Below are 57,671 nucleotides of genomic sequence, written 5' to 3'. Positions count from 1 at the left end.
CTCCACGCCACCGACCAGCACGACATCCGCGGCACCGGTCTGCACCATCATCGAGCCGGTGACCAACGCCTGCAGCCCACCGCCGCAGCGGCGGTCGGTCTGCAGGCCCGGCACCGAGATCGGCAGCCCGGCATGCAACGCGGCCCACCGCCCGACACACGGGGTCTCCGAGTTCGCGTAGGACTGGGCGAACACCACGTCCTCGATCCGACCAGGGTCGACCGCGGTCCGCTCGACGACCGCCCGCACCACCGTCGCCGCCAGATCCTCCACAGGCACCGCCCGCAATGCCCCGCCGAAGGCCCCGACGGGGGTGCGGACAGGGGACACGATGGCGGCTCGTCGCATTACACAATCATATATTAAGTTTCTCAATTCTGACCTATGGATCGGTCCCGGCCCCTCGGCCCAGCCGCTCGAAGGTCCGGCCGTCGGCGGCCAGCCGCCAGACGGTGACGCGGTCGCGCGGCGTCGGTATCCCGGCTCGCCGCAGCGACTCGACCTGCGGCCGCGCCCATGCTGTCGTGGGGATCCGCACCGACTGCACGTACGCGGGCCGCTGGCTGCGCGGCACGTCGCGCAGGGCCCGCTCGATCGCCTCGGCGTCGAGCCGGGCCCCGGGCAGCGGGCGGACCGCTCCCACCACCACCTCACCCGCGTCGTCGTCGAGCACCCCGTACGCCGTCGCGAGTGCCACGCCCGGGACGCCCTCGAGGGCCCGGCTCACCACCGACGGCAGCACGGGACCGCCGACGGACCGGATCACGTTGCGCACGCGGTCGACGAACCACAGGTCACCGTCGGCGTCGCGGGTGAACAGGTCGCCGGTCGACAGCCACACGTCCCCCACGTCGAAGAGGTTGCGCAGCGGAACGGCGTCGTGGCGGGACGAGCTGCGGCCGCGGACCACCAACAGGCCCACGGCCTCCGGTCGGCTCTGGAGGGCGTATCCGTCGGGGCCGGTGACGATCTCCTCCGAGGCGAGCGCGTAGTCGACGACGCGCACCTCGGGTGTTCCCCGCAGCGGACGGCCGACGCAGCCGACCTTCCCGCCGTCGGGGTTGGCCAGGATCGCCTCGCCCTCGGCCGAGGCGTAGACCTCGACCACGCGGGCCGGCGCGAAGCGCTCGGCGACCCGACGCCACAGCCCCGGTGGCATGCCCGAGCCCATGAAGACCCGGATCGGGTGATCGGGCTCGCCGGGGTGCGGCGGGCCGTCGGTGATCGCCCGCAGCGAGGTCCAGGTGTAGGAGACGTGGGTGGCGCCGTAGCGTCGTACCTCGTCCCAGAAGGTGTCCGGGTCGGGACCGCTCGCGAGGGCCAGTCGGGCGCCGGAGGCGATGGCGCCGGCCATGGCGTGCAGGATCGCCGACGAGTGGTGCAGGGGCGTCACCGAGTAGACGGTGTCGGTCGCCGTCAGCCCGGCTGCCTCGGCGGCGCCGCGGGCCGAGAGCGCCCAGCGCCGGTTGGTGATCAGCATGTCGCGGGTCGCCGCGCCGGTGCCGGTGAACAGGACGAACGCGAGATCGGCGGCTTCTCGCGGGTTGGGCCGGTACCACGCCGGCACCCGTACCCGCTCCGGGTCGAGATCCTCCATGTCGATCACGTACCCGGGCAGGTCGCCGCGCTCCGAGCCGGCCCCCAGGACGTAGCAGGACACCCCCTCGGCCTCGGCCTCGGGCACGTTCTCCGGGTCGGTCACCAGGCGGGTGACCTGGCCGAGCCGGATCTCCCGGGCGAGGTCGCCCTCCGGGCGCAACAGCACCGCGGTCGCGCCGAGACGGCTGATCGCGGCCAGGGCGCTCAGCGCCGAGGGGCGCGACGCCATCCGCACGCCGATCCGCTCCCCGGGACGCACCCCGAGACCGAGCATCACCGCCACGATGCTGTCGACCCGATGCTTGAACTCGCCGTGCCGGATCACCCGGTCGCCGAACGCGTAGACGATCGCCCCCGGATCGTGCTGCGCGGCCTCGTCGAGCAGGAGTCCCAGCGAGATCCGCGTTCCCGGCTCGACGTCGCCGAGCTCGCGGAGCCGGGCGAGCTGGTCGACGCCCGCCCGGACGAGCTCCTCGGCGCCGCGCAGCGCACCGGTGGCCACGGAGATCGCCCGGGCCGCGGATCCCACCGAGAGATCGGCAGCGGCGCCGATCATCCGGCGCACCGTGCTCAGTTCGCCGGGGTTCCACTCCTCGATCCGGTTCGCCGGCACGAGCTCCTCGGGGAGGTCGCCCTCGCCCGCCCGCCAGTGGATCCACCGGCCCACGGTCGGCCAGGTGACCTTCCGGGCCCGGGCGCCGCCGATGATGCCGAAGTGCCCGATCGGGATGTTCAGCTCGTAGACCTCCGCCCGCGGCGCCGCCCGTCGGATTCCCCGCACCGCCGGGGGTGTCGCGAGCAGGTCGGTGCTGCCCACCACGGTCAGGATCGGGACGTCGATGTCGGCGAGCGACACCAGCCGGTCCCGGAACACGAACCCGCCCTCGAGCATCCGGTTGTGGACCATGAACTGCTCGAGCAGCTCGGCGAACGCGGGCCCGGCGTACGCCGTCCACCCCTGCCCGTCGAGATACATCCGCAGACGCTCCCGCGGCAGCAGACGCTCCCGGTCGTGCAGGTTGAGGTACCACTGCGCCTTGCCCTTGGCCACGCCGATCGGGGTGAGCATCTGGGTGGCGGTCCGCATGGCCCACCCGGGGATGGAGATCCGGCGGGCGAGCCCGGAGGACAGGTAGGCGTGGGCCAGCGTCGTCGCGGTCTCCGGCGACATCGGCACCCCCATCGGCGCGCGGGTGTCGACCGGCGACCCGAATGTCACCAGGGAGTCGATGTTCGCACCGCGCCGGTAAGCGGCGACCTGGTAGCAGAACATCCCGCCCTGCGACTGCCCGCCCAGCACGACGTCGCGCCCGGTCACGGCGCTGACCTCGTCGACGGCGTCGCTCACCGCGAGCGCGTGGTCGGTAAGGGTGCGTTCCAACCCGCCCGGCTCGTGCTCGGGCGCGCCGAAGTCGATGGTCCAGACGTCGATGCCCATCCCGTGCAGCGCCGCGACGGCGCTCGTGTCCGGCGCGATGTCCCAGACGTCCCCGGTGATCATCAGAGCGTGCACCAGCAGCATCACCGGGGCGCCCGGCGGGACCTCGTCGGGAAAGTAGCGCCGCAGCTTGTACACCGGGTGGCTGCTCACCACCTCGTAGGGCGAGTACTGCTCGTCGGTGACGAAGCCACCGTGCACGAGAAGATCCGTGGCGTTGACGGCGGTGGCGCCGGCCCGGCGCAGCAGCCCCATGACGGACGAGGGTCCGGGCAGGTCCTCGAGCGACGGCATGGTCGACCTTCCAGGTAGGTGTTCGCGGGTGGGATCAGCCGACGCGGGCGGCGCCGCTGTCGATCAGCTCGTCGGCGGCGAGGCCGGCCTCCTCGAGCACGGCGACGGTGTGCTCGCCCGGGCGCGGTGAGGGACCGGGAGTGGTGTCCGGCGTGGCGGCGAACCGCGGCGCGGTCCCGGGTTGGATCCGTCGACCGTCCGCGAGGACGCTTCGACGGGCGGCCACGTGCGGGTGCCGCGCGGCCTCGCGCAGCCCGAGCACGGGCGTCACGCACGCGTCGGAGGAGGTGAAGTACGCGGCCCACTCGTCGCGCGTGCGGGCGCCGAACGCCTCGGCCAGGAGCGCACGCAGGCGGGGCCACTGGGCGCGGTCGTGCTGGTCGGCGGCCTCGAACCCGTCGATCCGCAGCTCGCGCAGCAGCGTCGCGAAGAACTTGTTCTCCAGGGCCCCGACCGACACCCACTGCCCGTCGGCGGTCTCGTAGACGGCGTAGAAGGGGGCCGCACCGTCGAGGTCGTTGGTGCCCCGGGCGTCGTTCCAGGCGCCCGCACCCAGCATCGCGTAGGTGGCCGCCAGCAGGTGGGTCGTGCCGTCGACCATGGCCGCGTCGACCACCTGCCCCTGCCCGGTACGCGCCGCGGCGAACAGCGCGCCGAGCACGCCGATCACCAGGTAGGCGCCGCCGGCGCCGTAATCGCCGATCAGCGGCAGCGGAACCTGCGGCGGGCCGCCGGCCGTCCCCAGTGAGCCGAGCACTCCGGTGACGGCCAGGTAGTTGACCTCGTGGCCGGCGGTGTCGGCGAGCGGGCCGCTCTGACCCCAGCCGGTCATCCGCCCGAAGACCAGGCTGGGACGCCGCGCGAGCACCACGTCCGGCCCGAGCCCGAGGCGTTCCATCACCCCGGGCCGGTAGCCCTCGATCAGGACGTCGGCCTCCTCGACCAGGGTCAGCACCGCCTCGTGGCCCGCCGGGTGCTTGAGGTCGAGCACGACCGAACGCTTGCCCCGGTTGAGCACGTCCCCCTCCGGCGCGGCGGTACGCATCTCGGCAGGAACCGGCCGGTCGACCCGGATCACGTCGGCACCCATGTCGGCGAGCGACATGGCGGCGAATGGAGCCGGACCGATGCCGGCCATCTCGACCACCCGGACACCCGCCAGTGGGCCGGCGCGCGTCACACCCGACGCTCCTGCCCCGCCCAGAGGCGATCCCGGAGCGCGACCTTGTCGATCTTGCCGGTGCCGCCCTTCGGGAGCTCGTCGACGACGATCACCCGTTTCGGCACCTTGTAGCCGCCGAGCCTGCTCCGACAGTGCTCGATGACCCTCTTCGGGGAGAGCTCGCGGCCCGGCACGACCGCGACGAACGCCGTCACCGCTTCCCCCCACCGTTCGTCGGGAGACCCGAGCACGGCCACCTCGCGAATCCCCGACAGGTCCGAGACGACGTTCTCGATCTCGCGGGGATAGACGTTGAACCCGCCCGTGATGATCATGTCCTTGCGCCGGTCGAGGATGAACAGGAAATCGTGCTCGTCGACGTAACCGACGTCGCCGGTGTAGCACCATCCGTCCCGGAACGCCTCGGCCGTGGCCTCGTCGTTGCGCCAGTAGCCCGGCCCGACGTGCGCCCCGCGAGTCGCGATCTCCCCGGTCTCACCGGCCGGAACCGGCCGGCGGTCCTCGTCGACGATCGCGACCTCGACGTACGTGGTCGGGCGGCCCGCCGAGGCCAGCCGGGGCAGACCCCGGTCGTTCGTTGCGGTGACGTGATCGTGCGGCGCGAGAGCGGCGATCGGCATCTGGGCCTCGCTGGCCCCGTAGAGCTGGTACATCGCGCTGCCGAAGTAGCCGTGCGCCCGGGCGGCCCGATCGGGCTGGATGGCCGACCCGGCGTACGGCACGATCGTGATGTCGCCGACCCGCCCCTCGGGCGCTTCCCGTCGCTCGAGCTCCTCGAGCAGCATCGTGATCATCGTCGGTACCAGGGGGAGGACCGTGATCTCGCCCGAGGACGCGCGGTCGGCGACCCGGGCCGGGTCGAACGCGGCCTCGAACACGTTGAGCCCGCCCACGGCGGTGACCGCTTCCTGGATCCCGCCGCTGAAGTGGCTGATCGGCGCGGTGTGCAGCGCCACGTCCCGCGAGCCCATCCTCGGCAGCTCGTGCAGGATGCCCCGCACGCGAGCACCGGCGTTGTCGTGGGTCACCTTGACGCCCTTGGGCAGGCCCGTCGACCCCGAGGTGTAGAGGATCGCGGCGAGATCGTGGCCCTCGGGCAGCGGCGCCTCCTCGTCGCGACCGGCCGCCAGCAGCTCCTCGAACGGGATCACACCGTCGGGCACCGGCCCGGCTCCCGTCGCGACGACGTGACCGACCGACGACGGGATCCATGCGCGCCCGCAGGTGCCCAGCCAATCGGCGTCGGCGAACACGACCGTCGGGTCGGCGTCGGTGGCGATCTGAGCCAGCTCGGCGGTGTGCAGCCGCGAGAGCAGGGCGACGCGGGCGAAGCCCCCGATCGCGACGGCGCGATCGATCTGCGCCCACTGGTTGCTGTTCGGTGACACGATCACGACCCGGGCGCCGCGGGCGAGACCGAGCCCGCGCAGCGCGGAGGCGAGACGCCAGACCCGGACTCCGAGGTCGGCGTAGGTGAGTTCGCCACGGTCGTCGCGCACCGCGGGGCGACCGGCGAACTCGGTGAAGGTGCTCGCATACATCCGGCCCAGCGGCACCAGATCGGTCATGGTCGTCACCCGATCAGCCGACCCGGGACGCCGGCCAGTCGCGCGTCGGCGACCGCCAGGCCGGCCACATGTCCTCGGGCTCGGCACGCGTCACCGACAGGCGGGTGAAACAGGTCTGGCACTTGACGACCATGCGGGGGCCGAGGTGGTTCGACACCGGGTAGCGCGCGACGTCGCGGCTGCCGCACGAGGGGCATTGCGACTCGACGGGTGTGCGCTCGACCGAGACGCGCGCGGTCTGGGGACGGGGGAACATCAGGCGGTCGGTGGCCATGGCGGGCACTCCTGCAGGCTCGGCGGGTCAGAGGGTCCATTCGAGGGGAGCCGCGATCGGGACCTCCCAGGTCCCGGCGTCGCGCGCGGCCGTGAGTTCGGCGCGTCGCGCCCCGGTGGCCGCCGTGTCGATCTCACCGTTGGCAAGGACGACGCCGTAGGACAGGCGGGCACCCTCGACGCTCACCAGCCGGTTGCGGACGTCCTGGCGCACCCGCTCGGGCTCACGGGCCAGCGGGTCACCCCAGCCGCCGCCGCCACCGATGATCAGGCGGATCGCGTCGCCCGCCTTGATCACGAGGTTGGAGAACTTGCCCGTGGTGTAGCGGGCGCCGCGCCCGAACTCGCCGTGCACCGGGTCGGGTCGGCCCTGCTCGTCGAACACACCGAACAGTGGCTCGGCGCCGCGCAGGTTCATCGGGTCGCCGTGCTCGGCCAGGTCGAACCCGGCGATGTACCAGCCGACCGCGGGCGCGCCGGGGCCTCCGCCGTTCGCCCCGGCCGCCCCGCGACGCAGCCGGTCCGCGACGACGGTGACGAGGGTGTCGGACTCGGCCATGATCGTGTACACCGAACCGAGCCCACCCCGGAAGCGTCCGGCCCCGGCGGTGTCGATCAGCATCTCGTGCTGGGCCACCACGAGCGGGCTCTCGATCTCGACGTGCTCCTGCACCGAGGTCCGGCAGTTCCCGATCGGCGTGACGCAGAAGGAGACGCCGTCCTCCTTCCAGGTGCCGCCCCAGCCGCCGCCGGCGAGTCCGTACGCGCCCCAGGGCGTGCCCTTGTGGCCGGTCCGCGTGTCGATGCCGCTGAAACCGATGTACACCGCCGTGCCGGTGTCGCAGGCGAACGACTCCTCGGTGGCCTGTCCGAGCGCCTGCGTCACGACGTTGATCACACGGGGCCCGATGTCGGCGTGGCTCGAGGCACTCGAGGGCGGCAGCGTCTGGACCACGCTGCCCGCCGGCAGGAGCACGTCGATCGGCTTGAGGGTCCCGCTGTTCACCGGGGTCGAGGGGTCGACCATCAGCTTCACGGCCTCGATGCAGCGGCCCGCCTCGCACCAGGCCGTGCTGCTGTTGCCCAACGGTTGGCGCGCCGAGCCCGAGAAGTCGATCTCCATGGAGTCGCCGCGGACCTTGACCGTCACCGCGACCGGGATCGGCTCGTCGGTGACACCGTCCTCGTCGAGGAAGTCCTCGGCGGAGTAGTCGCCGTCGGGGATGCTCGCGATCCCACGACGCATGCTGGCCTCGGTGGCGTCGATGGCGTACCGGCCGGCCGCACGCACGTCGTCCAGACCCCCGCGCGCGATGAGGTCCTGCAACTGGCGCTCGCCGACCACCAGGCAGCCGTGCAGCGCGCGCAGGTCGCCCAGGACCAGGTGCGGGACCCGGTTGTTCTCGAGCAGGAAGTTGAAGGTGGGCCGCACCGCGACGTCGTTCGCGTAGAGCAGCGTCGGCGGGAGCTTGAGTTGCTCCTCGAAATGGGACTGGGCGCCGTTGGAGAAGCCGCCGGGGATCGGGCCGCCGAGGTCGACCAGATGGGACGTGGACTGCAGCAGGAACTCGACGCGGCCGTTCACGAACACCGGCCGGAACAGGTTGACGTCGGCCTGGTGCAGGGAGCCGCGCCAGGGGTCGTTGGTGAAGACGACGTCACCGGGCTGCATCGTGTCGATGTCCCAGTCGTCCATCAGGAAGTTCGCGATGTGGGGCGCGACGAAGGCATGCTGCATGCAGCCCTCCCAGAGGGCGGCGACCTCCCAGCCCTCGTCGGTGCGCATGTGGATGACGACGGTGCAGTCGAGGATGTCGCGGCAGATCGGGGAGAACGCGCTGCGCATGAGCGAGTCGAGCATCTCGCGGGCGACCTCGATCAGGCCGTAGCGCAGGATGTCGAGTTCGACGTCGGGCCCGGTCGCCGACGTGTCGGTCGCTGGGGTTGTCGTGGTCACGGCGGGTCCTCAGCTCTCTGCGGTGATCTGGGGCTCGATGATCAGGTTCAGGTCGTCGTCGACGTGGGCGGTGCGCCCGGGCAGGACGACGGTCGTCGCGAACTTCTCGGTGACCAGGGCGGGGCCGGGCACCTGCTCCCCGGGCGCGAGGCGTTCCCGGACGTGGATACCGACCTCGACGGGCCCGGCGGCGCCGGGCAGAACGAGCTCCGCGGTGCGAAGGAACGCGGCTCCCTCGTCGGGGACGAGCTCGAACCTCGCCTGCTCGCGGGGGATCACTGCGGTCACCTCGACGGTGGACACCACGACGGGGATCTCCCGCGCAGCGAAGCCGTAGTGCTCCTCGTAGTAGGCGTGGAAAGCGGGCACGAGCTCCTGCACGCCCTCGGCGGTGAGGCTCGCGGGCGGGATGGGCATCCGGTTGTCCCACGTCTGGCCGCGGTACATGGCGAAGATCGCGCGTTCGAAGTGCAGGCGGGTGACGTCGGCGCCCTGGCCCTTGAGCTCGTCGTGGACGCGGTCCTCCAGGGTGGCGAAGGCGGCCTCGATGGACTCGGCGCAGGCCGGGTCGAGCGGTGTCATGATCGACTGCGCCCGGGTGACCCGCAGGTCGGTGCGCAGCAGGCCCAGCGCCGAGAACTGGCCCGGGCTGCGAGGCACGACCACCTTCCGTACGCCGAGGATCCGGGCGACGCGGTCGGCGAGCATCGGGCCGGCCGACCCGGACGGCTGCAGGGCGAACTCGCGCACGTCGAGGCCCCGGTAGACCGAGATCGTCCGGACCTTCGCCGCGATGTCCTGGCAGGCCACCTCGTAGGCGGCGGCCGCCAGCCCGATCGCCGACATCCCCCACTGCGAGGCGGTCCTCTCCAACGCGGCCCGCGACGCGTCGACGTCGAGCTCGATGGCCCCGTTGGCGAACAGGTCGGGCTGCAGGACTCCCAGGAGTGCACACGCGTCGGTCAGCGTGGGCTCGGTGCCGCCGCGGCCGTAGCAGACCGGACCGGGGTCCGATCCGGCTGATGCCGGCCCCACGGCGACGTTACCGAGGGCGTTGGGCCGGATGAGGCTCCCGGCACCGGAGCCGATGCTCTCCACGTCGACCAGGGGCATGGTCAGCGTCAGGCCGGTCTCCAGGGTCCACAGGTCGGTCAGTGGTGTCTGACCGCCGCGGATCGCGGCGACGTCGGTACTGGTCCCGCCGACGTCGATGGTCAGCAGATCGGGGGTCGCGCCCTCGTTCGCGAGGCGGATGCTGCCACTCACCCCGCCGACCGGGCCGGAGACGAGCTGGAACACCGGTGCGCGGCCGGCGTCGGCGACCGTGGCGACGCCCCCGTTCATCATCATGATCCACAACGTGCCCCCGAAGCCCCGTTCGACCAGGCCGGACTCGAGGCGGTCGAGGTAGCCGACGACCCGGGGCCCGACGTAGGCGTCGAGTGCCACCGTGGTGGTCCGTTCGTGCTCCTTGGTGACCGGGTAGAGCGCGGAGGTCTGGACGTAGGCGTCGGGGAGTTCCTCGGCGAGGATCTCGGCGGCGCGCCGTTCGTGCTCGTCGTTGGTGTAGGAGTTCACCAGGCACACCGCGACCGATCTCACACCCTGTCGGGCCAGCTCCCGTGCGGCCTCTCGGACCGAGTCCGCGTCCAGGGGGGTCAGGGCGGATCCGTCGTAGCGCATCCGCTCGAGCACGCCGAAGCGCAGCTCCCGGGGGATGATCGGGCGTTCCTGGTGCGGGCGCAGCCAGGTCGGGTCGTAGAACCGGTCACCGAACTCCCGGTGCATGCGTCCGATGTCGAGCAGGTCCTGGTGTCCGCGCGTGGCGATCAGCCCGGTCCGCTCGCCGGCCCGGCTGAGCAGCGCGTTGATGCCCACCGTGTGGCCGTGGACGATCTCGGCCACCTCCCGCACCTCGAGACCGACCGCGGCGATGCTCGCCAGCACGCCCTCCTCCTGCTGCGGGGTCGAGAGCACCTTGCCGTCGCGGACCTCACCGGTCCGCCGGTGCAGTGCGATGATGTCGGTGAACGTGCCTCCTACGTCGATGCCGACCACCCAGGCGGCGGTGGAGGACTCGACACCGGGATCGGCGATGTCGGGGTGGGTGGTCATGAGGGCCTCCTGGCACGCTCTTCGTGAGATAAGATATTTAATACTTGGAAAGAATGGGGCCGCGTCCGCGCTCCCGGTGGGCTCAGCGCGCGGGCTGCTGGTCGCCCAGGACGACGTACTGCTCACGCAGCACGTACTTGAGGACCTTCCCCGACGCGTTGCGCGGCAGCTCGTCCTGGCGGGCGAAGTACTTCGGCACCTTGTAGCCAGCCATGCGCTCGCGGCAGTAGGCCCGCAGCGCCTCCTCGTCCAGGTCCACGTCCGGCTTCAGCACGAGCACGGCGCAACCGACTTCGAGGTACTTCGGATCGGGCACGCCCACGACGGCGGCGTCGCTGATCCCGGGATGGTCGGCGAGCACCTTCTCGATCTCGGCCGGGTAGACGTTCTCGCCGCCGCTGCGGATCATGTCCTTCGCCCGCCCGGCCAGGGTCAGGAAGCCGTCGGCGTTGACGAAGCCGAGGTCACCGGTGTGACACCAGCCGTCCACGAAGGTCTCCCGGTTGGCGTCCGGCCGCTGCCAGTACCCCCCGCACGTCCCGGGGTTGCGGACCAGGATCTCGCCGACCTCGTCGACCTCGGCCGGCCGGCCCGTGTCGTCGACGACCCTGGCCTCGGCGAGTGGCAACGGGCGCCCGATGCTGCCCAGTTGTGCGTCGAAGTCACCGTCGTCGAGCGTCGTGCAGATCGCGCCGCCCTCGGTCAGCCCGAACACCTGAGTCAGACGCACGTGCGGCATCCGACGTCGGACCTCCGCGACGGTCCACGGCATCATCGTGTCGCCGCCGATGATCAGGTGATCCAGCGAGGCGGGCAGCCGCGTCTCGAGATCGTCGAAGCGCAGCATCTCGCCCAGCATGAACGAGAAGAGCAGGCAGTCGGTGACCTGCTCGGAGGCGATCACGCCGAGGAGGTGCTCGATGGAGAAGCTCCCCGAACGGAGGCATACCGCGGTGCCGTGGGCGAGCAGCACCGGCGCGGTCACGGCCTCGAATCCGCCGGCATGGTAGAGCGGACCCGGCACGAGTGCCACGGTGCGCTCGGAGAACCGCCACTTCAGCGCCTGCATGGTCGCGGTCCCGACGGTGTTGGCGTGGGTGAGCAGCGCTCCCTTGGGCAGACCGGTGGTCCCCGAGGTGTAGAGCAGCGCGATCGGGTCCTCCGGCGCGATCCCCGGGGCGTCGGTCATCGGGGGCCGGCCCTGCAACGCCTCCAGGGGCAGGGCCCAGTCCGGCAGCTCGCCATCGACGTCGCGCAGCACGACGACCGTCTCGGCGCCGCTCTCCTCGCGCACCGGCTCGAGCCGGTCGAGCAGGCCGGCGTGGATGAGCACGGTCTGGCAGCCCGAGTCGGCGAGGATGAAGCGCAGCTCGGGGGCAGCGAGCCGGAAGTTTAGCCGTACGGCGATCACGCCGAGGCGCATCGCGGCGAAGTAGAGCGGCAGGTACTCCGCGTCGTTGTGGAGCATCAGCCCCAGGCGGTCACCTTTCGCCAGCCCCAGCTCGTCCAGGGCCCGGGCGTAGGAGAGCGACCGCTCGCGCAGCTCACGGTAGGTGAGCCGATCGCGTCCGTCGAAGCTGACCGCGACGTTGTCCCACCCGGCAGGCGGAATCGGCTCCACCGCGCTGTCCAGGACCCAGTTGAAGCTCACGTCGTCTCCCTTGACAGTGATCCACCTCACCATCGATCATATATAATGTGAAGCATTTGGCGCTTCGCGTCAAGAGTCGGCGAGAGGAGAGAACGTGCGCCGAGCCGTCGCGGCCGCGACCGGGTGGGGCATCCAGGCCGAGCGGGTGGCGCGGGCAGCGGTGCGGCGCGGTCCGCGACGCCGCGGGGTGCACGCTCAGGTCGGCGGCCGCGGACCGTCCCTGGTCCTGCTGAACGGCATCGGGGCGAGCGGGCTGCTCTGGCCCCGGGCGTGGGTCGACCAGCTGGAGCGGACGCATCACGTGATCCGCCCCGATGCGCGCGGGACGGGAGGGTCGAGCGGGGCCGTAGAACCGTTCACGGTGGCCGACCTCGCGGACGACGTGGCCGCCGTCCTCGACCGCGCCGACGTGGCGACCGCGACCGTGCTCGGCCTGTCGATGGGCGGGATGGTGGCCGCGGAGCTCGCGCTGCGACACCGGGAACGGGTCGAGCGTCTCGTGCTGGTCTCGACCATCCCACCGGCACCGGCGCATGTCCCGACCGCGTTCTACGGCCCTCTCTACGGGCCGATGGCGCGACTCGCCGCGGGCTACCTCGGCGGCGGGCGCCGCGCCCGCGCCGAGCTCCTGGCCCGGTTCTACCTGAGGACCTGCTCGCCGGCCTTCGTCCCCGACGCGGCACTGGTCGACGAGCTCGCCGACCAGCTGGCCGTCACGGGGACGCCGGTGGCGGGCGTCGCGGCGCAGGCCCGGGCCGTGGTGGCCTGGCGCGGGCCCGAACGGTTGACCCGGATCGACCGGCCGACCACCGTGATCGCGGGCCGGGACGACCCGGTCGTCAAGCCGCGCAACGGACGACGGCTGGCCGCGCTCGTTCCCGGAGCCGACTGTCTCGAGCTCGCGGGTGTCGGCCATCTCGTGCCGTGGGAAGCGCCGGAGGCACTGCTGGGCGTACTGCGGAGCTGACGCCGGACCAGACTGCTCCCATCTCATATATTTTGTGCTAGTTTTCTTCGTGATCGAGCTGGAGGAGCACGGATGGCGACCCCACAGGACGGCATCGAGCGCGACGTCGTCGTCGACGGTCTGCGCCTGCACACGCGGCGTCGCCCGGGCACGACGGACACGCCCCTCCTGCTGATCCATGGCATCGGCGGCTCGATGGAGTCGTGGACCCCGCTGCTCGAGCGGCTGCCCGACCGTGAGGTCGTCATGATCGACTGCCCGGGTGTCGGGCGGTCGGAGCGGCCCCGGTTCCCGATCCGGATGCCGCGGATCGCCGATCTCCTCGTCGGGGCGCTCGACGAGCTCGGCGTCACCCGGGCCGACGTGCTCGGCTTCTCGCTCGGCGGCGTGGTGGCCCAGGAGATCGCTCATCGCCACCCCGCGCGCGTGCGTCGGCTCGTCCTCGTCGCCACGATCTGCGGCCTCTGGGTGCGACCCGCCGGCCTCACGGTGCAGCGCGCCCTGCTCTCCACCGAGCGCTATCGCAGCCGGGAGGCCGCCGCGCGGGAGATCCCGATCCTCGCCGGGGGCCGGACCGCCCGCGATCCCGACGTCCTCGCGGCGATCCTGGCCGATCGGGAGGGCCACCCACCGAGTCGCCTCGGCTACCACTTCCAACAGCTTGCGGTGCTCGGCTGGACCAGCGCCCCCTGGCTGCCCCGACTCCGCCAGCAGACGCTGGTCCTGCACGGCGGGGAGGACCCGGTCGTACGCGTGCCCAACGCCCGACTGATGGCCTTCCTGCTCCGGAACGCGACGATGGAGGTCGTCCCCGGCGCCGGGCACATGCTGCTGTTCGACGAGCCGGACAAGGCGGCGCCGATCCTCGAGACCTTCCTGGCGAGCACCCCGGCCGATGTCGGTCACCCGCTCGGTGACGTGGACCGCGCCCGGCCGGCGCCGTAGGAGCAGGTGCCCGCTCCCGACCGGGCGGGGCGCGGGTCCCGCAACGGACCGACCGGTCGCGGTCAGGACCCGGCGCCACCCGGACGGCGGGCCGGGACGACCGTGGTGGGATCCGGCCACACGTCGCCCGGTCGTCAGTCGAGCGCGATGGTCGACGCGTCGACGACCGCACCGCCCCCGTCCGCGACGAGGACGTGCCCGGTGACCATCGACGCGTCTCCCGAGGCGAGGAAGGCGCAGCAGGACGCGATCTCCTCCGGCTCGGCGACCCGTCGCAGCGGGACGTGCGCCGACATGAGGACATGGGCCTGCTCGACGGTGATCCCCTCGCGCTGCGACAGGTAGGTCATGGCCCCCTCCCCCAGCGGCGTCCGGATCCACCCCGGGCACACGGCGTTTACCCGGACTCCCTTCGGCCCGTACTCGCGAGCCAGCCACCGCGTGACGCCGATGAGGGCCGCCTTGGCGGCGGTGTACCCCACGGTTCCGGGCGGACCGGCGATCAGTCCCGCGGTCGACGCGACCAGCACCAGTGAGCCCTGCGATTCCACGAGGTGCGGCAGCACCTCCCCGGCCAGGTGATAGGTGCCGTGCAGGTTCACCTCCAGGGCACGCTCGTACGCGTCCGCGTGCTTGGGGGCTGCCGTCCCGGCGATCGCGGCGCCCTGGGCGGCCACCACCGTATCCAGCCCGCCGAGCCGCGCGACGGTCTCGGACACCACCGCGCGCAGCGCCTCGCGGTCGGTCCCGTCGGCCGGCAGGGGGAGCGCGCCGGTCTCGTCGGCCAGCGTACCCAGCCTGTCGCTGTCGATGTCGGTGACGACGACCTTCGCGCCGTCCTCGACGAGGCGCCGCGTCGTCGCCGAGCCGAGCCCGCCGGCCGCGCCCGTCACGAGCGCGAGCTGGGGTCTTCTCCGTCGCTGTGCCATGGCCTCACACTCCTGGTCCGAGAACGATCTGCTTGAGCTCGGTGAACTCGTGGATGCCTTCGGGTCCGGTCTCGCGGCCCCAGCCGGAGCCCTTCCGCCCGCCGAAGGGGGCCGTCACCGTCGGGCCGAAGGTGTTGATCGCGACCGACCCGGCCTCGATGCGGGACGCGGCGTCGAGGGCGACGTCGCGGTCGGCGGTATAGACGGTCGCGGCCAGCCCGTAGCTGGTGTCGTTGGCGAGCGCGATGCCGTCGTCGACGTCGGTGAAGGTCTGGACGGCGGTGACCGGCCCGAACACCTCGTTGCGGGCCAGGTCGGCGTCGCGGGCGAGGCCGGTCACGAGCGTCGGCTCGTAGAAGAACCCTGGGCCTTCCCGACGACGACCGCCGGTCCCGACCGTCGCGCCCGCGGCGCGGGCGCGCTCGACGAAGGCCTCGGCGCGGTCCACCCCGGCGGCGTTGATCATCGGACCGATGCGGGTGTCGGGATCGAGCGGGTCGCCGATCGTCAGCGCGCCGAGAGCACCGGCCAGCTTCTCGACGAGCTCGTCGGCGCGCTTCTCCGACACCAGCACCCGGGAGAGCAGCGCGCAGACCTGGCCCGCGCCGCCGGTCGCGCCGGGGACCAGGGATTTCAGGACGGCGTCGAGCGGTGCGTCGTCGAGGATCAGCGCCGGTGACTTCCCGCCCAGCTCGAGGTGGGTGCGGGCGAACCGGGCCTTCGTTGCGTCGAGAATCTCCAGGGCCGCCCGCCGCCCGCCGGTCAGGCTGACCATGTCCACCCGCGGGTCGCCGGCGAGCGCGCGCCCGACGTCCGCGTCGGCGCACAGGACGCTCAGCGTGCCCTCGGGCAGGGTGGCCTCCGCGCACTCGGCGACGACCCGCATGACCAGCTGCGACTCCGGCGCCGCCTTGACGACGACGGGGCACCCGGCGAGCAGGGCGGGCACGACCTTCGTTGCCGTCGTGACCAGGGGGCCGTTGAAGGCCATGACAGCGGCAACCACGCCGGCGGGCTCCCGGCGGACGATCGTCTCGCCCAGGGGCGACGGGCGGACGTCGTCGCGCAGGGCGTCTGCGGCGCATTCCAGTGCCGCGTTCCAGGACCCGACGGCGCCGAAGCGGTGCAGCGTCCGGCTGTAGCGGACCGGCATCCCGGCCTCGAGCGCCCAGAGCCGCCCGATCTCGTCGAGCCGGGCCTCCATCGCGGTGCAGAACCGGCGGCACGCCGCGATCCGGTCGGCGACCGGCAGACGGGCCCAGGTCCGACGCCCGACCTGGTCGGCAGCCTCCAAGGCGTTCTCGGCGTCCTTCTCGGACGGCAGCACCACCTCGGCGACGGGCTGTTCGCCGGCCGGGGAGACGATCGCGTAGGGCTCGCCGGTCGCCTCTTGCCACCGGCCTCCGACGAGGACCTCACCGGCGTGCGGGACCGTCTCCACGATCAGCCGCCCGCCGCGAAGAACGGGCTCGCCGGCTCCATAAACATCGACGAGAACGGCGGGTTCATGAAGTCGGGGATCTGCATCTCCCCGGAGATCAGCATCTGTTTGACCTCCTCGCGGAACCCGGACGGGTCCCCCGCGATCTCGTAGAGGGCGAGGTGGCCGAGGTCGGGGACGCGGACGCCGGGCAGGGGCTTGACCGGCGAGGACTCGAACCGCTGGGCCCGCAGCATCCCGGTGGCGCCGAGGATCTGCGGGATGTGCTCGCCGTCGTACCAGCGGGCGAAGGTGCCGTCGGCGACGGCCTCGACGGCGGGCTTGCACCAGGCGAAGAACAGGTGCCGGTCGTCCAGGTTCTCCGCCTGGTCGAACTCCTTGCCGTACTGCGGCTCGCTCACCGGGGCGAGGAAGAGCGCGTCGAACGGCTGGTTCATGAAGTCCGGCAGCACCATCGAGCCGGACATCAGCATCTGCTTGACCTCCTCGCGGAAGCCGGCGGACGAGCCCTCGATCTCGTAGAGCGCGAGGTGGCCCATGTCGATCGGCACGACGCCGGGGAGGTTCTTCGCGCCGCCGACGAGGAAGCGCTGGGCACCGACCATGCCGGTGGTGTCCATGACCTGGGGGATGTGCTCGACGTCGTACCAGCGCGCGTAGGTGTCGTAGTCGCCGGTGTAGGTGCTCCAGGCGAAGAAGAGGTTGCGCTCGCCGAAGGTCGGTACCGCCATCGTGAGGAGTTCCTTTCAGGCCGGGCCGCGCAGCGCGGCCGTGGCGGCCTCGTCGATGCGCAGGTTCTCGGGGTCGAAGTGCGGGTCGCCGACGATGACGACGCCGTAGTCGCGGGCGGCGCCCTCGACGCTCACGTACTCGTCGCGGACGTCGGCGAGGACCTTCCGCGGGTCGCGCTCGAACGGGGCGCCCCAGCCCCCGCCGCCGTTGGTGAGGCACCGCAGCACCGAGCCCGCCGTCGTCCGCCAGGCCTTCTGTCCGCCGAAGTGGTGGTAGGTGCCGTGCTCGGGGTCGAGGGCCTTGCTCCGCGGGTCGAGGACGCCGGCGACGGGGGTGCTCCCGGCGTAGACGTCGTCGGTGGTCGCGACGAGCGCGTCGGGACCGCGGCCGTCGACACCCGGGAAGATCCACATGGCGCCGTTGGGGCCCGGCCGCCCGCCGTTCGCCCCGACCCCGCTGGGCTCCTTGGTCCGGAACGGCGAGAGGTACTGCTCGGCGTCGGTCAGCCAGAGGCTGTCCTTGAGGTTGGCGGCGCCACCGCGGTGCCGGCCCGCGCCGCCGGTGTCGATGGCGTGCTCCTTGCGCAGCACCACCACCGGGGAGTCGTGCTCGATCGTCTCGGTGGCCGGGTCGAGGTTGTTGAGGTTGAACAGGACGGTGTAACTGTCGCCGTCCCCGTCCCTGGTGGCGCCCCAGGGTCCGTGCTCGCCGCCGCACTGGGTGGCGCTGGTCCAGAACGAACCGTCGGCGCGCAGGCCGCTCGCGTTGTGGGTGTTGGTCGACCCGTAGTCGCCTCCGACGGCGCGCTCGCCGAGCACCGGGTTGAGCGCGTCGAACACGGCCGCGAGGAGGGTCCCGGAGGCCTCCCAGAACATCATCGGCGCCCCCTCGGGGGGCATCGCCGTCACCAGCGTGCCCGCCGGGGCGACGAGGTCGACGTGCCGCCAGGTGCCCGAGGTGAAGGGGATCTCGGGGTCGAGCAGCATCGTGAGCGCGACGCCGAGCGCGGTCTTGGCGTCGGTGATCCCGCAGTTGATGCAGGTCCGGGCCTGGGCGGAGGTGCCCGAGAGGTCGGCCTCGATCTCCTCGCCCCGCTTGCGGAGGGTCACGTGCACCGTGTAGCTGATCGAGTCGTCGAGGCCGTCGGCGTCGAGGGTGGCGGCGCCGTGGTAGTCCCCGTCCGGCACGGCGGCGAGGGCGTCGCGCATCCGGTCCGCCGAGGTGTCGCAGGTGTAGCGCAGGGTGCCGAGCACGGCGTCGAGCCCGTAGCGGTCGATGTTCTCGTGGACCAGCCGCTCCCCCAGTTGCAGCTGCTGGTGCATGCTCTTGAAGTCCGGGAGGAGCATCGCCCCGAAGCGCGAGTTGTCGAAGATCATGCTGAACGTGGAGCGCACGGGCGCGTCCCCCGACCACATGAGCACCGGCGGGATGACCAGGCCGTTCTCGTAGGTGTTCGCCTTGGTCGCGGAGAACCCGCCGGGGACCGTGCCGCCCATGTCGAGCTGGTGGGCGCAGATGTTGACGAACGCGACGATGCGGCCGTCGACGAAGACCGGCCGGGTGAACAGCACGTCGTTGACGTGCCGGCCGCCGCGGTTGGGGTCGTTGCAGATCAGCACGTCGCCGGGCGCGAGGTTCTCGGGGCCGTACTCCTCGACGGCGTTGCGCACCGCGTCGGGCATGCTCCCCAGGAACACCGTGAGGCTGTTCGACACGACGGCCATCCGGTAGTCGTGCTCGGGTGGCCCGCTGATGGTGCACGCGAAGTCGTACCAGTCGCGGATGATCGGGGAGAACGCCTCGCGCAGGAAGGCCGTCGACATGTGCTCGACGACGTACTTGAGCCGGTTGGCGATCACCGAGGCGGTGAACCGGTCGGCACGGTAGGTGGTCTCGAACTCGTCGTCGGACAGGTCCCTGATGCTGGTCGCGGGCTCGGTCGTCGTCATCGGTCGTTCCTCCGGATCACGAGCTCGCCGTAGCGCCCGACGCGCAGGTGCTGGCCGGCGCCGACGTGGGTGGTGGACAGGCCTTCGTCGACCACGAAGGGGCCCGTGAGCTCGTCGCCGGCCCGGAGGTCGGTCCGCGCGTAGACGGGTGCCTCGATCCCCGTTCCGTCGTCCCCCTCGAGGTAGCGCAGGGTCGTGGTCCGGGTCGGGGTGAGGTCCTCGCCGTCGGCACGATCGAGGATCTCGGGGTACTCGACCTTCGGGGTGTCGATCACCGCGCGGACCCGGAAGGTCACCCCCTCGACGGGCACCACGTCGAAGCGGTTCCGGGAGCGCTGCTCGTAGGTGTCGTGGAACGACGCGATCATGGTCCCGATCGCGTCGCCGTCAATCGTTCCGTCGGGCACCGGGACGAACGGGGTGTCCCAGCTCTGCCCCATGAGGTGGCCGTCGTAGCTGCGTTCCAGCCGGACGTCGACGCCGGGCTCGAGGCGCTCGCGGACCTGCTGCTCCATCTCCGCGAACAGCGTGTCGATCTGCGGGGCGACCTCGGGGCTCAGGATCGTGTAGGCGCTGCGGTTGAGGGTGAACACCTGGTCGGTGGACATCAGCCCGAGCGCGGAGAACAGGCCGGGCTCCGGGGGCACGATCACCTGCTTGCAGTGGATCGCCGCCATCGCCGCCGGCAACAGCATCGGTCCGGCCGCGCCGTAGGCGACGAGGCTGTAGTCGCGCGGGTCGACGCCGTTCTTGATGGCGACGTTGAAGACGCCCTCGGCGATGTTGTGCACCGCCATCTCGTAGGCGTGGCGGACCCGCTGGGCGAGGCTGAGTTCACAGTCGAGGGCCTCGAACGCCCGCCGGGCGAGGTCGGGCTGCAGCGCGAGCCGGCCGCCGGCGAATCCCGCCGGATCGATCAGGCCGATCATCAGGCAGGTGTCGGTGGTCGTCGGTTGCGTGCCGCCCCGCCCGTAGCAGGCCGGACCCGGAGCCGACCCGGCGCTCTCCGGACCGACGCGCACCTCACCGTTGCGCCCGATCGCGACGACGCTGCCGCCGCCGGCACCGATCGCCGAGACGTCGTTGGCCAGGGCGTTCACGACGAGGTCGTGCTCGAGCTCGAACGTGGTGTTGACGAACGGCTCGCCGCCGGTGACCACACTGATGTCGCACGAGGTGCCACCGACGTCCGCGCAGAGCAGGTGGGTCTCGCCGATCAGGGAGCCGAAGTGGGCGCTCGCGACGGTGCCCGCGGCCGGACCGGAGAACACGATGCGGAACGGCTGCTCCATCGCGCGGCCGGCCGGGACCAGCGTGGCCGCGCAGTCCGCGAAGTTGAGCTGGCCGGTGAAGCCGAGATCGGCCAGACCCTTCTCGAGCGTGGCCGCGTAGTCCGAGTAGATGATCTTCATGAGGGCGTCGACGACGGTCGTCGAGGCCCGCGCGTACTCCTTGGCCAGCGGGGAGACCTCACTCGAGATCGAGCAGGGGACGTCGCCGAGGACCTCGCGGACCAGCTCGCGCAGCCGCTCCTCGTGGCGGTGGTCGACGTAGGCGTTGATCAGGCAGATCGCGACCCCGACGACGCCGCACCGGCGCAGCACCTCGAGCTCGGCGCGCGCCTGGTCCTCGTCGAGGCCGAACAGCACGCCGCCGTCCGCGGTGATCCGCTCCCGGATCCCTCGGCGCAGGTAGCGGGGCACGAGGGGGCGGGACGCGTCGCCGAAGCTGCGCCGCCACCGCGGGTCCAGGATGGCCTCTGCCGGACGCCAGACGCGACCCATGTCGAGGATGTCCCGGTGTCCCTCGGTGGCCAGGAACCCGATCTTGGGCAGCCGACGGGTGATCACGGCGTTGAGACCGTGCGTGCTGGCGTGGTTGAAGACCGCGCTGTCCCCGACGCCGAGCAGCGCGGCGCCCTCGAGGACCGGCGCGGCGACGTCGCCGTAGTCGGTGGAGACCTTGGCGGTCTCGATCTTCCCGTCGCGCAGGGCGACCACGTCGGTGAACGTGCCGCCCACGTCGACTGCGATCATCGTCGAACCCTTCTTCTCGTCGACCCTGCTCAGAGCAGGTCGGACAGCAGCTGGATCGGGCCGAGCCGGGGCCCGTGCTCGCGGCTCACCGAGCACAGGCAGCGCTGGCACTTCACGACCTCGAACCAGCCGCCCTCGGAGTTGACGGGGTAGCGACGGAGTTCCGGCGCGCCGCACCGAGGGCAGGTGCCCTCGACCGGCTCGCGCTCCTGCGTGGGCGCCTGGGTCATGGCCGTGCGACTCCCTCGTGTCCTCCGGCGAGCGCCGGCCTGTGGGGTGTGAGGCGACGCTAGGACCGACGAGAGCCAGGTCACCATCCCGTGAGCGCTGGGAACCGTCCGCGAACCGCAGCACGTCAGCGCGCTGCGATCAGTTCGTACAGAAAATATTATGTGATAACGTGAGACGCCGGTGGACACCGGCGTACGACTCCGGGCACTTGCGAGGAAGCATGCTCGATCACACGACCCGCGCCGCCGAGGCCGGACCACAGCGGTTCCGCACCGACGACCTCGACGTGGCGCGCGAACGGATCAGCAAGACCTTCGCCGACCACGACGTCCGGGTGGCGGACGGGCGCACGATCGCCTTCCAGCTCGACCTCGCCCCGGCCGCCCGGGTGACCCTCGGGCAGCTCGGTTATGGCGCCGACGTGACCATCGACGGTCCCCCGATGCAGCTCTGCTACCACGTCAACCTCCCGATCGCGGGGTGCTGCGACGTCCGGCAGGGCGGGGTGTCCGGCACCACGACGGCCGGTCTCACCGGCAACGCGTTCGGCCCCGACGCCCCGCTGACGATCCGCTTCGCCCCGGACGCGACCCAGTACGTCGTGAAGCTGCCGCGAGAACTCCTCGAAGCGCACGCGGCGAAGCTCGTCGGCCGGCCGTGCGAGGACCCGATCGACTTCGCGCTGACCTTCGACACCACGACCGGCGCCGGCCAGGCTCTGGTGGCGACGGCGGGGTTCATGTACGCCGAGCTCGCGCGCCCCGGGGGTCTCGCGACCATGCCCGCCGCACGGCAGGAGATGGAGTCGGCGCTGATGACGCAGCTCCTGACCGCGATCCCCAGCCGGCTGTCCCCGCAGCTGGCGGAGCGGCCGTCGAACACCGGCCGGTCGCGCGTCCGGGAGGTCATGGACTACCTGGACGCACATCCCGACGACGTCGCGTGCACCGCCGATCTCGCCGCCTCGGTCGGGATCAGCGAACGTGCATTGCAAGCGGGGTTCCGCGATCTCGCGGGGATGTCCCCCACGGCCTACCTGCGTGGGGTCCGGTTGGACCGCGTCAACCTCGAACTCTCGACCCGTGGTGGGTCGGTGACCGACGTGGCGGCCGGCTGGGGTTTCTTCCACCCGGGCCGGTTCGCGCAGCAGTACCGCGACCGGTTCGGGGAACTGCCCTCGGACACCGCCCGCCGCGCCGAGAGCTGACCACGTCGGTCAGCGGGCCGCGATCGCGTCGGCCAGCGCGACGATGCCCTCGGCCGTCTTCGCGTGGGCGAGGTCGATGTGCTGGCCCTCGAAGTCGACGGCGCCGCTGCCCTCGGCCTCGGCCTTGCGGAAGGCCTCGATCATCCGACGGGCGTGGTCGACCGCCTCGGGTGAGGGGGTGAACACTTCGTTCGACACCGCCACGTGCGACGGGTGGATGCACACCATTCCCCGATAACCGAGCCCCCGGGCGTCGAGGGCGAAGCGGCGGAACCCGTCGAGGTCCTTGATGTCCTGCCATACCCCGGTCACCGGATGGTGCAGGCCGGCGGCGCGAGCGGCCAGGATGATGCGGCTGCGCAGATAGAGCGTCTCGAGCCCCTCCGGAGTGAACTCGAACCCGAGCTCACGGCCGACGTCGGCGCTCGGGCCGGTCGCCCCGAGCAGGCTGGACACCCGCGGGCTCGCCGCGGCGATCTCCTCGCAGTGCGCCATCGCCGCTGCGGTCTCGAAGCTCACGATCAGGCCCACCGACCCGGCCGCGAGGCCTTCGCGCTCCTCCACGTGTGACACCACGGCGTCGATCCGGACGATCTCCTCGGCGGAGAAGACCTTCGGCAGGAAGAGGCCGGCCAGCCCGTCGACCACGACCTTCTCGACGTCGGCGCCGAAGAGACCGCTGTCCATGCTGTTCGGGCGCACCCAGACGTCGGCGCGCACCTGCTCCCGGCGCAGGCGCCCGAGCGTCTCGCGGACGGTGTCCCGCGCGCCCGTCTTGTCGGCCGCCGGAACCGAGTCCTCGAGGTCGAGGATCAACGCGTCGACGCCCGAGGCGATCGCCTTGTCCGCCCAGCTCGACTTGTGGCCGGGCACGAACAGCATGGAACGGTACGGGTTCATGTCATGCACAATATATTATCTGAGCCCAACGAGGAAGCCCGTCGCGCACCCCGGTCGTCCGCCGTGGACGACGCTCTCGGCGCCCGGAGCACGACTCCGTCGGCGGTCGCGGCGCGTCGGGCGAGCTCGAGGAACGGGTTCCGGGCGGCCCGATCGTCGCGTGCTGTCGCGGCGGCGAGTTCGTCGAGCGGCCAGGTCGCGAGCGCCCCGTGGCGGGCGAAGTAGAGGCCGACGTGAGTGACGCCGTGCCGGTCCGGCGCATCGAGCCAGGCCCGGGCCAGCAGGTGGTGGCACCAGCCGTGGAGGCGTCCGAGGTCGCGCAGCGGGTCCGCGGGGGTCACGACGTCCACGAGCAGCGCCGGACCCGATCCACCCGTGCCCGGCCCGATCACCGTCCCGCCCTCGGCCCACCGCGGGACGAACACCGCGTCCGCGGTTCCGAGGGCGAGACCCGCTCCGGGTCGACCGGCGCAGCGGTGCAGCCGGGTCAGGATTCCGGCTTCGCAGGCCAGCGCGACGAGCTCCGCGGCCTCGTCCTGCGCCGCTGCCGGCAGGAACGGGCCGGCCTTGTCCCCCGCCGGCGGGCCGTGCCTCGGGGCCGCCGGGACTCCGGCCGCCCAGCCGGCGGTGACGGCGCACATCGCCGCGAGCTGCCGCTCGGTCGCCGGGTCGGCGAGTCGACCCGGCGGCGCCCACGCGTCGAGCAGTTCGAGCTCGGTGGCGACGACCCGGGCGACCCGACCATCGCGTCCCCGCGGCACCGGTCGGCCCGGCGAGAGCGGGTCACCCACGTCGAGCCAGCCCGGCCCGGCCGGGCGCCACCGCAAGGCCGTGCGACGACGACCCTCGGAGAGCCCGGTATGGCTGGGGAAGCGGGCCGCCAGCTCGTGCAGCTCACGCCGGGGCGCGAGCCCGAGACGGTGAGCGCCGACCAGCGCCCGGTAGGGCGGTGCGTGCTGGACGACCAGACCGAGCCGGGCCCGCACGATCGCCTGGACCAGAGCACGGTGACCGGCCGTACTGCGGCGCGCAGAACGCAGCGGCACCCGCCCCCGCAGCGCATCGCCCACGCGGTCGGCCAGGGCGGCGTGATCCAGGGATCCGGCGCGGAACCACTCGCCGAGCGCCCCGCAGCGCAGGTGCGACGCGAGGGTCATGGCCTCGGGGGGACCCGTTCCACCAGCGCGACCTTGACGTGGTCCGGCCGCTGCAGGGTGCCCTCCGGAACCAGCTCGACCACGGTCTTGACGTTGAGCGCGGAGCGGATGCGGGTCTCGAGCTCGGACCGCAGACCCTCGCGCCGGTCGTCGGGCAGGTCGGCGGCGTGCTCGACGACCACGGGTAGCGGCCGCTGGGTGGAGTGGCCCTCGAAATCCGCGCGGATGCGCATCTCGCCGGTCGTCGCGGGCGCCATGGCCTGGACCAGGTCCTTGATCGCGGAGGGGAAGAGGTTGATGCCACGGACGATGAGCATGTCGTCGGTGCGCCCGACACAGCGGACCTTGTAGCCGGTCCGCCCGCACGGGCAGTCGGTGCCGGTCACCACGACCTGGTCGCGGGTGCGGAACCGCAGCAGCGGGGACGCCCGGCGGCGCAGCGCGGTGTAGACCAGCTCGCCCTGGGCGCCCTCGACGGGGTCGATGACGGTGCCGTCGGGGTCGATGAGCTCGGCGACCATGAGGTCCGGGGACAGGAAGTGCATGCCGTCGGCCGCCTCGCACTCGCCCCAGTAGGTACACCCGATGTCGGTGCCCCCGAGCATCTCGCGTACCGAGGCGTCCCAGAGTCCCTCGAGCTTCTCCCGTACCGCCGGCAGTCCGCCGCCCGGCTCGCCCCCCACGCTGATCGACCGGACCCCGAGGTCCCTGGCCTTCGTCCCGAGGACGGTCGGCGCCTGCTCGGCGAGGTGGGTCAGGAAGTACGGCGTCCCGATCAACGCGTCCGGGCGTTGGTCGGCCTGCACCCGTAACAGCCGCTCCACCCCGGCCTCGGCCCCGATCGGGATGTCGACGATCCCCATGTACTGCAGGATCTGCACGATCGGCAGGCCCCCGACGAAGCCCTTGCTCATCCCGAACCCGTGCAGCAGCCGGTCACCCGGACGGAAGCCGTTGGCGTAGAGGGCGCGAGCGCCGAGCTCGCACCAGGTCTGCACATCCGAGGCGGTGAGCCCGACATAGGACGGGCTGCCGGTGGTCCCCGACGACGCCTGGATCTGCACGACCTCCGCCGGGTCGGCGGCCAGGTGGTGACCCAACGGCGGCGCCGCGGCCAGGCTCTCCCGCAGCTCCTGCTTCTCGGTGAACGGCAGACCGACCAGGTCCCCGACCGTGCGGACCCTCGCCGGGTCCACCCCGTGCTCGTCGAACTTCGCCCGGTAGAAGGCACTGTGACGCGCGAGGTGATCGACCTGCTCACGCAGCCGCTCCTCCTGCACCCTGCGCGCCTCCACCGGCCGGAGCACTTCGGCCCAGCTCCAGTGAGCACTCGACGCGGGCCTGGCCGGTCGCACATCCATCTCGTACCTCTTCACTCGGAAGCGCTAAATATAAAATGCACAGTACGAAGGCGCCAGACCCCGTCGGCGAGTCGTTGCACGTCCGAGCCCGGCTCGATCTTCGAACGCTGATACCCTTGACCGGTCGAGCGGAGGAGTCGAAACGACCTCACCCGCAATATCATGCGTGATCCTGGGGGAACCGGAGATGGCCGACGAGGTAACCGCGATCTCGCGGGGCAACCACCGCACGCCGTTGCCCGAGGAAGTGGCCACGTACGTCCGCGAGCGGATCATCTCGGGAGAGGTCCGCCCCGGCGACTTCCTACGGCTCGAGCCGATCGCCGAGGCCATGGGGATCAGCAACACCCCGGTCCGCGAGGGCTTACTCACCCTGCAGAGCGAGGGCTTCGTCGAGCTCGTCCCCCGTCGAGGCTTCATGGCCGCGGCATTCACCGAGCAGGACCTGCGTGACCTGTTCTGGACCCAGGCGCAGCTGGCGAGCGAATTGGCCGCCCGGGCCGCCAAACGGATCACTCCCGAGCAACTCGAGCGACTCGATGCCGTCCTCGCGGAGCACGAGGCGGCGGTCGACAACGACGATGCCGAACGGATGGCCGCCCTCGGGCACGCCTTCCACCGCGAGATCAACCTCGCGGCCGACTCCCGGCGACTGACCTTCCTGCTCGCCGCGGCCGTCAAGCACCTTCCCAACCGCTTCTACGCCTCCATCGAGGGCCAGGTGGAGGGTGCGCGCCAAGACCACCCCAAGATCGTCGAAGCTCTCCACCGCCGGGACGTGCGCAAGGTGCGCTCCCTGATGAACCAGCACATCCTCGCCGGCGCCGACCGCCTGGTGGACGAGCTGTCCAAGCGCGGCCTGTGGTCCGACGAGGAGAGCGTCTCCTAGCACCCCGTCCCCGGCGCTGGCCGGGGCCTCGGCGGGGGTGACAGGTCACCACGGCAGACCTTGCTACCGCCGACGATGAATATATTATGTGTGGACGATCGCGCTACTGGTGGGAGTGATTCACGGTGTCGAGCCTGTCGTCCGAGGAACGGTTCGTGGTGGAGACGGTGCGGGCGTTCGTGGACAAGGACGTCAAGCCGGTGGTCTCCGAGCTCGAGCATGCCAACAGCTATCCCGAAGCCCTGATCGAGTCGATGAAGGAGCTCGGGATCTACGGACTGGCGATCCCGGAGCCCTGGGGTGAGGCGCCGGTGTCGATGCCCTGCTATGCGCTGGTCACGGCCGAACTGGCGCGGGGCTGGATGTCGCTGGCCGGGGCGATGGGCGGGCACACCGTGGTCGCGAAGCTGCTGGTGGCGTTCGGGACCCAGGAGCAGAAGGACTCGTATCTGCCGCGGATGGCGACCGGGGAGCTGCGGGCGACGATGGCGCTGACCGAGCCCGGCGGTGGGTCGGATCTGCAGGCGATGACCACGACCGCGCGCCGGTCCGGGAACTCGTACGTGGTGAACGGGTCCAAGACCTGGATCTCCAACGCGCGCCGGTCCGGGTTGATCGCGCTGCTGTGCAAGACCGACCCCGCCGCGGAGCCCAAGCACCGAGGGGTGTCGATCCTGCTGGTCGAGCACGGGCCCGGGCTGGAGGTGTCGAAGGACCTGTCGAAGCTGGGCTACAAGGGGGTGGAGACCTGCGAGCTCAACTTCACCGACATGGCCGTGCCCGCCGACGCGCTGCTCGGCGGCGAGGAGGGCCGCGGGTTCGCCCAGATGATGAAGGGCCTGGAGACCGGGCGGATCCAGGTCGCGGCCCGGGCGCTGGGGGTCGCGACGGCGGCGTTCGAGGACGCGCTGGCCTACGCCCAGCAACGGGAGGCGTTCGGGAAGCCGATCTGGCAGCACCAGTCGATCGGGAACTACCTCGCCGACATGGCCACCAAGATCACCGCGGCGCGGCAGTTGATCCTGCACGCCGCGGAGCGCTTCGACGCCGGGGAGCGGGCGGACATGGAGGCGGGGATGGCGAAGCTGTTCACCTCCGAGATCGCCATGGACGTCGCGTTGAACGCGGTCCGCATCCACGGCGGTTACGGCTATTCCACCGAGTACGACGTGGAACGCTACTTCCGCGACGCCCCGCTGATGATCGTCGGCGAGGGCACCAACGAGATCCAACGCAACGTCATCGCCGGCCAGCTGGTCAAACGCGGCGGACTCGGCGAACCGTGAACGCCCTCGCTCACGCGATTGAGGACTGGGCACCGCAGTCCGAGTCCGCCGTGGTGACACTCGACCGGTGGCCCACCGACGCGTTCGCCGCCCTGCTGGACCAGCCACCGCCGTCGGGTGATCGCCTTCCGCCGCTGTGGCAGTGGCTGTACTTCCTCGAGCACCCGCGCTCGGACGAGCTCGGTCCCGACGGCCACCTCGCGTCCGGGCACTTCCTGCCGCCGATCCCCCGCCGTCTGCGGATGTTCGCCGGGGGACGCGTGGAGTTCCGGGCGCCGTTGCGGCTCGGCACCGAGGTGCACCGCGACTGCCGCATCACCGACATCGTTCCGAAGACCGGCCGTAGCGGCGAGATGCTGTTCGTGACCGAGCGACGCGAGTACTCCGACAGCGACGGGCTCGCCGTGGTCGAGGAACAGGACGTCGTCTACCGGCAGGCCCCCGCCACCGACGAAGGCCGCAACACGGCATCGTCGTCGGGCAGTCAGCACGCACCGCCGGCGATCGAGAGGGCGACCCTCCCCGACGACCGCATCGGCCTCCTCCCCGACTCGCGGATGCTCTTCCGGTACTCGGCATTGACCTACAACGCCCACCGAATCCACCACGACGAGCCCTACGCCCGCGACGTCGAGGGCTACCCCGGTCTCGTCGTGCACGGACCCCTGCTCGCCCTGCTGCTGCTGGAACCGGCACGGCGGGCCGGCCTCTCACCCGACCTCGCCACATTCACCTTCCGGCTCCGCCGGCCCACCTTCGCGGGCACACCGGTCGTGGTCGCCGAGAACGGCGACGACCTCTCCGCCGGGCCGCCCGACGGCGAGCCCGCCGTCACGGGCTCAGTCACCTGGCGCTGATCAGCGGTCCACCACCGTCACCGCGTCGGCGACCTCGGCGCGCTCGGTGCGGAAACCGTTGACCGGGTCGGACTCGTCGGCGTAGCCGAGCGAGATGGCGCAGACCACGAGACGGTCCTCCGGCAGCTCGAAGAACTCCCGCACGTGCCCGGAGTACACCGCAATCGCGGCCTGCGGGATCGTCGCGACCCCGCGCTCCCGCGCCGCGGTGAGGACGTTGGCGACGTAGCCACCGCAGTCGATCGCCCCATAGGTGCCCTGGAGCCTGTCGGTGGTGATCACGGCGACGTGCGGGGCCCCGAAGAACAGGTAGTTCCGCATCATCTGGGCCTCACGGGCCGGCATGTCTTGTCGGTCGATCCCGAGGCTCGCGTAGAGCGCGTACCCGGCGCCGCGGCGCCGGTCCCGGTAGACGCCCCGGTACTCGGCGGGCATCTCCAGGTCGGGGCTGGGCGGGTTCCCCCGGACGTGCGCCGAGAGGCTCTCGGCGAACCGCTTGGTGGCCGCGCCGCGGGTGAGCAGGACCTGCCAGGGCTGCGTGTTGCACCACGACGCGGTCCGCTGCGCGACGCGGAAGATGTCGTCGAGCAGCTCGTCCGACAGCTCCTCGTCCCGGAAGGCCCGGCAGCTCCACCGGGACCTCAGGAGTTCCTCGAAGGTCATCGTCGTCCTCTCAGAACTGCGGCGGGCGCCGCTCTCGGTGTGAGGCCAGTCCCTCGCGGACCTCCGGCCCGGCGAAGCCGTAGAACTCGAGGGCCAGGGAGTTGTCGAAGATCGCTCCGGCGACCTGCCGGTACCAGTTGTTCAACGATTGCTTGGTCCAGCGGATCGCGTTCGGGGCGCCGTGGGCGAGCTCGGTGGCGATCTCCCGGGCCGTCGTCAGGAGCTGGTCGTCCTCGACGCACACGGAGACCAGCCCGATCCGCTCGGCTTCCTCCCCGGAGAGGGGGCGGCAGGTCATCAGGTAGTACTTGGCCTTCGCCATCCCGCACAGCAGCGGCCAGCAGATCGCGGCGTGGTCGCCGGCGGCAACGCCCAGCCGGGTGTGACCGTCGATGATCTTCGCGGTCCGGGTGACCACCGAGACGTCGGCGAGCATCCCGGCGACCAGGCCGGCGCCAACGGCGGGTCCGTGGATCGCGGAGACGATCGGCTTCGAGCAGTCGATGACGTTGTAGACCAGGTCGCGGGCCTCGCGCATGGTGCGGGTGCGGGCCTCGAAGTCGGTGGAGAGCTTCTCGACGAGGTCGAAGGATCCGCCCGCGGAGAAGCCCTTGCCCTCCCCGCGCAGCAGCACGACCCTGACCGCGTCGTCGGTGTCGAAGTCCCGCCAGATCTCGGCGAGCTCGGCGTGGGCGGCCTCGCTGACCGCGTTGAGGTTCGGTGCGTCGAGGACGAGCTCGACGACGCCGGAGGGGTCGGAGCCGTCGACGCGCAGGCTCGGGAACCGGTCGTAGCCCGTCACGCCTGCGCCTGCCGGATCAGTTCGCGGCCGACGATCAGCTTCTGGATCTCGCTGGTGCCCTCGTAGAGCCGGAGCAGGCGCACGTCGCGGTAGAGCCGCTCGACGGGCATCTCGCGCATGTATCCCGCACCGCCGTGGACCTGCACGGCGAGGTCGGCGACCTTGCCGGCGGCCTCGGTACAGAACAGCTTCGCCGCGGACGGGCCGATCCGACGGTCGGTGCCGTCGAGGTAGCGCGCCGCCGCCTCACGGGCGGTCGCCTTGCCGGCCATCACCAGCGAGGCCTGCTCGGCGAGCATCGCCTGCACCAGCTGCCGCTCCCCCGTCGGGACCCCACCCTGCCGGTTCACCGCGGAGTAGGCCACCGACTCGTCCAGCGCGCGCTGGGACAGGCCCATCGCCAGCGCCGAGATGTGCACCCGCCCGCGGGCCAGCACCGCCATCGCCGCCCGGAACCCGGTGTCGATCTCGCCGCTGATCAGCGCCTCCGGCCCGACCCGCACCCCGTCGAAGGTCACCTCCGACGACGTGGCGCCTTCCTGGCCCATCTTGCGGTCCTTCGGCCCGACGATGACCCCGGCCGTCGTCGTCGGGACCAAGAAGACCGCGATCCGGCCGTCGCTCTCGGCGGTGCCGCGCACCTTCGCGAAGGTGACCAGCAGGTCGGAGAGCGGCGCGTTGGTGATGTAGCGCTTCTGCCCGTCGATGACCCACGCGCCGTCGGTCCACGTCGCGGTCGCGCGCATCCCCGAGGGATCCGAGCCGGCCTCGGGCTCGGTCAACGCGAAGGAGGCGATGCAGCGGCCCTCGGCCATCGGCTCGAGCCATTGCTTGCGCTGCTCGTCGGTGCCGTAACCGACCAGGACCTGCCCGGCGATGCCGTTGTTGGTCCCGAACAGCGACCGGAACGACAGGGCGGTGTAGCCCAGCTCGAACGCGAGCTCGACGTCCTGGGTGATCACCAGCCCGAGTCCGCCGTAGGCCTGGGGCAGGGCGTAGCCGAACAGGCCCATGTCCGCGGCCCGGGCCCGGATGTCCGGCGGGATGGCGTCGGACTCGGCGATCTCCTGTTCCCGGGGGACGACCTGCTCGCGGACGAACTCCCGGACCTGGGCGCGGATCTGCGCGAAGTCCTCGTCGTCGACGACCTGCACGGTCGGTGCGCTCACTGCTGCTTCCCTTCGCTGCCGGGGTGTGGCCGCGTCCGGCGGCCGAGGAAGAGTCCGTCGGGGTCGAAGGACCGCAGGGTCCCGACGTCGGCGGTGCTCACCGGGCGCAGGTCCCGGACGTGATCGGCGGTCTTGAGCGCCCACCCGCACCGGGACCGGGCGAGCTCGATCCGCTCGTGCTGCGGTTCCGGTCCGGGAGCGACCGCGGTGAGCACCAGCTCGCCGTCGGCGTTCTCCAGGATGCCGAGGTCGGTCACGACCGCCCGCACCCGCTCGCCGGGGCTGGTGATGTAGTCGGTGGCAGCGACGAACCGGCGTGGGCTCATCGTGCCCACGACCAGGGTCTCGTCCGCGCCGGTGACGACGTCGTTGGCGCCCCCGGAGCCGACCAGGTGGGTGCCGTCGTCGGTTCGGGTGGTGTTGATGTTGCCGTGCCGGTCGATCAGCGCGGCGCCCACACACGCGATCGCCCGGGTGGTCGGGCTCGTGACGAAGGAACCGAGGACCTGTTCGGTGTCGAGCAGCATCGACGAGGTTCCGAAGTTGGCGAAGCTGAACGGGTAGGGGTCGCCCGGGGCGGGGTCGTAGCCCCACAACCCGAGCTCGGCGGTCAGCGCGACCCGGTGACCGGCCTGCCGGGCACGGGCGACGCCGTCCCAGGCGGCGAGGTTGGCCAGGCCGGCCCCGGCCAGCACCCCGTCGGCGCCGATCGCGGCGATCCGCTCCACCAGCAGGTCCGCCAACCACACCGCCGCCCGCTCCGTCGCAGACGGTTCGCCGGCGTCGGCGACGGGCCCGTCGGGGCGCCGTCCGGTCGCGGCCGCCACGAGCCCGTCGAGACGCTCCCGGCCCAGCTTGGCCAGGTAGGCGTCGTGATCGGCCGGCTCGAGGACCCACTCTCGGATCCAGTCATCGAAGTCGTCGCGCCGGCTGGCCTCACGCACCTCGACCCAGAACCCGATGTCCTCGCCGTAGCCCGACACCGGCAGCGCCTGCTCCCGAGGCCCGGCGAACACCCCCCCGGGATGGGCGCCGAAGGGTGCCTCGACGACGGCCAGCACCCGGTGCGCCGGGATGCGCACGAACCCCGACCACGGCCGCAGGTCGTCCACGACCCGCTCCACACTGGCGACGACCCCCCGCCGGGCGGCCATTGCCCCGACCACGCCCTCGAACATCGGCGGTGCGATCGCGAGATTGCCCTCCCGGTCGGCCACCGCGGCGTGCAGCAGCGCGACGTCCGGCGCGAGCGCAGCGACCAGACCGAGGTGACCGAACGGGGTGTCGACCTCGGTATAGGCCGCGTTGGCCGCCATCGACGAGCCAGCGACCGAGCCGGTGACGACGGCGGGCACGCCGGTCGCCGCGGCCCGCAGCCGCTGGATGAACGTCAGGAACGACCAGTGCTCGACCTCCACGCCACCGTGCGCCCCGAACCCGGCCTGATAGACCGGGTTCGGGGTGAACACCGGGAACGAGTCCCCCGAGTACACCGACACGACCTTCGCCAGACACCCCGCCCGCACCAGCACGGTGCCCAGCGAGGACAGGCTCGCCATGATCAGGGTGAAACCCGAGGGCCTTCCCCAGTGCTGCCGGGCCACCTCCCGCACCAGCGCGCTCCACCGGCTGTGGCCCATCACCACGTGGATCGCGTCGCCCGGCCGCACATGACGCTCGACCGCCTCGGCCAGCCCGCAGAACTCCACCCGGCCCGTCACGCGCAGCTCCTCAACCTTCGACGACTCCGAAACAATATATTTTGTTCTGAGTGACTGACAACCGCTGGGTGGCGGGGATCGCAGGAGCGATGGCGACTCAGGCGGAGTCGGGCGCGGCGAACCGCACCAACCCGACGGCTGCGAGGCTGATCGCGGCCGCGACGGCGACGTAGACGGCGACCGACAGCGTCGTCCCGGTGCCGGCAATGAGCGCGACTACGACGAAGGGGGCCAACCCACCGCCGACGACGTTGGCGACCTGGTTGCCCAGCGCGGCCCCGGAGTACCGCACGCTCGGCGGGAACATCTCCGCGAACATCGAGCTCGCCGTCCCGAACATCGCCCCGACCGCCACCTGGGCGACGCACACGGCCAGCAGCACCCACCCGAAGCTCCCCGTCTCGACCAGCGGGAACAGGGCGAACGCCCAGACCCCCGCGAGCGCGGCACCGCCGGCGTAGACCGACCGGCGCCCGACGACGTCGGAGAGCCAGCCACAGAGGACTGTCGCGACCCCGAACGCCACCATCGACAGCATGATCGCCGTGAGCATCGTCGACTTCGGGATCCCGACGTCACGCACTCCGAAGTCGAGGACACCGGTCGCAGTGACGTAGAAGAGGATCGTGGCGACGAGGAACGTCGCGGCCGCGACCAGCATCTGGCGTGGTCGGCGCAGGATCTGGAGCACCGACGAGCGCGGCCGCTCTCCTTCCGCGAGCAGGGCCGCCTCCGCGGCACGGAACGCCGGCGTGTCGGAGATGTAGCGGTGCATGTAGTACGCGATCGGGAACATCACCACGGTGAGCAGGAAGGGGATGCGCCACCCCCACGCCGAGAACTGCGCACCCGAGGTGGTCCCGCTCACCAGCAGGAACACCAACGTCCCGAGGATCATCCCGACCGACACCCCGATCTGGGGCAGTGCCGCGTGCAGGCCCCGTCGACGGGGGTCGGCGTGCTCGAGGGAGATGAGCGTCGCCCCCGCCCATTGCCCCCCGACCGAGATGCCCTGCAGCACGCGCAGGAGGGCGAGGAGGACCGGCGCCACCACGCCGACCGAGGCGTAGGTCGGCAGGGCGCCGATCAGCAGGGTGGCCGCGGCCATCAGCACGAGCGCCCCGATGAGGGCGGGCTTGCGCCCGTAGCGGTCGCCGATGTGACCGAAAACGGCCGCCCCAATCGGGCGGCCGGCGAACCCGACGGCGAACGTCGCGAACGCGGCGAGCACTCCTGCGACAGGGCTCACGGATGGGAAGAACTGGGCCCCGAAGACCAGCGAGGCGGCCGTACCGTAGATCAGGAAGTCGTAGTACTCGATCGCCTGCGAGGCGATCGCGGCGGGCAGGACCCTGCGCGGCCTGGTGGCCGCCGGAACCGCCGTGGTCGCCGCCGGGGCGCCCTCGTGAAGCGTCATCGCCAACCTCTCCGTACGTCGTGCGCGAGGCTCGCGATCAGGCCGCGGAGACGGACGCGACGGCCGGAGCGCTGAGCGACACCGATAGTGTGAAATATATGATGCTGAGAGCGGGGTCGTGATCGCAAGGCTTCGCCCGCACCGCTCGAAACATGACTCGCTCGGGGGCGCTGGCCGGTCGCCACCGGTGGCGTGGCCACCTGCCTCGACTACGACAAGGCTCGGCACCTCAAGGAGGCGATCACGACCGGCGACCTCACCTTCCACTGATCACCGTGGCGAGCGCGGGACATTCAGATGGGCTGGGCGGTCCTGTTTGGTGGCCGCTTACGTCACACCAGCGCCGCTCACGGAGGCCTACCGGTCAAGATCACGACTGCTTCAGACCATCGCTGACCAGCACAAACGCGCACCGTAGCTCACCGCTGCGGACGAGAATCATGATCCGTCCAGTGTGGGTTCGAATCCCACCGGGGGCACTCATCCGTGCAGGTTCAGCGCCTCGAGGTCCAGACCGCCATGCGGCCGTCGTCACGGGCAAGCACGTCAGCGCCCAGCCAGGGGTCACCAGCATCCGGTCGCTTTCATTTCGGATTGGCGCCCCAAGGTTTGGAAGGCCGTCCGGCCCACGGTTCAGGGTCGGAGGGCCCTGTGGATTCTTCGTAGGACGAGAATAGTGAGGGGGATGAGCGACCTCCTGTGCGTCACCTGCCTGCGTGAGCAGCCCATGAACACGGACCCGTCTTGCGTCGCGGTGACGATCCTCGATGGCATGGCGGTGTGTAGAACCCACGCTCTCGAACTCCTCGGGCAGCATGATCGTGACGAGAGGGTGCATCTGCAAGAGGAGAAAAAGGCGAGGTACAGCTTGTAGCCCTGCCCGCGCGGCTAAGGCATCGCCTGAGGGGCACACAAGGACGCCCGAGCTCGTCGCCACCACGAGCAGGCCGATCGAGGCGACCTCGGCGACCTACACCTGCCGACCTCGTCCGTGATTTCGACCAGCTCGCCCTCGCCGGAATCGTGCCGCGCCCCGCACTGAGTCTCGTGCGGGGTCCTGGATGACCAACCTAGTCAGCGAGTCGGAGAGCTCGGGGCTCGAGTCCCTGGCTGCGGATGACACCTGGGGTGGACGCAGTGTCGACGGCAGGCCCTCACACAGGTCGGCGTGGTGGCCTGGTCGTGTTCAGCCCGGTCCAGGATGGGCGTCGAGCTGGACGGCCAAGGTCGTCGGAGGGTTGTGGAACTCGACGAGCGCGCCGTCGATGAGGCGCTGGATCCGCGCCTGGCCGAGCACCCGTGCCAGGTAGGGGTGCCACGAGTCGAGCCGGCCGAACACCAGCAGCAGTTCCCGGGAGCTGTGGGGACGAAGTTCGTGCAGCAGAGCGGCCAGTCGTTCAACGGCGGCCTGGTCGACCGGCCCTGCCATCCCGACCGCGACACAGCCGGGACCGAAATAGCGCACCGCGACGGCGGGGGCGCCTCGGTGGGCGAGGGCTAGCTCGTCGGCGACGTCGTGGCGGGCCCGATGCCGCCGCTCGGCCAGCACGTGGCCGTCGTCGTCCATGACCGGAGCAGGGAACGCCGCGTCGTCCTCGCGCGTGTCGTCGGCTACCGCCGAGCCCTGATCGAACTGTGCGCGATCGGGTCCGGGACCGGACCGTGATCCTTCCGACGCTGTCGACGCGGCACGCGCCTTTTCGCGGGTCGTCGACCGGCGGGCGAGCATCATCGGCCTACCTGGCCCATTTGTCCTCCTCGTCCGCGGTCACCCTCCGCAGAACAGCGCAGACTATTCGCGCCCGACGTTGCCGGACGCAACCGGGAACAGTGACAAAGCTCGTCCGGTTGCGAACCTCACCATCTACATTCGTGCAGTGGATATGAAGTCCGCGTACAGCGGATGACGAATAGACCAAGAACTTGCCGGTGGAGCGAGGTGCGGTCAGCTGCGCAGCGTGCGACTCGGAGGCTGCCCGTAGTGCTGGTGATACGTCACCGAGAACCGGCCCGCGTGAGCGAACCCCCAGACTGCTGCGATGCCGGCGACGGTGTCGCCGCGGGTGGGGTCGCCATGCGGCAGGCGCGATAGCGGGACGTCGGAGACCCGGGCCCGTGGTCGTTCCCTCCCCCGGTGACGGAGGTCGGGTCTGCCCGGCCTCGTGTCGGCCCGAACCGCCTCGACGGCGTGGCAGACCTTCAGCCGCAAGATCACGGCGAGCCGCGTCGCAGCGTGGCTCGACCCTGCGGGCTCAGAGCCGGAGCCCCCGCGGGGTGGCGCCGTCGAGCTCGGTCGCCAGGCGGCCGAGAGCGGCGAGGTCACGTTCGGCGTGACTTTGGCGGACATAGACCTCGAGGTCGGCGACGTGTCGGGCGTGGACAGCGTCCTGAGCCAGTGGTCTCGGGCCGGTGGCGCGGCCGGTACTCCGCACTGCGGTCTCCACGGCCGCCTCGACGACTGCCCGCACCCGCAGCGCCCGGCGCCGCGCCGTGAGGATGGACTCTGCGCGGGCGCCGGGATCGGTGATCGCGGCAGCGGCTTCCCGCAGCGCGGCACCCGCGGCACCGAGAGCAGCATCGATGTGGCCACGGTGCGCGGCGTCGTGCTCGTCGCCGCCGCCGTCCGAGCGCGCTCGCAGCGGCCCGCTCGCCCCGAGTGCGCCACCGAACCACACCGCCGCCACGCCCACGGCGTCATGCCAGAACCGGGGCCGCCAGAGGTACTCGCCCGGCTCGCCGACGGCGCGGGCCGGCACGTCGTCGAACCGCACGGCGGTGGTGCCGCAGCTACGCATGCCGATCCCCTGCCAGGTGTCGTCGGCGCGGCTGAAACCCGGTTCGGAGAGGTCCACCGCGAACAACCGGTCGCCGTCCGGCGCGTCGGCGGTCACCAGTGCGTGGGTGCAGCGATCCGCTCCGGAGCACCATGCCTTGGCACCGCTCAGCCGCCAGCTGCCGGCCTCCCACCGTCCGCGGATCTCGGACCCGCTCGCGCCGTCCGAGGCCCACACACCCCACAGGGACCCCGGCGTCACGGCGGTCCCGCCGAGATCGGCGACCGTGGTGGCCGCGTCGAGATGACCTTCGGCCAGCCTCGCCACGTTGAGGTCTCGCTCGGCGACCTGGGCGAGTATCTGCCAGTTGGTCAACGTGTGGGCCGGCGGCGCGGGGTCGACCACGAAGCGGGACACAGTCACGGCGAGCGCGTCACGACCACTCGACGACGGTGCGAGAGACACAGAACGACCTCAGCGGAGCCACGGGCGCCCTACCGGGACACCACGGACGGGCAGGGACGAGCCGCCGGACTTCGACGCTGTCCCCTCGGACGCGGCTGGGTCTCAACCGCGCGCGGATGACCGTCCCGCCGACCCGGAAAACGCCCAGTTCCGTGTGGCCCGGGTCGTCACCGGCGCCCTGAGTCTCCGGGACTTCTGGCTGCTCGCTCGATGCCGCCGGTGGGTTGGTGCGCCAGTCCCGCGGTTCGGTCGCCGCGACCTACCGTGAGGCAGTTCAGCCCCGGGCCGGCTCCGCGGACGCCGACGACCCGAGCTCGGCGAGCCGCCCCGCGAAGCCGTCGGCCGCGCGTCCGACCCGCCGGGCGCTGGTGAGCACCGGGCTGCGTCGCGTGCGCTGCACGGTGAAGCCGCCCGCGCCGAGCGCGTCGACCAGCGCGACGTCCTCGCCGGTCGGCAGGCCGCGGAAGCCGCCGCAACGCCGGTAGGCCTCGGCGCTGACACCGAGGTTGGCGCCGTGCACGTGGGGGTGCGGATCCCCAGCCCGGTCGTAGACGTCGCGGAACCAGAGCTGGGCACCGGAGCCCTGGTCGCCCCAGTCGTCCACGTATACGGCGCCGACGCGGGCATCGGCGCCGCGCTGCCAGGCTTCGAGCTGCGCGAGCAACCAGTCCGGCGGCACCCGGGAATCGGCATCGGTCGTGGCCACCCATCCCGGTCGGGGGCCTCGCTGGTCGAGCAGCTCGCGGCAGCCGGCGTCGCGGGCGCGACCGACGCAGCGGACGTCGACCGAGAGGGTCTCGACTCCGTGGGCCGATGCCACCTCCGCGGTGGTGTCGGCACAGGCGTCCAGGACGGCGAGCGTTCGGACCACGGCCCGCCCCGAGACCCAGCGCGCGGCTCGAGCGACTGCCTCGAGGCAGTCGCCGAGCAGCTCGGCCTCGTCGTGGGCCGGGATGACCACGCCCAGCACCGGCAGAGGGACGATCAACGGACACCCGCACGGAGCGCCACCGAGCGGGCCGGCGGCGGCACCCGGACGAGGACGTCGAGTCGGAAGTCCGCCTCCCGGTGCTCGACCAGCCTCTCGAGTCCGTCGACATCGGCGAGCTCGTCGTGCACCCGGTCTCCGGTCACCGGGTACTCCGGTGCTTCGCGTAGCCAGTGCACCGCGAGCAGGGTGCCGCCGGGCTCGAGCGCGGCGACGAGGTTGCGCCAGAGCCGACCGCGATCCGGCGTGCCGAGGTAGTAGGCGATCTCCGAGACGACGACGAGGTCGAACAAGCCGTCGGGCAGGTCGTCGGGAACGCCGCCGCGAGTGACGCGGACGTGCTGCCGGCCCGCGAGGCGGGCGCGGGCTCGGGCCAGGGCCGGCTCGGCGATGTCGAGGCAGTGCAGCTCGGCGCAGCGGGCGGCGAGCAGCTCCGAGAGGGCTCCGCCGGCGCAGCCGGGTTCGAGGCCGCGGCGGTAGCGGGGTTCGGGCAGGGCCCCGAGGACGACGGCACGCTTGCGGTCCTCGTACCAGGACGACTCGAGTCCCCACGGGTCGTCCTCGCTCGCCCAGAGCCGGTCGAAGTGCTCCGGGCCCAGGGAGATGGCCGGATCGGGGGTCACGAGCCGGTCCACAGCACCTCGATCTCGCGGACGAGCCGGTCCAGGACCCGCGGCGGCAGCACGGCGGCGTCGCGCGGATCGCTCGACAGCGACTCGATCTGAGATGTGAAGCAGTCGACGGCCGACCGCTTGGCGCGCCAGGCGCCGGCGGGCAGCGTGATCGCGACCGCACCGCCGCGGGCGACCGCCTCGTCCTCCGGCGTGGCCCAGTGCCACAACCACACGGCGTAGTGCCACACCGCGGCACCCCGACAGCGCGCGGCCTTCCGGGCCACCTCGGCCACGGCGTCGTGGTCGGGATGCCCGTCGCCCGGGATCGGGGCCAGGACGGTGTCGCCGGGCTCGAGCAGCGACATCAGGTGATCGCGGAGGACTGCGCGGTAGGCGATCACGGCGCCGTCGGGCAGTCCGGTACGAACGATGCGGGCGTCGGACAGCCCGAGCTCGTCGAGCGCCCGGCGCCGCTCGTCGTCGCGCCGTAGAGCGAGCTCGTCGGGGGTGAGCGTCGGGCTACCAGGGTGGCTGGCCTCGCCGTAGGTCACGGCGACGACCACGATCGGGACACCGTCGGCGGCCCACGCGGAGAGGGTCCCTCCGGCGCCGAGGATCTCGTCGTCCGGGTGCGGAGCCAGCACCACCACCCTGCCGGGCGGCCGGCGCCCACCAGGATCGAGACGGGGCAGCGTGGCGAGGAACTCCGACGCGCGCCAGCGGGCCTCGTCGGTACCCGGGCCGGTCAGGTCGCGCGGGGTCACGGTCGCACTCCGGCCGGGGCTGCGCCCTCGACGCGGGAGGCGAGCACCAGGGAGTCACCGGCAAGCGGCGGGAAGGAAGGAGGCATCGATCGACCCCAGCGACAGCGAGGGCGCCCCGGGCCGGGACGCGGCATCTTCGCGGGCCACCGCACTCCTGTGCGGCCGGCCCCGCCTGCAACGGCTGGGTCTCAACCACGAGAAGATGACCGACCCCGGCGTGCGGCAAACCCCGGGTCACGGCCACCGTGCTCGCTCTCGGCACGACGTGGTGGGCGCGGGCGGCGACTCAGGCCTGGTCGATCGAGGCAGCGGTCACGGCGGGCTCGCCGGTGGGCCCGGGCGCTGACCCCGGCGTCCCTCCCCCATCGTCCCCGGACGCGTTCGAGACCGGGGACCCTTCGGCGGTGCTGACCCCACCCTCGCTCTCGCCGGCCTGGTCGTGGGCGTGCTCGTGGGGGTGAGGTGGCTGCCGCAGGCCCCGGTAGACGGCGGGCTGGATATCCCATTCGTGGCGGTACTCGGTGCCCGGCAGATCCTCGTAGCTGACGTGGACGATGAAGTCGGCGCCCTCGAGCCCGTTCTCCCGCAGGAATTCCATCTGGTCCTCGAGGTCATCCCAATAGCACGTGATGCGAGCGCCCGGCGCCAACGAGGTCAGCCCGATGGTGAACAGGGACAGCTCGGAGATCACGACCCCGTCGCTGGATTCGATCGGGCGGGCGAACGCGAAGCTGATGTGCTTGGCCGGCCCCTGGCCGACGTTCTCCACGGCCAGGCTCAGCGCGCCGGAAGCGTGGTCGTACTCGTCGTGCACCGCGACGACCGGGCGTCCCCCGGCGAGGAACTCCTGCTGGACCTCGCGCACGGACGAGCGCGCTTCGCGGAGCTGGAAATAGATCACCACGATGAAGACGGCGTACAGCAGTGGCGAAAGCACTTGGGCGACGCTGGTGACGATACTGAGCGCCTGCACCGGCTCACCTCTTTCGCGAGCGACGAGCGGTCGCCGTCGGGCCCGGCCGCGCCGTTGTGGACCGCGCTCGCTTCGCCAGGACGTCTGGGTCGTGGTCGGGCAGCGCGGACGCGGGGCCACGTGCGGTCGTCGCCTGAGCGGCTTGGAGCCGACGGCTACCCGGCGTCGCCCCGTGGGGAATCGACCGACTCGACTGAGCCGCCGCGCCGATCTCGGCGGCGGGTCGCCGGCCCACCGCAGCATGCGGGACGGCTCGTCACGCCAGGAGCGCGGCCTGTTCGAGGTCGAGTTGGTGCTGGATGCGGACGAACGCGTCCTCGCCGAGCGTTCCGGCGTTGCGCAACGCCAGGAGCCGGGAACGCTCGGCGGCGAGAACGGCCTGTCCGTAGCGCCGGTACGTGTGGCGCGTCGACTCGCCGTCCTGAGCGGCATCGACGTCGCCGGGCGCCGGTTCCTCCACGGACACCTCGGCGAGGCGCTCCGCGGCGGAGTTCCGGCGATTGTCGACACGACGACGGAGCTGTTCGACGACCGCGCGGCGGCCCGGCTCCTCGCGCTCGAGGCGCCCGAGGCACTCCAGGGCGGCGTCCGCGGCGAGCCGACGCGCCCGGGCCTCCTCCTGGGCCTCCTCGACCGCTTCGCCGCGCATCCCGGGCAGATGTCGGGCCAGCGCGGGCAGGGTCAGTCCGTGTCCGAGCAGGGTGGCGAGGATGACGACGAACGTCACGAAGACGAGCAGGTCGTGGTCCGGAAAGCCGCGCCCGTCGGGCAGGACCGTCGGGACGCTGAGCACCGCGGCCAGGGAGACGGTGCCGCGCATCCCCGACCACGCGGTCAGGGTCGTCTCCTTCCACGACGCGTGCCGCCTGCGGATCAGTCCGGGGAGGACCTGCTCGGCCACCAGCAGCCACCCCGCCCGCACGACGGCGAGGGTCACGACGACGGCGGCGCTCACCCCGGCGACGATCTCGACCGGCGTGCCGGCGATGCCGGCGACCACGTCACGCAGCTGAAGCCCGACCAGCAGGAACAGCACGCCCTCGAGCAGCCACGAGACGGCGGTGCCGACGGCGCCGGTCACCACGCGCGCCCCGGGCTCGATGATCGTCGTGGCGCGGTGGCCCAGGTAGAGCCCGGCGACCACGACCGCGACCAGCCCGGACGCCCCCAGTTCCTCGGCCGGCAGGAACGCCACCAGAGGTGCGACGAGGTAGACGACCACATCGGTGTAGGGATGGGTCACCCGGGCGCGGACCGCGCCGACGACCAGTCCGGCGACGCCGCCCACCGCGACGCCCCCCGCCCCGGCGAGCAGGAACTGACCGGCGGCCGCGGAGAACGAGACGGTCCCGGTCTCCACCGCCCCGACTGCCACGGTGAGCGCGGTCAATGCGGCGGCATCGTTGAACAGACTCTCGCCCTCGAGCAGCGCCACCACCCGCCGTGGAAGGCGGATGTTGCGCGCGATCGCGGTAGCCGCCACCGCATCGGGCGGCGCGACGACCGCCCCGAGCACGCAGGCGGCGGCGATGCCGAGACCGGGGACCAGCGCGGACGCCACCGCGCCCACCGCGAGCGCGGACGCCACCGTCAACCCGACCGAGAGCAACAGGATCGACCGCACGTGCACCCGGAACGTCGGCAACGACGCGGCGAACGCCGCGCCGTAGAGCAGCACGGGTAGGACCACCACGAGCACCAGCTCGGGATCGATGTGGAAGTCCGGCATCCCCGGGACCCACGACAGCCCGACCCCGACCACCAGCAGAGCCACCGGCTCGGGAACCCCGCCCCGGCGGGCCCCGGCCCGAACCACCGCCGTGATGATCACGAGGCCGACCACCCCGGTCACGAGTGCGATCACCTGAGCTTCCTCCCTGCCTGGCACGACCCTTGACCGGGCCGGTGTGACCGCGGCCGCCGAACAGCTGGACCGCTTCTGTCCCGAGCCGGCTCGTACGGGGCCGGGCGACCGTTCTACGAGGCGGACGTCGAGGGCTCAGCGGACTCACCGGGGGCCGGGGACGGCTCGGATACGCACCACGGCACGGCTCCAGACCTTCGACGTGTTCGAGGTCGCGGAGTGGACTGCGTCGCGAACCTGTCGTGAGGCGATCGTCCGTGGCCCGGACACGCGGTCGCAGAGGTCTTGAACCGCGGCACCAGGCTCGGCACTCGACCCCCTGGCGAAACCCCGAGTTGCGGCGGCCCGCCCGCCGCTCGGGGTGTCGCGCCGCACCGGGATCGCTGTCGATCTCGGCGGGTGAACCCTGCCGTGACCGGGTAGGCCGCGTCCGGCAGTTCGAGAGTCTGCCCCGCTCCGGTGGGTGCAGCCGTTGAACATGCTCGGTGATCCCGCCGAGAGCGGCCACGAAAGGAGTGACCGTATGCAGTACGGCGAGATCGTCAATCAGGTGAACAACGACCTCGGTCTCGACGACCGAGCCCGGGCGGACGCCATCGTGGTCAACACGCTGGAGCTCCTCGGACAGCGCGTGGCGGGCAACGAGCCCGCCAAGCTGGCTGCCCAGCTCCCGCAGGAGCTCAAGGAGTCGCTGACCCGGCACGCCGGCGCGGCAGAGACCTTCGACGTCGACGAATTCCTCCGCCGCCTCGCCCAGCGCGAGGGCCAGGGCGTGGACCCTGAGCAGGCCCGGCGGCACGCGCAGAGCGTGTTCGCCACCCTCGGGAGTTTCGTCTCGCAGGGGGAGCTCGACGACGTCCGGTCTCAGCTGCCGGCCGGGTACGCACCGCTGTTCGCCTGAGCCTCGGAGGTGCCCGGTCGGCGGGTCTCGCGACCTGCCGACCGGGCATCCCTGGCGAATCCCAAACGTTGCTCCAGGTAATGAAACGATCTGTTGAAGCGGCTGTCAGACTGAGCGCATGGGGGATCATCTTGACGCGGACTCGCTGGCGAGCCTGCCGACCCCCTCGCGCGGTCGGCGAGGGTTGAGCGCTGACGAGAGCCATCAGGCCCGGCAGGTGCTGGCGGCCCACTACGAGAACGGGGCGACCATTCGCGGCCTCGCCGACGCCAGCGGATACAGCTTCGGGCGGGTACGCGAACTGCTGCTGGAGGCGGGCGTGACCCTGCGCCGCCGCGGCGGCCCCCAGAGGTCCACACCACGTGAGAGCTAGAGCGGTGCGCTGACCCCCGCGCCTCTCCGGCCGGCCGCCCGACCCACCGGCCTCGAGCAACCGGCCGGGATCTCGGCGGCCGCGGGCACGGAGGGAACGGGGCGCGACACACGTCACTGCGAAACCGCCCGTGGCCGGCAACCACATCACCGGTTCGGCCGAGTCCGCGGCCGATCTTCGTGCGTCCTTACTGCGCGGGATCGGCGTCAGGGCCGGACCCGAACTCGGTCCGCCCGGTGCGGGCCCGAAGGCGGAGGGAGAGCGCGACGTGACAGCGGTCGACGTCGAGGACCAGGTGATCGAGTGCGCATGTGGTCAGCAACTGCCGGACCGTGGTTGGGCGACCTGGACTCCTTGCTGGTGCCGACCGGCGCCGGACGGTCGGCACGGACACTACGTACGTCACTGCCCGTCCTGCGGCGGCTCGGTCTACCCGCCTGACCACGACCTGTGACGCGTTTACCGGGCCCACAGCTCCGGCCGATCCGAGCCCGTCACGACGGCCCCTGTGCCAGCGGCCTGGCTGATGGGCAGGTCGGCGGCGGAGCGCGACAGCGCGGAAGATCAGGCAGCGCGTCCGCGTCTCGTCGCCAGAACCCTCATCCGGGGTCTGGGGCGAGTCTTCAGGGAAGCCTCAGCTGGTCCGACGCGCCGGTCCTGACCTCTGCGTGCATCCTTTGACGTACGCGGCCACCAGGACGCGGACCCGCTGCACGGTTCCTGCCAGGAGCGCCGGCCCCTTGTCCCCCGCGCTGCATCCCCGCCACCGACCTGCGGTGCACCGCTCGGTCCGGTCGTGCGTCGGCCCGGTCTCACCCGACCCGTCGCCCGAGCCCGCACCCGCGGAGCCTGACGAGCTCGATCAACCTCACGCTGAGGTCCGGGAGCCGACCTCGCGGCGCCTCCGGATGCCGGGCCAGGTCCGCCGGATATCTGCCTGGGCCACCGGAGAAGCCGGCGATGCAGGCGCCCGTGGGGTCGAGGTCCTCGGCCGGGGCGGCCTGATCGCCTACGGCGTGCTGCATCTGCTGCTGGCCGGGCTCGCCGTCGTCCTGATGACCGGGAGCCCGACCGTGCACGCCGACCAGGAAGGCGCCATCGCCGTGATCGCGGGCATCGGCCCGGTCGGCGCGGGGCTGCTAGGCCTCTCGATCCTGGGCCTGGTTGCGTTCGGTGTGTGGCAGGTCCGCGCCGCTCTCGTCGGATTCCGGTGGACCGCCGGCGGCGAACGGACGCGGAAACGGATCGGCGCCGCTGGGAAGGCGATCGCCATGTTCTCGATCGCCTCGCTCGCCTTCCCACCCGCGATCGGACCGCTGCGCGGCCCGCCTCCGGGCGGACCACCTGCTCCCTCGGCGCCGCACGCCGTGAACGACCTCGTCGGGAGCATCCTCGCGCTGCCCGCTGCCCGCTGGACGCGGACTCGTGGCCGCAGCCGCCGCCGTGTCACTGGGGATGGCGGTCGCCATGTGCTGGACCGGTCTGCATACGACCTACCTCGGTGACCTCGACGCCGACCGACTCACCCCACGTCTACGCCGTGCCGCGATCGTCGCGGGCAGCTATGGCAACCTCGCCCGCGCGGCCCTCACGGGCGCTGTCGGGGTGCTGTTCGTCGCCGCGGCGTTCACCGACGATCCGCGACGCTCCGGCGGATTCACCCACGCGATGCGCCTCATCGAGGACGGTGCGGCCGGGATCGTCGCCCTGATCCTCATCAGTGGCGGCCTCGGCGCCTACGGCATCTACTGCTTCGTCGACGCCTACGCCAGACGAGCCTGAAGTCGACGTCGTAGCCCATGAAGCGCTCCTTCGGCCTCCCCGCGGAGGCGTTGTCTGAGTCGCTTCTCAGCGCAGAGGCACCTGATGGCGCAGGAAGTCACGCTGATCGACGACGACCGCGGGGCGAACGGGTCACACCCTGATACGACCCGAGGGCGCACCTGTCGACCATATCGAGCGGTCAGCCCCGGGCTGCACACGACCGTACCGACGGCCTCGTTGAAGTCGATCACCGATGTGCATCGACCTACGCTGGCGCCTCGACGCGATCAAGGGAGTAGAAGATGGACTCGACCGTGACCGACGAGCAGATCCGTGACCTGGCGGCCTCCGCGAAGTCCTACAGCCTGGTGATGCTGCGGTGGGCTCCGCAGCGACACCAGGACGGTGCCGAGGGCATCGAGTTGGAACATCAGCGTCGAATGGTCTCGCTGCGCGCGGACGGCGTCATCGCTGTCCTGTGCCCGATCCCCTCCGACACCATGGCGGGCGTGGCCGTCATGTCGGTGTCCGTCGAGCAGGCTCGAGAGACCATGGCCATGGACCCGTGCGTCCAAGCCGGCATGATGACCGTCGAGGTCTACCCGTGCCTCGGCTTTCCCGGAGACTCCTTGCCCGAGTGACCTCACCGTCCGGGCAACACCGGAATGACGTGTCGAGCGCACGCGAGAGCTGTCCGATTCGCCCGCTGATGCGCGGACCCTCCGACGGAATCGTGCGTCGACCCCGCGCAGCGGCTCCACCGCAGAGCGTTGCCGCCGCGAATCATCTGCGCAGTCTCCGCTTGCCGGTGATCACGGGTAAGGGTCAGCAGGCCAGTCGTTCAGGAGTCGGAGGGACGAGAAGGCCGGTCCGCCTGCCGCGCAGCCACCGCTGGTTCACTGGACGGACGGGACCCCGCTGGGTCGCCCTGCTCATCGGTCGTGCGTCCGCTATGTCGGGAGGTCGAACTCCTCGGCGAGGTCGGGTGGGAGGTGAGCGAGGTCCAGGGCGACCCCGTCGATCAGGCAGCGGATGCGGACCCGGCCCAGAACCCGACCGAGTCGCGGGTGGTGGGCGCCCAGTCCGTTCAGGTCGACCACGAGATGACGGGTGGCGAGCGGGCGCAGTCCGCGCAGCAGCAGGTCGAGATCGTCGACCGCTTGCCGGTCGAACCGTCCGCCGAGGGCCAGCGCCACGCACCCTCCGCCGAATCCGCGCGCCGCGGCGCCCGGTGGGCCCGAGGTGCCCCCGACCTGATGGTTCACGTCTGCTGTCGCCTCGCCGAGCGCCTGCGACAACGTGGATCGGCGCGCCTGCGGGCCCTGCAGAGCGTTGATCGAGGCCGTCAGCCGGCCGACGCCGCTCGTGGTGCACGTCGCCGGGAGCCCAGGCTCGTGGCGGCGGGCGGGCCGCAGCGCGCCATGTCGTGTCGTCATCGCGTCCCCCACCGCTTCCGACCGTGGGATGTCACCGTGGCACCGGTGGCCAGGGCTGTCGTGTCAGCCGACCGCGCCGAGCCGCGGTGGCGACCGCGACCCTGATCGCGATGACGACCACCGTGGCGCCGGCCACCGAGATGACGGGCCATCGGTAGTCCGCGACGATCTGGCGGCCGAACACCGCGCCGAGCGCCCCGACGGTGACCACCGGGAAGGCGAGGAGTATCAGCGGCTTCGACCAGCGACCAGGTGCGAGCGCCGCAGCGACGATCAACACCAGCGCGACATGGAAGACGATGACCGGGGCGAGGCCTGCGGCCCGGGCGGCGGCGACCGACCACCCGTAGCGCACCTGCCAGACCAGCAGCACGTGACCGAGCACGACGGCCGCGGTGATCATGATCAGCCGGCGCGACGCACGCCCGAGGACCTGGCCCACCGCCGCCGCGCACAGACCGAGGTAGCCGAGGAAGGCCAGCCCGAAGGTCACGGCGGTGGCGGGGTCGGTCACTGCGCTCGCCGCTGCGCTTCGGAGATCGACCACGCCGCGTTGACCAGCCCGATGTGGCTGAAGGCCTGGGGAAAGTTGCCCAACAGCTCACCGGTGCTCTCGTCGACCTCCTCGGCGAGCAGCCCGACGTCGTTGAGGTAGCCCGCCGCGCGGGCGAACACCGCCTCTGCCCGGTCGAGCTGGTCGGCGTCGGCGAGGGCCCGCGCCAGCCAGAACGTGCACAGCAGGAAGGTGCCCTCCTCCCCCGCCAGCCCGTCGACCCCGCCCTCGGTGCGGTAGCGGTAGACCAGTCCGCGCTCGTCGGTGAGTCGGTCGGCGACGGCGTCGATGGTCGCGAGCATGCGCGGGTCGTCCGCGGGCAGGAACCCGACGATGGGCATCATCAGGTTGCTGGCGTCGAGGTCGGTCGAGCCGAACGACTGGGTGAACGACTTCGCGGTGTCGCTCCACCCCTCGGTCAGGATCGCCCGCCGGATCTCCTCGGCGGCGGCGCGCCAGGCGTCGACGCGGTCGGCGGCCCGCAGTGGCTCGGCGAGGGTGATCGCGCGGTCCAGGGCCACCCAGCACATCAGCTTGGAGTACAGGAAGTGCCGTGGTTCGCCGCGGACCTCCCAGATGCCCTGGTCGGTCTCGCTCCAGCGGCGGGCCGCGGTGTCGGCACACGCGACGAGGAACTCGCGCCAGGCGCCGGCGCCCGGGTGATCGGGGTTGAGCTGCTCGAACAGGCGGTGTGCGGCGCCGAGCAGCTCGCCGTAGACGTCGATCTGGCGCTGATTCCAGGCGCCGTTGCCGACCCTGACGGGGCGCGAGTCCCGCCAGCCCGAGAGGTGGTCCAGGGTGCGCTCGGTGAGGTCGTGCTCGCCGCCGATCCCGAACATGATCTGCAGGTCACCGGCTCCGGCGGGGCCGTCCGGGTCGCTGCGGCCCGGCCCACGCACCGAGGCCGCGGCGCTGACCGCGAGGTAGTCGAAGAACTGGTGGGCCTCATCCGGGCAGGCGGCCACCCACAGCGCCTCGAGGGTGAAGCTCGCGTCGCGCACCCAGGTGTAGCGGTAGTCCCAGTTGCGCTCGCCGCCGATGCCCTCGGGCAGCGAGGTGGTCGCCGCGGCCACGACCGCGCCGGTGGGCTGATAGCTCAGTGCCTGCAGTACGCGCCCGCTGTGATGCACCAGCTCTCGCCACGGGCCCTGATAGCTCTGGTGCGCCCGCGACCAACCACGCCAGGCCTCGACGGTCTCGCGCAGGGCGGTGTCGAGCTCCTCGGCTTCGCACGGTTCAGGGAACGCCTCCGAGGTGCTCCGGTGCGCGAGCCCGAAGATCCTGCGCTCGCCGGCGTCGAGGATCACCGTGCCGAGGGCTCGGGTGCCGACGACCTCGAGCGGGGTGGGACATGAGAGGAGCAGGACGTCCCCGCCGCCGCGGACCAGGAGCCCGGTGGGTATCGGCTGGATCAGCGGATCGATCAGTCCGTACTCCGGACGGGGCGCGAACTCGATCCGCGCCTCGACCCTGCCGGCGGTGCACTCGAGAGATCGCAGCAGCATCCGCGGCGCCGCGGCGCCGAGCGTGTGGGGGTCGGTGCTGGGGCCGGTCGCCATGGCATCGGTGAGGACCAGCGTGCCGGTCGCGGTGGTGAACGTCGTCTCCAGCACCATGGTCTCGTCGACGTACCGGCGGCTCGTCGTGATCCCGTCGGCGTCGGCGGGGGCAATCGCGAAGTGGCCGGCGTCGGCATCGAGCAGCCGGGCGAACACGGAAGGGCTGTCGAACCGCGGGAAGCACAACCAGTCCACCGACCCGTTCCGGCTGACCAGCGCCGCGCTGTGCCGATCGGAAAGCAACGCGTAGTCCGCGATGGCCGTGGTGCTCATGGTCGCTCCCAACAGGTGCCGTCTCCGGGGTGGAGACGGACGCACGGGTGCTGACCCGGCGGCCACGCCGGCCGTTACACGGTGGCTCCCGCTCCGCACCCGGACGGGGGTGTCACGGCACCCACAATGGCACTGACGATGGCCGGATGGGGATAGATGGGTGAGCGACTACGGAGCCCGCCGGTGCGGGTGCGCTGAAATGACTGCCGCTCACGGGCTGTCGGGCGCGCCCAGGGGACGCTCGAGCCACACCCGGTCGCGGAGGGGAATGCCGGCGATGTCGGCGTCCTCCGGGTAACCGCTCGCCGGTCCGAACGCGTCGCGTTCCACCGCATACATCCGGAAGCCATGCCGCTGGTAGAACCGCAGGTTGTCGACGTCGGCGGCAGCGGTCGCCACCCTGACACCCCGCACGCCTTCGGCGGTGAGCAGCGCGAACGCAGCGCGTAGCAGTCGGCCGCCGAGTCCTCGTCCCTGGAGCCCCTCGTACACGGCCATGTTCTTCACCTCGGCCTGGTCGGTTCCGGAGCCGCCGAGCAGCTGCAGGTGACCGACGGCCTCCCCGCGCAGACGCAGGATTAGGACCCGACCCGTGTCGAGATAGGACTCGAGCGAGCTCGGCGAATCCTCGGCGAGCTCGAAGAGCGGTCGGAGGTCGTCCCGCTCCCCGCGGTAGAGCTCGACGTCCACCGGGCCGGGCGAGCCGACGAGCCGCTCGGCCATCAGGACGACCCGCCACCCGTCGGGGTCCTCGACGGTGATCGCGCCGTGCTCGAGCCAGTACGGATTCTCCGGTGTCACCGCCCCATGGCCCCCGCGAGCCAGCCGAGCGGCGACGTCGTGCACCCGGGCCGGCTCCCCGAAGGAGAACACCAGCAGGTTGTCCCTGCTCGGCGCCGGGCCCGGGCTCCCGTCCTCGTGCTCGGTGAACTCCAGGTGGTGGTCGACACCGGGCAGGCCCAGCAACACGCCCCGATATCCGGCGTGGCCGGCGAAGCGGTCCAGCTCGAGCAGCCCCAGCCCGTCCCGATAGAAGGCGACCACCGCGTCGAGCTGGTCCGTAGGCCGAGCGATCCGCACCTGCTGGGCAGGCAGAGCGGCGGGCCATTGCAGCGATGTCATGCCGGTCCTCCGATGACGCCGACGGGGCCGGGACAACCTTGCGTGAGATGCCCGTCGCTCGACCAGACCGCATCGTCGGGGTGAGGGCCGGTCACGTCGCGATCAGGACTCCGAGCGGCACATCTCGTCCTGTCACCCGGGGCGCGAGGGCCCCCGGGTCGACCCGGGACCTTCGGCCCTGGGCGGGGCGGGCGATCGGTCCGAGGCTTGCGGACACTCCTCATGCCGGACCCGCCCGAGGGAGGGCACGATGCCCGCTGGACGCGACACGTCGCTCGACGAGCGATCGCACGGCGGCTCGCCCTGATCACCGGTGTCGGACACGACCGTCCGCGGCTCTGCGGACAGCGGTGACCCATCCGCGCGAGGGCGGGTGCGGCTCGCGGAGCTGGTAGCCGCCCTGTCGCTGGGCGTGGACCTCGGATTCGGCCAGCCGATGGAGCACGTGCTGCGTCAGACCAGGATCTCGATGCGGCTGGCGGAGACGATGGGTCTTGCAGAGTCCGAACAGTCGGCCGCCTACCACACGGCGCTCATGGTCAACGTCGGCTGCCACTCCGACGCCCACGAGCAAGCCAAGTGGTTCGGCGACGACATCGCCCTCAAGGCCAAGAAGTACGAGCACGAACTCGGGAGCCTGGCCGCCGCCCTCGCGACGATGCGCACCCTCGGTAAGGGAAATCCCCCGTTGCACAGGTTTCGGGTCGGAGTCGAATTCGCGATCTCGGGGCACCACGACCTGAACGGCATGATCGCCCAGCACTCGGCGCTGGGGCGTCGGCTCGCCGGACAGCTCGGACTGTCCCGCGCCGTGCAGGAGGCCGTCGGCGCCGCCTACGAGCAGTGGGACGGCAAGGGGTGGCCCGGCGAACTCCGCGGCAACGCCATCCCCATGGCCTCGCGGCTCGCGCAGATCGGCGAGTTCACCGAGGTGGCCCACCGGATCGGCGGCACCTCCGCGGCGGTCTCGCTGGCCCGGAAGAGGGCCGGGACCCAGTTCGACCCCGAGGTCGCCGAGGTGTTCTGCGCCCACGCCGACGACATCGTGTCAGGTCTCGACGACGCCGAGACGTGGGCCGCCGTCATCGGAGCGGAGCCCTCGCTGGCGGTGCATCTCTCGTGGTCCCAGTTCGATGAGGCGCTGTTCGCCATCGCCGAGTTCGTCGACCTCAAGTCGCCCTACATGCTCGGTCACGCTCGCGGAGTCGCCGAGCTGGTGGGCGCCGCCGCAGCATCGCTCGGGCTCGGACGCACCGAGAGCGACGTGCTCCGCCGCGCCGGTGTGGTCCACGGCTTGGGCCGCCTCGGAGTCTCCAACGCCATCTGGGACAAGCGTGGGGCCCTCGGCGCCGGCGAGTGGGAACGGGTACGCATGCACCCGTACCTGACCGAGCGCATCCTCAGCCAGTCCAGCACCCTCGCCCCCCTCGGAGCCATCGCCGCAGCGTTGCGCGAGCGCCTCGACGGATCGGGCTATCCCCGTCGCCTGCCGGGTTCGGCCATCCCGCTCTCCGCCCGGGTGCTCGGTGCCGCCGACGCCTACCAGGCGATGCGCGAACCCCGACCGCATCGGAGCGCGCTGACACCCCGCGAGGCCGCGACGGAGCTGCGGCGCGAGGTCACGGCCGGTCGTATGGCCGGCGACGCCGTCGAAGCCGTCCTCGGTGCCGCCGGTCACCGGATGACCCGCCGGCGCACCGGCCCCGCCGGGCTCACCGCTCGGGAGATCGATGTGCTGCGGCTGGTCTCGCGCGGCGTCGCGACCCGCGAGATCGCGTCGCAACTGGTCATCTCGCCCAAGACCACACGCAACCACATCGAGCACATCTACACGAAGATCGGTGTCTCGAACCGAGCCGGGGCGAGTCTGTTCGCCGTGCAGCACGGGCTGCTGCCCGACGAGGAGCCCCCGTCCGTGGCCGGAGAAGATGGGGCAATCGCCCCACGATCGCGGCAGCACCCTCCCCTACCTTCGAAGAAAGGCACGAGGAGGACCCGATGAGCTTACGAAGGCGATTGTTCGCCGCGATCTACGACCGTCAGATGCGCCGCACCGAGAAAGCCGGTCTCGCCGAGATGCGCCGGCAAGTGGCGGACAGATGCGAGGGCAAGGTACTCGAGGTCGGCGCAGGCACCGGAGCCAACATCGCCCATTACCCCGCCGCCGCGACCGAGGTCACGCTCACCGAGCCCGATGTGCACATGATGCGACGACTCGAACGTCGTGCACGCGATTCCGCACCCTCGACGAAGGTGCTCCGGGCCCCCGCCGAGGACCTCCCCTTCGAGGACGGCGCCTTCGACACGGTGGTCTCCACGCTGGTGCTCTGCGGCGTCGACGACGCGCCCCGCGCCGTCCGGGAGCTCCGGCGCGTCCTCCGCCCCGGGGGACGTCTCCTCTTCCTCGAGCACGTCCGCGCGACGGATGCAGTCGCGGCGCGGAAGCAGGACAGAATGAATCGGATCAACCGCGCCCTGGTGTGCTGCGACTGCAACCGGCCCACCCTCGCGGTCCTCGAGGATGGCGGCTTCACGGTCACCTCGCTCGCGCACACCGAGCTGCCGAAGGCCCCCAGCTTCGTCCGCCCCGTCATCCTCGGAGAGGCCGTGTCGCCGTCCACCGAGGTCGACAGCGCTGACCGGTCCGAGCCGGCCGAGTCGGCCCGGTGAGCTGCGCGGACCGCGCACATCGTGCGACCACAAGGGGGCGGCCGTGTGCCACGGCCGGTCACCCCCATCGGGTGGGCCGCACGGCGCGATGCGACTCGACGAGGGCGAGGTAGTCCGACTCGCGCCAGAGCCGCTCGGGCCGCACCCGCGCATCGCTCGGCGCGCCGTCATGGCGGATGGTGACGTACGGGCCCGGGCCGTCGGCGACGTAGGTCCCGGAGTAGACCAGCACCCGGCCCTCCATCATCAGGCCACGCCAGACCACCCGGTCGCCGGAGGTGTGGGTCGCGGTCCGACGCCGCTCGGCGTCCGCGATCCCGCGGTTCAGCCACCGAAAGCCGAACATGTGGACCCCCTCGTCGCTGACGATCCCCGTCGATGTCGACGCTGGATCCGTCGACATCCGCCGGCGGCCACCCGATGAGAGTTCTTCAGCTGCCGGTCAGGGCCGGGGCCGAGACGCCGATGCTCACTCTCGTGCTCGATCAACGCGCCCGATTGTGAGGCTGAGTCCAGTTCTGTTGCCGCGGGAGGATGGCAATCGAAGAATGACGATCTGTCTCAAGCTGAGACTGCGTCAGTCTGATACACCCGCCGGCCATCCAGCGTCGCTAAGCTCAATTCGCCTTTCGAGCAGTCGCTGACGCGCGATGGGTAGGGGTGGTCGGATTACTGTGGCCGGGAGCCGACCACCCCATTAACACCACCCCGAGGTCCGGTCCGACACCGCTGCCGACCGAATTCTGGAGGTCGCCCATTCACCGGCGCCGCGGCCTCGTCACCGCGCCATCGGCGAGGGCCTCGCGCAGCAGCGTCACGGCACTCTCGACTTCGGACGGGTCTTCTGACAACGCGGTCACGGCACCATCGACAGCAGCTCGCAGGTCCCGTAGCTCGCCGGCCTGGGCCGTGAGCTCGGCCTGGACGTTCCACAGATCAGCGAAGACTTCCACCTTCGAACGCAGAACCCACGGGTCGAACGGCTTGGTGATGTAGTCGACCGCGCCGACCTCGTAGCCGCGGAACGCGAGGTGCGCGTCATAATTCACGGCAGTCAAGAAGATGATCGGGATGTGTCGGCTTCGCTCCCGTTGCTTGATGTGCTCGGCGGTCTCGAACCCGTCCATGCCGGGCATGTGGGCGTCGAGCAGGATGACCGCGTGATCGTTGGTGAGGAGCTTCTTGAGAGCCTCCTCGCCGCTGGTGACGGGGTCGATGTCGATCGGAATGCCCTGGAGGATCGCCTCCAGGGCGATCAGGTTCTCCCGGCGGTCGTCCACCGCGAGCACCCGGGGAGTCGGCAGCTTCCTCACGGAGCGCTCCCCGTGCTCGATCGCTCGGACCCGCAGCGGGTGGACATCACCGAGAGCAGCTCGTCGAGGTCGACGGGTTTGGTGAGGTAGTCGCTGGCCCCCGCCCGGAAGCTGGCCTCACGGTCCTCGGGCATGGCCTTGGCCGTCAGGAACACGATGGGGAGGTCGGCCCCGGTCGGGAGGGCCCGGATCCGGCGGGTCGTCTCGTTGCCGTCGATGTCAGGCATCATCGCGTCCATCAGCACGATGGCGGTCTCCGGGTGCTGCCAGAGCAGACGGATGCCGTCCGCGCCGTTGTCGGCGTAGAGCACGTCGATGTGGTGGTGCTCCAGCGCGCTGGTGAGCGCGAAGACGTTCCGGACGTCGTCGTCGACGATCAGAACCGTCAGCCCCGTGAGATCGTCGCCGACGCCGCCGGTAGACCGTGAGAGCGCGGTCGGACGGAGGATCGGTACCGCATCGGCGGTCTCGACGGCAGGCTCGGAGGGGACCTCGGCCGGGCGCGGCGCCGGCGGTTGCGGTGACACGGGAGCCGGGCGGTGCTGCTGGTGCAGGGGCAGGTACAGCGTGAAAGTGGAGCCTTCGCCGATCGTCGAGGTCACCGAGATGATTCCGCCGAGCAGACGCGCGAGCTCCTTGCTGATCGAGAGCCCCAGGCCGGTGCCGCCGAAGCGGCGGCTGGTCGTGCCGTCCGCCTGCTGGAAGGCCTCGAAGATCATGTCGAGCTTCTCGCCGGAGATCCCGATGCCGGTGTCGCTCACCTCGAAGCTGACGAAGCGGTCCGCAGCCGAGCCCGAGTCTTCGGGATCGGCGGCGGCAGAACCGGACGTCCCCCGTTCCGTCACCCCGATCTTCAGACCGACGGTGCCGGCGCTGGTGAACTTCACGGCGTTCGACAGCAGGTTGCGGAGGATCTGGTGCAGCCGCTGCGGGTCCGTGACGAAGGAGTCCGCGCCGGGCGCGATCTCGAGACGAAGGTCCAGTCCCTTCTCCTCCGCCTGTGGCCGGAAGACCATGTCGACGTCGCCGGAGATGTCCGCGAGCTGCACGGTCGTCGGGTGCACGTCCACCCGCCCCGCCTCGATCTTGGACAGGTCGAGGATGTCCTCGATGAGGGCCAGCAGGTCCGATCCGGCGTTGTGGATGGTCGCCGCGAACTCGGTCTGGCGCGGCGAGAGATTGCGTTCGGGATTGTCCGCGAGGAGCCGTGAGAGCAGCAGGAGGCTGTTGAGCGGAGTCCGCAACTCGTGGCTCATGTTGGCCAGGAACTCCGATTTGTACTGGCTCGCCACGGCGAGCTGCTGGGCCTTCTCCTCGACGCCGCGCCGGGCTGCGTCGATCTCCTCGTTCTTGATCTCGATGTTGCGGTTCTGCTCCGAGAGCAGCTCCGCCTTCTCCTCCAGCTCGGCGTTCGTGCGCTGGAGCTCGTCGGACCGCGCCTGCAGTTCCAATGTGAGCCGTTGGGACTGGGTCAGCAGCGCCTCGGTCCGGCGGCTCGCCCGGATGGTCTTGACCGACACGCCGATCGCGTCGACGAGCCGTTCCAGGAATGTCAGGTGCAGCTCGGAGAACGGCGTCAACGAGCCCAGTTCGATCACGCCGAGGGCCTCGCCCTCGAAGGTGACCGGCAGCAGCGCGATGGCAACCGGGGGCGCGGAACCGACCCCGAGCTGGACAGGCAGGTACTCGCGGGGGAAGTCCCGGACGACGAGGGTCCGTTTGGTGGCACCGACCTGCCCCACCAGGCCCTCGCCCGGACCGAACTCCGTGACGATGTCGGGCGCGGAACGGCTTCCGGAGAGGCCGTAGCCGGCGACCAGGCGCCATTGGGTGGAGGCCGTGTCCACCGAGTCGACCGTGTCGTGGTCGTCCCCGTCGCGGTGTGCCAGGAAGAACGCGCCGACCTGGGCGTTCACCAGGGGCGCGATCTCCTGCATGATCATCTGAGCCACGTCCTCGAGGTCGCGCTGGCCCTGCAGGAGCCCGGCGATGCGGGCCAGGTTGGAGTCGAGCCAACCCTGCTCGGCATTGGCGTTGGTGGTCTCGAGGAGGGTGACGATCATCAGGTTGAGGGTGTCCTTGAGCTGGGCGACCTCCCCTTGCGCCTGCACGCCGATCCGCTGGGTGAGGTCGCCCCGAGTCACCGCCGTGGAGACCTCGGCGATCGCGCGCAGCTGAGTCGTCAACGTCGAGGCGAGCTGGTTGACGCTCTCGGTGAGGTCGCGCCAGGTGCCGGCGCCGCCTTGCACCTGGGCCTGGCCCCCGAGTCGGCCTTCGGTGCCGACCTCGCGAGCCACCCGGGTCACCTCGTCGGCGAAGGAGGAGAGCTGGTCGACCATCGTGTTCACGGTGCTCTTGAGCTCCAGAATCTCCCCGCGAGCGTCCACGGTGATCTTCTGCTTCAGGTCGCCGCGGGCGACCGCGGTGGTCACCTGGGCGATGTTGCGCACCTGGGTCGTGAGGTTGCTGGCCAGGTGGTTCACGCTCTCGGTGAGGTCGCGCCAGGTGCCGGCGACGCCCTGGACCTG

The 57,671-nt window shown here is 71.5% G+C and carries 49 protein-coding genes (1 of these 49 running past the window's edge); 13 read left to right on the top strand and 36 right to left on the bottom strand.

Annotation, left to right across the window (positions count from 1 at the left end):
• The 8 genes from LQ327_RS30230 to LQ327_RS30195 all read right to left on the bottom strand — a co-directional run.
• Positions 1-348 carry the start of an acetyl-CoA C-acetyltransferase gene (locus LQ327_RS30230; RefSeq protein ID WP_230739899.1) on the bottom strand. 843 nt of this gene lie to the left of the window's left edge, so 348 of the gene's 1,191 nt are visible here — the first part of the coding sequence; the start codon lies at positions 346-348; its stop codon lies off the left edge, out of view.
• Positions 349-382: 34 nt separating this feature from the next.
• Positions 383-3,331 carry an AMP-binding protein gene (locus LQ327_RS30225; RefSeq protein WP_230739898.1) on the bottom strand — a complete coding sequence of 983 codons (2,949 nt, stop codon included), beginning with the start codon at positions 3,329-3,331 and terminating at the stop codon, positions 383-385.
• A 34-nt stretch (positions 3,332-3,365) separates the two neighbouring features.
• A complete protein-coding gene (locus tag LQ327_RS30220; protein WP_308286405.1) occupies positions 3,366-4,511 on the bottom strand; it encodes a CaiB/BaiF CoA transferase family protein in 1,146 nt (381 codons plus the stop codon).
• Complete coding sequence (locus LQ327_RS30215) at positions 4,508-6,082, bottom strand: class I adenylate-forming enzyme family protein (RefSeq protein WP_230739896.1); 1,575 nt, start codon at positions 6,080-6,082, stop codon at positions 4,508-4,510. The genes LQ327_RS30220 and LQ327_RS30215 overlap by 4 nt, the downstream gene beginning before the upstream one ends.
• A gap of 13 nt (positions 6,083-6,095) precedes the next feature.
• Positions 6,096-6,356, bottom strand: coding sequence for a hypothetical protein (locus tag LQ327_RS30210; RefSeq protein ID WP_230739894.1), 261 nt, complete (start codon positions 6,354-6,356; stop codon positions 6,096-6,098).
• Positions 6,357-6,383: 27 nt separating this feature from the next.
• Positions 6,384-8,312, bottom strand: coding sequence for a hydantoinase B/oxoprolinase family protein (locus LQ327_RS30205; protein WP_230739892.1), 1,929 nt, complete (start codon positions 8,310-8,312; stop codon positions 6,384-6,386).
• A 9-nt stretch (positions 8,313-8,321) separates the two neighbouring features.
• The gene (locus tag LQ327_RS30200) at positions 8,322-10,427 is read right to left on the bottom strand and encodes a hydantoinase/oxoprolinase family protein (RefSeq protein WP_230739889.1); all 2,106 of its coding nucleotides are present in this window, start codon (positions 10,425-10,427) and stop codon (positions 8,322-8,324) included.
• An 82-nt stretch (positions 10,428-10,509) separates the two neighbouring features.
• Positions 10,510-12,078, bottom strand: a complete 1,569-nt coding sequence (locus tag LQ327_RS30195) for a class I adenylate-forming enzyme family protein (RefSeq protein WP_230739887.1) — start codon at positions 12,076-12,078, stop codon at positions 10,510-10,512.
• A gap of 94 nt (positions 12,079-12,172) precedes the next feature.
• Between LQ327_RS30195 and LQ327_RS30190 the strand changes: the two genes are divergently transcribed.
• Together LQ327_RS30190 and LQ327_RS30185 are read left to right on the top strand one after the other, a co-directional pair.
• Complete coding sequence (locus LQ327_RS30190) at positions 12,173-13,045, top strand: alpha/beta fold hydrolase (RefSeq protein WP_230739885.1); 873 nt, start codon at positions 12,173-12,175, stop codon at positions 13,043-13,045.
• A gap of 72 nt (positions 13,046-13,117) precedes the next feature.
• The gene (locus tag LQ327_RS30185) at positions 13,118-13,990 is read left to right on the top strand and encodes an alpha/beta fold hydrolase (protein ID WP_230739883.1); all 873 of its coding nucleotides are present in this window, start codon (positions 13,118-13,120) and stop codon (positions 13,988-13,990) included.
• A 134-nt stretch (positions 13,991-14,124) separates the two neighbouring features.
• Here the strand turns inward: LQ327_RS30185 and LQ327_RS30180 are convergent, their stop codons facing one another.
• From LQ327_RS30180 to LQ327_RS30155, 6 genes are read right to left on the bottom strand one after another with little or no spacing between them, the layout of a single operon-like run.
• Positions 14,125-14,919 (bottom strand): SDR family NAD(P)-dependent oxidoreductase, encoded by a 795-nt coding sequence (locus LQ327_RS30180; RefSeq protein WP_230739881.1) that lies wholly within the window; start codon positions 14,917-14,919, stop codon positions 14,125-14,127.
• 4 nt (positions 14,920-14,923) lie between these two features.
• The gene (locus LQ327_RS30175; RefSeq protein ID WP_230739879.1) at positions 14,924-16,360 is read right to left on the bottom strand and encodes an aldehyde dehydrogenase family protein; all 1,437 of its coding nucleotides are present in this window, start codon (positions 16,358-16,360) and stop codon (positions 14,924-14,926) included.
• 2 nt (positions 16,361-16,362) lie between these two features.
• Positions 16,363-17,091 (bottom strand): hypothetical protein, encoded by a 729-nt coding sequence (locus LQ327_RS30170; RefSeq protein ID WP_230739878.1) that lies wholly within the window; start codon positions 17,089-17,091, stop codon positions 16,363-16,365.
• A gap of 15 nt (positions 17,092-17,106) precedes the next feature.
• Complete coding sequence (locus LQ327_RS30165) at positions 17,107-19,041, bottom strand: hydantoinase B/oxoprolinase family protein (RefSeq protein WP_230739876.1); 1,935 nt, start codon at positions 19,039-19,041, stop codon at positions 17,107-17,109.
• Entirely contained in the window at positions 19,038-21,077 is a 2,040-nt protein-coding gene (locus LQ327_RS30160; protein ID WP_230739874.1) for a hydantoinase/oxoprolinase family protein, read from the bottom strand. Before LQ327_RS30160 ends, LQ327_RS30165 begins: the two co-directional genes overlap by 4 nt.
• A 29-nt stretch (positions 21,078-21,106) precedes the next feature.
• Positions 21,107-21,307 (bottom strand): hypothetical protein, encoded by a 201-nt coding sequence (locus tag LQ327_RS30155; protein ID WP_230739871.1) that lies wholly within the window; start codon positions 21,305-21,307, stop codon positions 21,107-21,109.
• Between the two features lie 221 nt (positions 21,308-21,528).
• On the opposite strand from LQ327_RS30155, the gene LQ327_RS30150 reads away from it, so the two are divergent.
• Entirely contained in the window at positions 21,529-22,515 is a 987-nt protein-coding gene (locus tag LQ327_RS30150; RefSeq protein WP_230739869.1) for an AraC family transcriptional regulator, read from the top strand.
• Between the two features lie 9 nt (positions 22,516-22,524).
• Here the strand turns inward: LQ327_RS30150 and LQ327_RS30145 are convergent, their stop codons facing one another.
• Genes LQ327_RS30145 through LQ327_RS35090 form a run of 3 tightly spaced genes read right to left on the bottom strand, consistent with a single transcriptional unit; the run spans position 22,525 to position 25,852 of the window.
• On the bottom strand, positions 22,525-23,415 hold the full coding sequence (locus LQ327_RS30145) for an HpcH/HpaI aldolase/citrate lyase family protein (protein WP_230739867.1): 891 nt from the start codon (positions 23,413-23,415) through the stop codon (positions 22,525-22,527).
• Positions 23,412-24,572 carry a hypothetical protein gene (locus LQ327_RS30140; RefSeq protein WP_230739865.1) on the bottom strand — a complete coding sequence of 387 codons (1,161 nt, stop codon included), beginning with the start codon at positions 24,570-24,572 and terminating at the stop codon, positions 23,412-23,414. The genes LQ327_RS30145 and LQ327_RS30140 overlap by 4 nt, the downstream gene beginning before the upstream one ends.
• Entirely contained in the window at positions 24,569-25,852 is a 1,284-nt protein-coding gene (locus tag LQ327_RS35090; protein ID WP_230739863.1) for a phenylacetate--CoA ligase family protein, read from the bottom strand. The genes LQ327_RS30140 and LQ327_RS35090 overlap by 4 nt, the downstream gene beginning before the upstream one ends.
• A 268-nt stretch (positions 25,853-26,120) precedes the next feature.
• Between LQ327_RS35090 and LQ327_RS30130 the strand changes: the two genes are divergently transcribed.
• The 3 genes from LQ327_RS30130 to LQ327_RS30120 all read left to right on the top strand — a co-directional run bounded on the left by LQ327_RS30130 (position 26,121) and on the right by LQ327_RS30120 (position 28,965).
• On the top strand, positions 26,121-26,822 hold the full coding sequence (locus LQ327_RS30130; RefSeq protein ID WP_230739861.1) for a GntR family transcriptional regulator: 702 nt from the start codon (positions 26,121-26,123) through the stop codon (positions 26,820-26,822).
• A 125-nt stretch (positions 26,823-26,947) separates the two neighbouring features.
• Positions 26,948-28,108 carry an acyl-CoA dehydrogenase family protein gene (locus LQ327_RS30125; RefSeq protein ID WP_230739859.1) on the top strand — a complete coding sequence of 387 codons (1,161 nt, stop codon included), beginning with the start codon at positions 26,948-26,950 and terminating at the stop codon, positions 28,106-28,108.
• Between the two features lie 50 nt (positions 28,109-28,158).
• Positions 28,159-28,965, top strand: a complete 807-nt coding sequence (locus LQ327_RS30120) for an HTD2 family dehydratase (protein ID WP_230739857.1) — start codon at positions 28,159-28,161, stop codon at positions 28,963-28,965.
• Here the strand turns inward: LQ327_RS30120 and LQ327_RS30115 are convergent, their stop codons facing one another.
• The 12 genes from LQ327_RS30115 to LQ327_RS30060 all read right to left on the bottom strand — a co-directional run bounded on the left by LQ327_RS30115 (position 28,966) and on the right by LQ327_RS30060 (position 43,179).
• A complete protein-coding gene (locus LQ327_RS30115) occupies positions 28,966-29,628 on the bottom strand; it encodes a nitroreductase (RefSeq protein ID WP_230739855.1) in 663 nt (220 codons plus the stop codon).
• 10 nt (positions 29,629-29,638) lie between these two features.
• Positions 29,639-30,430 (bottom strand): enoyl-CoA hydratase/isomerase family protein, encoded by a 792-nt coding sequence (locus tag LQ327_RS30110; protein WP_230739853.1) that lies wholly within the window; start codon positions 30,428-30,430, stop codon positions 29,639-29,641.
• Positions 30,427-31,599, bottom strand: coding sequence for an acyl-CoA dehydrogenase family protein (locus LQ327_RS30105; protein ID WP_230739851.1), 1,173 nt, complete (start codon positions 31,597-31,599; stop codon positions 30,427-30,429). The genes LQ327_RS30110 and LQ327_RS30105 overlap by 4 nt, the downstream gene beginning before the upstream one ends.
• On the bottom strand, positions 31,596-33,320 hold the full coding sequence (locus LQ327_RS30100; protein WP_230739849.1) for a CoA-transferase: 1,725 nt from the start codon (positions 33,318-33,320) through the stop codon (positions 31,596-31,598). The genes LQ327_RS30105 and LQ327_RS30100 overlap by 4 nt, the downstream gene beginning before the upstream one ends.
• A gap of 97 nt (positions 33,321-33,417) precedes the next feature.
• Entirely contained in the window at positions 33,418-34,737 is a 1,320-nt protein-coding gene (locus LQ327_RS30095) for an MFS transporter (protein ID WP_230739847.1), read from the bottom strand.
• 1,186 nt (positions 34,738-35,923) lie between these two features.
• Positions 35,924-36,304 (bottom strand): hypothetical protein, encoded by a 381-nt coding sequence (locus tag LQ327_RS30090; protein WP_230739845.1) that lies wholly within the window; start codon positions 36,302-36,304, stop codon positions 35,924-35,926.
• A gap of 685 nt (positions 36,305-36,989) precedes the next feature.
• On the bottom strand, positions 36,990-37,934 hold the full coding sequence (locus tag LQ327_RS30085; RefSeq protein ID WP_230739843.1) for an acyl-CoA dehydrogenase family protein: 945 nt from the start codon (positions 37,932-37,934) through the stop codon (positions 36,990-36,992).
• Positions 37,935-38,250: 316 nt separating this feature from the next.
• Positions 38,251-38,964 carry a glycosyltransferase family 2 protein gene (locus LQ327_RS30080; protein ID WP_230739841.1) on the bottom strand — a complete coding sequence of 238 codons (714 nt, stop codon included), beginning with the start codon at positions 38,962-38,964 and terminating at the stop codon, positions 38,251-38,253.
• Positions 38,961-39,587 (bottom strand): class I SAM-dependent methyltransferase, encoded by a 627-nt coding sequence (locus LQ327_RS30075; RefSeq protein WP_230739839.1) that lies wholly within the window; start codon positions 39,585-39,587, stop codon positions 38,961-38,963. Before LQ327_RS30075 ends, LQ327_RS30080 begins: the two co-directional genes overlap by 4 nt.
• Positions 39,584-40,342, bottom strand: a complete 759-nt coding sequence (locus tag LQ327_RS30070; RefSeq protein ID WP_230739837.1) for a PIG-L deacetylase family protein — start codon at positions 40,340-40,342, stop codon at positions 39,584-39,586. Before LQ327_RS30070 ends, LQ327_RS30075 begins: the two co-directional genes overlap by 4 nt.
• 286 nt (positions 40,343-40,628) lie before the next feature.
• Complete coding sequence (locus LQ327_RS30065) at positions 40,629-41,315, bottom strand: DUF8453 domain-containing protein (protein ID WP_230739835.1); 687 nt, start codon at positions 41,313-41,315, stop codon at positions 40,629-40,631.
• A 256-nt stretch (positions 41,316-41,571) separates the two neighbouring features.
• The gene (locus LQ327_RS30060) at positions 41,572-43,179 is read right to left on the bottom strand and encodes a Na+/H+ antiporter (protein WP_230739833.1); all 1,608 of its coding nucleotides are present in this window, start codon (positions 43,177-43,179) and stop codon (positions 41,572-41,574) included.
• A 523-nt stretch (positions 43,180-43,702) separates the two neighbouring features.
• Here LQ327_RS30060 and LQ327_RS30055 point away from each other — a divergent pair.
• The 5 genes from LQ327_RS30055 to LQ327_RS30035 all read left to right on the top strand — a co-directional run bounded on the left by LQ327_RS30055 (position 43,703) and on the right by LQ327_RS30035 (position 46,858).
• Complete coding sequence (locus LQ327_RS30055) at positions 43,703-44,080, top strand: DUF2267 domain-containing protein (RefSeq protein ID WP_230739831.1); 378 nt, start codon at positions 43,703-43,705, stop codon at positions 44,078-44,080.
• A 118-nt stretch (positions 44,081-44,198) separates the two neighbouring features.
• Entirely contained in the window at positions 44,199-44,453 is a 255-nt protein-coding gene (locus LQ327_RS30050; RefSeq protein WP_230739828.1) for a helix-turn-helix domain-containing protein, read from the top strand.
• Positions 44,454-45,361: 908 nt separating this feature from the next.
• Positions 45,362-45,958, top strand: a complete 597-nt coding sequence (locus LQ327_RS30045) for a DUF1206 domain-containing protein (RefSeq protein WP_230739826.1) — start codon at positions 45,362-45,364, stop codon at positions 45,956-45,958.
• A complete protein-coding gene (locus LQ327_RS30040; protein ID WP_230739824.1) occupies positions 45,921-46,235 on the top strand; it encodes a DUF1206 domain-containing protein in 315 nt (104 codons plus the stop codon). Before LQ327_RS30045 ends, LQ327_RS30040 begins: the two co-directional genes overlap by 38 nt.
• Positions 46,236-46,519: 284 nt before the next feature.
• Positions 46,520-46,858 (top strand): YciI family protein, encoded by a 339-nt coding sequence (locus LQ327_RS30035; protein ID WP_230739822.1) that lies wholly within the window; start codon positions 46,520-46,522, stop codon positions 46,856-46,858.
• Between the two features lie 309 nt (positions 46,859-47,167).
• Here the strand turns inward: LQ327_RS30035 and LQ327_RS30030 are convergent, their stop codons facing one another.
• From LQ327_RS30030 to LQ327_RS30015, 4 genes are all read right to left on the bottom strand, one after another.
• Entirely contained in the window at positions 47,168-47,653 is a 486-nt protein-coding gene (locus LQ327_RS30030) for a hypothetical protein (RefSeq protein WP_230739820.1), read from the bottom strand.
• Between the two features lie 31 nt (positions 47,654-47,684).
• The gene (locus LQ327_RS30025) at positions 47,685-48,167 is read right to left on the bottom strand and encodes a hypothetical protein (RefSeq protein WP_230739818.1); all 483 of its coding nucleotides are present in this window, start codon (positions 48,165-48,167) and stop codon (positions 47,685-47,687) included.
• Positions 48,164-50,083 carry a glycoside hydrolase family 15 protein gene (locus tag LQ327_RS30020; RefSeq protein ID WP_308286404.1) on the bottom strand — a complete coding sequence of 640 codons (1,920 nt, stop codon included), beginning with the start codon at positions 50,081-50,083 and terminating at the stop codon, positions 48,164-48,166. Before LQ327_RS30020 ends, LQ327_RS30025 begins: the two co-directional genes overlap by 4 nt.
• A gap of 165 nt (positions 50,084-50,248) precedes the next feature.
• On the bottom strand, positions 50,249-51,160 hold the full coding sequence (locus LQ327_RS30015) for a VOC family protein (RefSeq protein WP_230739814.1): 912 nt from the start codon (positions 51,158-51,160) through the stop codon (positions 50,249-50,251).
• A 373-nt stretch (positions 51,161-51,533) separates the two neighbouring features.
• Here LQ327_RS30015 and LQ327_RS30010 point away from each other — a divergent pair, with 373 nt between their 5' ends.
• On the top strand, positions 51,534-53,162 hold the full coding sequence (locus LQ327_RS30010; protein ID WP_230739812.1) for an HD domain-containing phosphohydrolase: 1,629 nt from the start codon (positions 51,534-51,536) through the stop codon (positions 53,160-53,162).
• 41 nt (positions 53,163-53,203) lie between these two features.
• Entirely contained in the window at positions 53,204-53,830 is a 627-nt protein-coding gene (locus LQ327_RS30005; RefSeq protein ID WP_230739810.1) for a class I SAM-dependent methyltransferase, read from the top strand.
• A gap of 58 nt (positions 53,831-53,888) precedes the next feature.
• Here the strand turns inward: LQ327_RS30005 and LQ327_RS30000 are convergent, their stop codons facing one another.
• The 3 genes from LQ327_RS30000 to LQ327_RS29990 all read right to left on the bottom strand — a co-directional run.
• Positions 53,889-54,176: a hypothetical protein gene (locus LQ327_RS30000; RefSeq protein WP_230739808.1), complete on the bottom strand. Its 288-nt coding sequence runs from the start codon at positions 54,174-54,176 to the stop codon at positions 53,889-53,891.
• 412 nt (positions 54,177-54,588) lie between these two features.
• Positions 54,589-55,143 (bottom strand): response regulator, encoded by a 555-nt coding sequence (locus LQ327_RS29995; protein ID WP_230739806.1) that lies wholly within the window; start codon positions 55,141-55,143, stop codon positions 54,589-54,591.
• Positions 55,140-57,671, bottom strand: a 2,532-nt coding sequence (locus tag LQ327_RS29990) for an ATP-binding protein (protein ID WP_230739804.1), incomplete at its 5' end; no start/stop codon positions are given. The genes LQ327_RS29995 and LQ327_RS29990, both read right to left, overlap by 4 nt.

The organism is Actinomycetospora endophytica (genome assembly GCF_021026375.1).
GTDB lineage: Bacteria > Actinomycetota > Actinomycetes > Mycobacteriales > Pseudonocardiaceae > Actinomycetospora > Actinomycetospora endophytica.
This window is presented reverse-complemented; position numbering and strand designations above follow the sequence as displayed.

What these genes read in the sequence shown, in the direction of transcription:
- LQ327_RS30225 (WP_230739898.1), bottom strand. Translation starts at nt 3,331, where the DNA reads ATGCCGTCGCTCGAGGACCTGCCCGGACCCTCGTCCGTCATGGGGCTG.
- LQ327_RS30215 (WP_230739896.1), bottom strand. Translation starts at nt 6,082, where the DNA reads ATGACCGATCTGGTGCCGCTGGGCCGGATGTATGCGAGCACCTTCACC.
- LQ327_RS30210 (WP_230739894.1), bottom strand. Translation starts at nt 6,356, where the DNA reads ATGGCCACCGACCGCCTGATGTTCCCCCGTCCCCAGACCGCGCGCGTC.
- LQ327_RS30200 (WP_230739889.1), bottom strand. Translation starts at nt 10,427, where the DNA reads ATGACCACCCACCCCGACATCGCCGATCCCGGTGTCGAGTCCTCCACC.
- LQ327_RS30185 (WP_230739883.1), top strand. Translation starts at nt 13,118, where the DNA reads ATGGCGACCCCACAGGACGGCATCGAGCGCGACGTCGTCGTCGACGGT.
- LQ327_RS30180 (WP_230739881.1), bottom strand. Translation starts at nt 14,919, where the DNA reads ATGGCACAGCGACGGAGAAGACCCCAGCTCGCGCTCGTGACGGGCGCG.
- LQ327_RS30170 (WP_230739878.1), bottom strand. Translation starts at nt 17,091, where the DNA reads ATGGCGGTACCGACCTTCGGCGAGCGCAACCTCTTCTTCGCCTGGAGC.
- LQ327_RS30165 (WP_230739876.1), bottom strand. Translation starts at nt 19,041, where the DNA reads ATGACGACGACCGAGCCCGCGACCAGCATCAGGGACCTGTCCGACGAC.
- LQ327_RS30160 (WP_230739874.1), bottom strand. Translation starts at nt 21,077, where the DNA reads ATGATCGCAGTCGACGTGGGCGGCACGTTCACCGACGTGGTCGCCCTG.
- LQ327_RS30155 (WP_230739871.1), bottom strand. Translation starts at nt 21,307, where the DNA reads ATGACCCAGGCGCCCACGCAGGAGCGCGAGCCGGTCGAGGGCACCTGC.
- LQ327_RS30150 (WP_230739869.1), top strand. Translation starts at nt 21,529, where the DNA reads ATGCTCGATCACACGACCCGCGCCGCCGAGGCCGGACCACAGCGGTTC.
- LQ327_RS30145 (WP_230739867.1), bottom strand. Translation starts at nt 23,415, where the DNA reads ATGAACCCGTACCGTTCCATGCTGTTCGTGCCCGGCCACAAGTCGAGC.
- LQ327_RS30140 (WP_230739865.1), bottom strand. Translation starts at nt 24,572, where the DNA reads ATGACCCTCGCGTCGCACCTGCGCTGCGGGGCGCTCGGCGAGTGGTTC.
- LQ327_RS30130 (WP_230739861.1), top strand. Translation starts at nt 26,121, where the DNA reads ATGGCCGACGAGGTAACCGCGATCTCGCGGGGCAACCACCGCACGCCG.
- LQ327_RS30115 (WP_230739855.1), bottom strand. Translation starts at nt 29,628, where the DNA reads ATGACCTTCGAGGAACTCCTGAGGTCCCGGTGGAGCTGCCGGGCCTTC.
- LQ327_RS30095 (WP_230739847.1), bottom strand. Translation starts at nt 34,737, where the DNA reads ATGACGCTTCACGAGGGCGCCCCGGCGGCGACCACGGCGGTTCCGGCG.
- LQ327_RS30090 (WP_230739845.1), bottom strand. Translation starts at nt 36,304, where the DNA reads ATGGACGACGACGGCCACGTGCTGGCCGAGCGGCGGCATCGGGCCCGC.
- LQ327_RS30055 (WP_230739831.1), top strand. Translation starts at nt 43,703, where the DNA reads ATGCAGTACGGCGAGATCGTCAATCAGGTGAACAACGACCTCGGTCTC.
- LQ327_RS30050 (WP_230739828.1), top strand. Translation starts at nt 44,199, where the DNA reads ATGGGGGATCATCTTGACGCGGACTCGCTGGCGAGCCTGCCGACCCCC.
- LQ327_RS30045 (WP_230739826.1), top strand. Translation starts at nt 45,362, where the DNA reads ATGCCGGGCCAGGTCCGCCGGATATCTGCCTGGGCCACCGGAGAAGCC.
- LQ327_RS30040 (WP_230739824.1), top strand. Translation starts at nt 45,921, where the DNA reads ATGTGCTGGACCGGTCTGCATACGACCTACCTCGGTGACCTCGACGCC.
- LQ327_RS30035 (WP_230739822.1), top strand. Translation starts at nt 46,520, where the DNA reads ATGGACTCGACCGTGACCGACGAGCAGATCCGTGACCTGGCGGCCTCC.
- LQ327_RS30030 (WP_230739820.1), bottom strand. Translation starts at nt 47,653, where the DNA reads ATGACGACACGACATGGCGCGCTGCGGCCCGCCCGCCGCCACGAGCCT.
- LQ327_RS30015 (WP_230739814.1), bottom strand. Translation starts at nt 51,160, where the DNA reads ATGACATCGCTGCAATGGCCCGCCGCTCTGCCTGCCCAGCAGGTGCGG.
- LQ327_RS30005 (WP_230739810.1), top strand. Translation starts at nt 53,204, where the DNA reads ATGCGCCGCACCGAGAAAGCCGGTCTCGCCGAGATGCGCCGGCAAGTG.
- LQ327_RS30000 (WP_230739808.1), bottom strand. Translation starts at nt 54,176, where the DNA reads ATGTTCGGCTTTCGGTGGCTGAACCGCGGGATCGCGGACGCCGAGCGG.